Genomic DNA, 56,475 nt, shown 5'->3' with positions numbered 1-56,475 from the left:
TCCGGGCGGAAACCGGACCAGTGGTCCTCGTCGGTGATGACAACCGGAGCCTGCAGGTAGCCCAGGGCCTTGACCGCCTCGAGCGCCTTCTCGTCGACCGACAGGTCGAAGATCTCGTACTCGAGGCCCTTGTTGTCCAGGGCACGGTATGTCGCCGTGCACTGCACGCAGGAAGGCTTGGTGTAGACCGTAATTGCCATCGCTGGGGGCCTCTCTCTGGCTCAAAAGGTGTGGATTCAGGTGTTCGGTTTATGCGCCGAACTGTTGATTCAATACTACATCTAGTGATTGAGCCTAGGAACGGCCACTACATGCAGTAATTACAATTATGTGGTTATCCACCGACATTCCACCGGTTCTGCACAGCCTCGGCGGGCTCGGTTGGGCCATTTTCCGCGGTGCCGCGGCGAGTTATCCACAGGCCCGAAAGGGGGTGCCCGGTTTCCCTGTGGAATTCACGGCGGCGTGTCGCACCGGCATGCGAAAGGCCCCGGCGTCCGAAGACGACCGGGGCCCGATGTTCGACTGCCGCGAGTCAGCGGCCACCAGCCCGTCGCTTGTTGTACACGTCGAAGGCGACGGCGAGGAGCAGCACGAGGCCCTTCACGGCCTGCTGCCATTCGATGCCGATGCCGAGGATCGACATACCGTTGTTCAGCACGCCGATGATCAGGCCACCGATGATCGCCCCGCCGATGGTGCCGATGCCGCCCTGGACCGCCGCACCGCCGATGAACGCGGCCGAAATAGCCTCGAGCTCGAAGCCGTCACCGGCCTTCGGGCCGGCCAGGTTCAACCGAGCCGTGAAGATGAGGCCGGCCAGCGCGGCCAGGGTTCCCATGTTCACGAACAGGTAGAAGTCGACCTTGCGGGTCTTGATGCCGGAGAGTTCCGCCGCGTGGCGGTTGCCGCCGATCGCGTAGATGTGCCGGCCGAAGACCGTGCGGTTCATCACGATGCCGTAGACGAACACGAGCACGGCCAGCACGATCAGGGTCACCGGGATGCCCTTGTACGCGGCGAGCGCGTACGCGAAGAAGCCGATGGCGAGCGTGATGAGCACGAGCTTGGCGACGAACCAGACGAGCGGCTCGACCTCCTGGCTGTACTTCTGGCGACCGATTCGCGTGCGAACCTGCTGGGTGATCAGGGCGAGGATGGCCAGCGCCGCGACGCCGAGGGTGAGCGGATCCAGCTCGTACTCGCCGAACAGGTCGGTGAGGAATCCGTTGCCCAGGGCGCGGTACTCGCTCGGGAACGATCCGATGTTCGAGTTGCCGAGCACGACGAGGGCGAGGCCACGGAAGATGAGCATGCCGGCCAGGGTCACGATGAACGCGGGAATCCCTACATAGGCGATCCAGAACCCCTGCCAGACGCCGACGAGGGCGCCGATTCCGAGCGAGAGGATGATCGACAGCCACCACGGGAGGCCCCAGTGCACCGCGAAGACGCCCGAGCAGGCGCCGACGAAGGCGGCGACCGAGCCGACCGACAGGTCGATGTGGCCGGCGATGATCACCATGACCATGCCGACGGCGAGCACGAGGATGTACCCGTTCTGCACGATCAGGTTAGAAATGTTCTGGGGCCGAAGCAGGATGCCGTCGGTCAGGAAGGCGAACAGCACAACCACCAGGACCAGGGCGATGAAGATGCCGTTCTTGCCCAGGTCGCTGATGACGTGGCTGACCCAGGAGGCGGCCTTGGCGACCGTCCCGGGCTCGTCGGATCCGGTGGTCGGCTTGGTGTCGAGATCACTCATTGTTTCTCCTTATCCGCAGCGCCGACGCTAGCGGGCCTTTTCCATGGTCATGTGCTTGATGAGGGTCTCCGGGGTTGCTTCCTTGATCGGGAACTCCCCTGTGATCCGGCCCTCGGAAATCGTGTAGATGCGGTCGCTGATGCCGAGCAGTTCCGGCAGCTCGGAGGAGATCACGATGACTCCCTTGCCCTGCGCCGCGAGCTTGTTGATGATCGTGTAGATCTCGTACTTCGCGCCGACGTCGATCCCGCGGGTCGGCTCGTCGAGGATGAGCACGTCCGGGTCGGCGTAGATCCACTTCGAGAGCACGACCTTCTGCTGGTTCCCGCCCGAGAGCTTGCCTGTCTTCACAAGAACGCTGGGGGCCTTGATGTTCATGCTCTTGCGGAACTCGTTGGCGACCTTGAACTCTTCGTTGTCGTGCACCAGGCCGCGCCGCTCGAGCTTCTTCAGCGATGCCATCGAGATGTTGCGCTTGATGTCCTCGATCAGGTTGAGGCCGTAGGTCTTGCGGTCCTCGGTCGCGTAGGCGATGCCGTTGTCGATGGCCTCGGACACCGTGCGGGTCTTGATCTCGATGCCGTGCTTGAGCACGCGGCCGGAGATCTTGCTGCCGTAGGACTGGCCGAACAGGCTCATCGCGAACTCGGTCCGCCCCGCTCCCATCAGCCCGGCGATGCCGACGATTTCCCCGGCGCGGACGTTGAGGTTGACGTGGTCGACGACGATGCGCGACGTGTCCTGCGGGTGGTAGGCCGTCCAATCCTCCACGCGCAGGATCTCCTCGCCGATGTTGGGCGTGTGGTCCGGGTAGCGGTGTTCGAGGTCGCGGCCGACCATGTCCTTGATGATGCGCTCTTCGGTGACGTCGGTCTTGGCGATCGTCTCGATGGCCTTGCCGTCCCGAATGACGGTGACCGCGTCGGAGACCTTCTTGATCTCGTTGAGTTTGTGGCTGATGATGATCGACGTGATGCCCTGGCCCTTGAGGTGCAGGATCAGGTCGAGCAGGTGGTCGGAGTCCTCGTCGTTCAGGGCCGCGGTCGGCTCGTCCAGGATGAGGAGCTTGACCCGCTTGGACAGGGCCTTGGCGATCTCGACCAGCTGCTGCTTGCCGACGCCGATGTCCATGATCTTGGTGGTCGGGTTCTCGCGCAGCCCGACCCGGGCGAGCAGTTTCGCGGCCTCGTGATTGGTCTTGTCCCAATCGATGAGGCCGAAGCCGCCCTTTTGCTCGTTGTTGAGGAAGATGTTCTCCGCGATGGAGAGGTAGGGGCTGAGCGCCAGCTCCTGGTGAATGATGACGATGCCCTTGGCTTCCGAGTCCCGGATGTCCTTGAACTCGACGACCTCGTCCTCGAAGACGATGTCGCCCTCGTAGGTCCCGTGCGGATACACCCCGCTCAGGACCTTCATCAGCGTCGACTTGCCGGCGCCGTTCTCGCCGCAGATGGCATGGACCTCGCCGCGTCCGACGTCGAGCGTGACCTCTGACAAGGCCTTCACGCCGGGGAACGTCTTGGTGATGCTCCGCATCTCAAGGATGTTGGTGGTCACGTGAGTACCCTCTTCATTCGCCTATCTGCTTCCTTGCTGGATAGTGCCGGGCCGGCCGGTGGGACAAAGTTACTCCCCCACCGGCCGGACCGCACTGTGTTTCTAGCTGTGTTTCTTGCCAGCGACCAGCGGTTGTTAGCCGTTGATTTCCGCGTCGGTCCAGTAGCCGGAGTCAACGAGGACCTTGGTGACGTTGTCCTTCACCACGATCTGCGAGTCGAGCAGGTAGGAGTCGACGACCTTCTTGCCGTTGTCGTAGTCCTTGGTGTTGTTGACCTCGGGCTTGTCGCCGTTCAGCAGGGCAACAGCCATGTCCACGGCCACCGAAGCGAGCTTGCGCGTGTCCTTGAAGATGGTGCTGTACTGCTCGCCGCCGTTGATGGCCTTGACCGAGTCGAGTTCGGCGTCCTGGCCCGAGATGATCGGCCATTCGGCTCCGGTCGAGTATCCCGCGCCCTCGAGTGCGGAGATGATGCCGCGCGAGATGCCGTCATAGGGCGACAGCACCGCGTTGACCTTGGAACCGTCGGAGTATGTGGAGGTCAGGATGTCCTCCATGCGGCTCTGCGCGGTTTCGCCGTCCCAGCGGAGCGTGGCAACCTGCTCGATCTTGGTCTGCTTGCTCTTGACGACGAGGGTCTTGTCGTCGATCAGCGGCTGCAGAACATCCATCGCGCCGTCGAAGAAGAAGAAGGCGTTGTTGTCATCCAGCGAGCCGGCGAACAGCTCGATGTTGAACGGGCCCTTGGGAGCGTCGGCGGCAGCCTTGCCCTCGAGGTCGGTGAGGCCAAGTCCGTTCAGCAGCGAGGTTGCCTGCTGCTGGCCGACCTTGAAGTTGTCGAACGACGCGTAGTAGTTGACGTTCTCGGTGTCGCGGATGAGGCGGTCGTACGCGATGACGGGGATGTCCGCGTCGGCGGCATCCTGCAGCACGCTGGTGAGCGTGGTGCCGTCGATCGACGCGATGATCAGGGCTTCCGCGCCCTTGGTGATCATGTTCTCGATCTGCGATACCTGCGTGGGGATGTCGTCCTCTGCGTACTGCAGGTCGACCTTGAAGCCCTGTTCTTCGAGCTGGCTCTTGACGGCGTTGCCGTCGGCGATCCAGCGCTCGGAGCTCTTGGTCGGCATCGCGACGCCGATGAGTCCGCCGTCGCCCTTGCCGGAGCCGCCGCCATCGTTGCTTCCGGAGGAGCAGGCAGCCAGCGAAACAACCATGGCGCCAGCGGCCACGATTGCGAAGAGTGCTTTCTTCTTCACTGTGTTTCCTTTCGTGTTTGTTATTTGATCGACATTGATGTCAAATGTGCGTGAGGTGGTGCGGGAGGTGTGATTACAGGCCTTGTGCCAGTCGGTAGTAGGCCTGGTTCCAACGCACCTCGCGCGTGAAGTCGCGCAGGGTGGTGGCTTTATCGATCACGAGAAGCTCGGTGCGAGCGATCTCGGCGAAATCGTGGAACACCTCGATGCCGACGGCAGTCGACATGACGGTGTGGTGGGCGGCGCCGGCGGTGAGCCAGGCGGCGGCGGCTGTCTGGAAGTCCGGCTCCGGACGCCAGACGGCCCGGCCGACCGGGAGGTTCGGCAGCGCCTCGGTCGGTTCGACGACCTCGACGACGTTGGCCACCAGCCGGAACCGATCGCGCATGTCGGACATGGCAACGACCACCGCAGGCCCCGGGTCGGCGTTGAAGACCAGGCGGACCGGGTCCTTCTTGCCGCCGATGCCGAGTGGGTGGATCTCCAGGCTGGCCCGCGAGGTGGTCAGCGACGGGCTCACCTCGAGCATGTGCGCGCCGAGGATGAGCTCGGCCCCCGGGGTGAGGTCGTAGGTGTAGTCCTCCATCAGGCTGGCCCCGCCGGGCAGACCGGAGCCCATGACGTTGGCGACGCGGACGAGGATGGCGGTCTTCCAGTCGCCCTCCGCGCCGAATCCGTAGCCCTGGGCCATCAGGCGCTGCACGGCCAGGCCGGGCAACTGGCGGAGGGCGCCGAGATCTTCGAAGTTGGTCGTGAACGCGCCGAAGCCGCCCTCTTCCAGGAACGACTTCAGACCCAGCTCGATCGCGGCGCCGTAGCGCAGCGAGTCGTGCCGGTCGCCGCCGCTGCGGAGCTCCGGAACGACGTCGTAGAGGTCCTCGTACTCGGCCACGAGGGCGGCGATGTCGGCGTCGGATGCCGCGTGAACGGCCTCGGCGAGCTCGTTGACCGGCCAGGAGTTCACCTGCACGCCGAAGCGCAGCTCGGCCTCGGTCTTGTCGCCCTCGGTCACGGCCACGAAGCGCATGTTGTCGCCGAACCGGGCAAGCTTCATCGAGCGGGATGCCGCCCAGCCGGCGGCCGCCCGGGTCCAGGTGCCTATGCTCTTGCTGACGACCGGGTTGGACACGTGGCCGACCACGGTCTTGCGGGCGACGCCCAGGCGGGTCTGGATGTAGCCGAACTCCCGGTCGCCGTGCGCGGCCTGGTTGAGGTTCATGAAGTCGAAGTCGATCTCGGCCCACGGCAGCTCGACGTTGGCCTGCGTGTGCAGGTGCAGCAGCGGCTTGCGGAGCGCGTCCAGTCCGGCGATCCACATTTTCGCCGGGGAGAACGTGTGCATCCAGGCGATCAGCCCGATCACGTTGTCGGCCGCGTTGGCGTCCAGGGCCGCCCGGCGGATCGACTCGGAGTCCTTGAGCACGGGCTTCCAGACGACCTTCACCGGCACGTCGCTGCTCGCACCGAGGGCGCGCGCGATCTCCTGGGACTGGTCGGCCACCTGGCGCAGGGTGTCCTCGCCGTAGAGGTTCTGGCTCCCGGTGAGGAACCAGACCTCGTAGTGGTCCAGGGTGGTGGAGAGAGTGGGCATTAGCGGATGGCTCCTTGTGGTGCTTGTCCGTAGACGTTCTGGTATCGGTCGAAGAGGGTGTCGATGGCGGCCTGCGGGAGCGGGATCAGGTCGCCGGCCTGGCGGGCGATGTGCACCGTGCGGGCGACATCCTCGACCATGACGGCTGCCTTGACGGCGTCCCTGGCGTCCTTGCCGATCGTGAACGGCCCGTGGTTCTGCATGAGGACGGCGCGCGAACGGTGGCCGGCCAGGGTCCCGACGATGCCCCGGCCGATCGAGTCGTCGCCGATGATCGCGAACGGGCCCACCGGGATGTCGCCGCCGAACTCGTCGGCCATGGCCGTGATCACGCACGGGATGGACTCGCCGCGAGCGGCCCAGGCGGTCGCGTAGGTGGAGTGCGTGTGCACGACGCCGCCGACATCCGCCATGTTCCGGTAGACGTACGCGTGCGCGGCGGTGTCGCTGGAAGGCGAGCGCTCGGCGCCGGGCGTGCCCGGGATGACGGCCCCGTCGAGGTCGCAGAGGATCATGTTCTCTGGCGCGAGGTCGGCGTAGTCGACGCCGCTCGGCTTGATCACGAAGAGGTCGGCGCCCGGCACGCGGCCGGAGACGTTGCCGCCGGTCGAGACGACCAGGCCGTAGCGGGTGAGTTCGGAGTGCAGGCGGGCGACGTCGGCGCGCACGCGGGCGATCGCGACCTCGATCTGCGGGCCGTAGGTGCTCATGCCGATGCCCCCGTCGTCGCGGCGGCCTCGCGCTTGAGCGCCTTCAGCCGGTGCATCACGTTGTTCGTTCCGCGCCCGAAGTAGTCGTGTAGCAGCGAGTACTCGGCGAACAGCTTGTCGTAGGCCGCGGAGGACTTCTCGTTGGGGGTGTAGACGTTCTTGTTGAGCTTGCCCATCGCCTGGCCGGCGGCGCGGACATCCGGGTAAGCGCCGGCCGCGGCGGCGGCGTGGATGGCCGAGCCGAGAGCGGGGCCCTGCTCGCTGGCGATGGTCGAGATCGGCAGACGCAGGATGTCGCTGTAGGCCTGCATCAGGAACGCGTTCTTGAGCAGCCCACCGGCCACGATGAACTCGGTCACCGGCACACCGCTCGCGTTGAACGTCTCGACGATCACCCGGGTGCCGAACGCGGTCGCCTCGAGCAGCGCCCGGTAGATTTCCTCGGTCCTGGTGGTCAGCGTCGTTCCGACGACGAGGCCGGAGAGTTCGTGGTCGACGAGCACGGAGCGGTTGCCGCTGTGCCAGTCGAGGGCGACCAGGCCGTGCCCGCCGATGGGCTGGTCCTTGATCAGTTCGGTGAGGTACTGGTGCACGCTCAGGCCCGCGGCCTCTGCTTCGGTGAAGTACCGGGCGGGAACCTGGTTGTTCACGTACCAGGCGAAAATGTCGCCAACGCCGGACTGGCCGGCCTCGTAGCCGAACAGGCCCGCGACGATGCCGCCGTCGACGACGCCGCACATGCCGGGCACCTCGGTGAGGTGGTCGGAGTTCATGACGTGGCAGGTCGAGGTGCCCATGATGGCCACCATCTGGCCGGGCTGGACGGCCTGGGCCGCCGGGCCGGTGACGTGCGCGTCGACGTTGCCGACCGCGACGGCGATGCCCTCGGGCAGCCCGGTCCAGGCCGCGGCCTCCGCGGACAGGCGGCCCGCGGCATCCCCGAGCCGGCCGATCTCGTGCGCCACCTTTTCGTTGGCGAACTGCGCGAATGCCGGGTTGAGCGCGGCGAGGAAGTCTTCGTCCGGGTAGGCGCCATCCTGCAGGATGCCCTTGTAGCCGGCGGTGCAGGCGTTGCGCACGTACGACCCGGTCAGCTGCCAGACGATCCAGTCGGCCGCCTCGACCCAGTGGTCCATCCGGTTGTACAGCTCCGGGTCTTCCTCGAGGAGCTCGAGGCCCTTGGCGAATTCCCACTCGCTGGAGATGAGGCCGCCGTAGCGCGGCAGCCAGCCTTCCCCGCGTTCGGCCGCGAGGTCATTGATGCGGTCGGCCTGCGACTGCGCCGAGTGGTGCTTCCACAGCTTGACGTACGCGTGCGGGCGGCCGGCGTACTCCGGCAGTTCGCACAGCGGCGTGCCGTCGGCGAGGACGGGGACCATGGTGCAGGCGGTGAAGTCGGTGCCGACGCCGATGACGCGGGCGGGGTCGATGCCGGCGGCGGCGACCGCGGCGGGAACGGCGCTCTTGAGCACGGCGACGTAATCCCGGGGAACCTGCAGCGCCCACTCCGGCGGGAGTGCGGCGCCCGTGGCGGCGAGGGTCGTGTCCATCACCGCGTGCGGGTAGTCGAGCGTGGCGGAGCCGAGTTCGGCGCCGTCGGATACCCGCACCACGACCGCGCGGCCGGACAGCGTTCCGTAGTCGATCCCGATCACGTACGACTCGTCGCCTGCTCGGAAAACAGCGTCTGGCTGCGCGGCGGTCGTGCTCACGAATCGACTCCCTTGTCTGAGGTGCCGCTGATGCGGCGGTGTTACGTCCCAATGTGAACGGTCACATTGATCTTGTTACTTTAGCCGACCGCCCGATTTGCGTGTCAACCCCACAACATCTCGTTTTGGTAACGGCCGCGCGGTCGGGCGCGCGGGCATCCGTGGCCCAATCGGACAACTGTGGCCGGCACGCCGGGAACAGTCGTCCGATTCGGCGACAGTCGCGTCGGAAGGCGAGGCTAGAACGCGGGCGGCGCCGTGGAGGAGCGCACGATGAGCTCGGGAACGATCGTGCCGGGGTACCCCTCGGCCTCGCCGCCGAGGCTGCTGAGCAGCAGGGCGATGCACCGGCGGCCGAGTTCGGCGAAGTCCTGGCGCACGGTGGTCAGCGGCGGCCAGAAGTGGGCCGCCTCCGGGATGTCGTCGAAGCCGACGATGCTCAGGTCCCGCGGAACGTCCAGGCCGGCCTCCCGGGCCGCGTGGATCAGGCCCAGGGCCATCTGGTCGTTCGACGAGAAGATCGCGGTGAAATCGCGCATCCGCAACAGTTCGCGGCCGGCGTGGTAGCCGAAGTCGGCGGTCCAGTCACCGAGGATCGGCGCCGTGGTGGGCACGTCCCTGGCCCCCATCTCGTCGAGGAACCCGCGCATGCGCGCCTCCGCCTCGATCCAGTCCTGCGGTCCGGCCAGGTGGTAGATGTTGCGGTGGCCGAGGTCGATCAGGTGCCGCGTGGCCAGGCGCGCGCCGGCGATCTGGTCGACCGAGAGGGCGTGGTCGCTCTGCCGCCCGGTGGATTGCAGGGTGACATAGGGCACGTCGATGGACATCTGCTCGAGCGCGTCGAAGACCCGCACCTGCGGCGCGATCACCACGATCCCCTCGACCGCCTGGAGCATCAGGTGGTTCAGGGCCGCCTCGATCGACTCGCGGTCGCCCGAGGCGAGGTTCGCGGTGTTGACGTAGTACCCGGCATCCCTGGCCGCGTTCTGGATCGCGGCGATGCTGCTGGCCGGACCGTATTGCTCGCTCGACGCCGACAGCACGCCGATCGTGCGGGAGCGGCCCTTCGACAGCGCTCGCGCGGCGCGGTTCGGCCGGTACTGGAGTTCCTCCATGACCTGCAGCACTCGAGCCCTGGTCGATTCGCGGATGCTCGGGTGGTTGTTGAGCACGCGTGAGACGGTCTGGTGCGAGACCCCGGCGAGGCGCGCGACATCACGAATGCTCGGCGCGCGGCCCTTGGGCAATTCGACGGTCACGTAAGTCACCTTGCTCGCATGTGCACGGTCACAACTGTGAACGCACCACAATTATGCATTGTCGAAAGCTCAGGATGTGACTGTCACATCTCCACTTTGGAATGTGACAGTCACATGCCACTGGCCGTGAGGCGCCTACACTGCCACCCTCAGCGCCTCGGCCCGTGCCGCGTCGGCCTTCACCGCGGCGGACCTGCGGCCGAGCCGGCCGGCCAGGCCGACGACGACGGCCGCGACGGCGAGCAGCCCGGGCACGAGCAGATTCGGCCCGGCGAGCACGAGCAGCCCCAGGGTCAGCACGACCGAGACGGCGGCCATCCACCAGCCCGGCGACCAACGCTCGAGCAGGCGCACGGCGGCGATCCTGCCAAGGGAGTAGATCGCCACCATCGAACTGGTGTGGATGAGGATGAACGTCGCGAGGGAGAGACCCTGCCAGGTCATCAGCGCGAAGTACGTTGCGGTGAGCAGCGCCACGACGCCGAGGCTCCGCCGCGGGATGCCCCCGGACTCCACGCCGGGCGTCATCCAGCGCGGCAGGTCGCCGTCCCGGCCGAGCGAGGCGCCGAGCTTCGCGAACGCGCCGAGGTAGACGTTGAGCACGCCGAGGGCGACGATCGCGGCGATGACCGCCACGAAGACGGGTCCGACTCCGAGGTCCGACGTGGCCACCAGGTCGAGCAGCGGAACCCGGCCGCGGCCGGCGGCCTCACCGAGCACGGCCACGGTCACGTACTGCAGGGCGAGGTAGGCGGCGCCGACGACGACGAGTGCGATGGCCGTGGCCAGCGGGATGACGCGGCGGGGGTTCCGGAACTCGCCGGCGATGTGGGTGCCGACCTCCCAGCCGGCGAACGCCCAGACGAACAGGCTGATCGCCGTTCCCACGCCACCCCACCCGTGCGGCAGGAAGGGATCGAAATTGCCCGGGGCGGCGGCCGGCAGCGCCACGGCCACCACGCCGATCACCACGAAGAGCAGCGCGGCGGTGAGCACGAGCTGCACGGCACCCGAAACACGCACGCCGAAGTAGTTCGACACGAACGGTGGGACCAGGATCGCGAGCGCGACCCAGACGACCGCCCCTCGGTCGGCGCCGACGATCGCCACCACATACTCGGCGCCGAGGATCGCGACCACCGGGGCTCCGACGCCGACGCCGAAGAAGAACCAGTAGCCGGTCATCCGCGCCCAGGTCCGGCCGAGTGCCCGGCGCACGTAGCTGGCGACCCCGCCGGGGTCGGGGAAGCGGGAGGCGAGGGCCGCGAAGGTGCCGGCCAGGGGAATGGAGAGCAGGAATACGGCGAACACCGCGAGCACCGAGGCCGGGCCCGCCGCGGTGGCCGCCAGCCCGGGCAGCACGAGGATGCCGGTGCCCAGCACCGCGGCGATGTAGAGCGCCGTGCCCGAGGCGAGCCCGAGGCTGCCCCGGTGGGTGTCCTGCGACGTGGTGGTTGTCTTCACGACTCCATGCTGCCCGGTCGGCGCCGCCGGCGAAATGGCAGAAACGACATACTCTGACAAGAAACTGCCATTCCGTCTCCGGCCGCGCGGAACCGCTACTTGCGGGGCAGTGCGCGGTCCAGGTCGTCGATCAGGTCGGCGATGTCTTCGATCCCGACCGACAGGCGCACGACGTTGTCCGGCACCTCGAGGGCGGTGCCGCGCACCGAGGCGTGCGTCATCTCCGAGGGGTAGTTCACGAGCGACTCCACGCCGCCGAGCGACTCGGCCAGCTGGAACAGCGTCATCGACTCGGCGAACTTGCGCGCGGCCTTCGCCCCGCTGGCGAACGCGATCGAGATCATCCCGCCGAACCCGCTCATCTGCTGCCTGGCCAGTTCGTGGCCGGGGTGGCTGGGCAGGCCCGGGTAGTAGACGGCGCTGATCGCGGGATGCCCGTCCAGGTGCTCGGCGATCGCCTGCGCGTTGCGGCAGTGGCGGTCCATCCGCACGGCCAGGGTCTTGATTCCGCGGATGGTCAGCCAGGCGTCGAGCGGCGCGGAGACCGGGCCGGCCGCGAACTGGAGGAACCTGGCCTTCTCGGCCAGTTCGTCGTCGTCCATGATCAGCGCGCCGCCGAGCACATCGGAGTGCCCGCCGAGGTACTTGGTCGTCGAGTGCACCACCACGTCGGCGCCGTGCGCCAGCGGGTGCTGCAGGGCGGGCGAGGCGAAGGTGTTGTCGACGACGACGACGAGTCCGGCGCGGTGGCCGATGTCGGCCAGCTCGGCGATGTCGCTGATCTTCATCAGCGGGTTGCTCGGGGTCTCGACCCAGAGGACCTTCGTCTCCCCGGGGATGATCGCCTGTTCGACGGCGCGCAGGTCGGACATTTCGACGGTCGTGTTGCGCACGCCCCACGGCCCGTGCACGCGCTCGATCAGCCGGTGCGTGCCGCCGTAGACGTCGTTGCCGAGCACGATGTGGTCGCCGGGCGAGAGGATCGCCCGCAGCAGGGTGTCCTCCGCGGCGAGACCGCTGGCGAAGGAGAGGCCGTGCTTGCCGCCCTCGAGGGCGGCAAGCAGGGTTTCGAGCGCGGTCCGGGTGGGGTTCCCGCCGCGGCTGTACTCGTAGCCGCCGCGGAGTTCGCCGATGCTCTCCTGCACGAAGGTGGAGGTCTGGTAGATCGGCGGGATCACCGCGCCGGTCGTCGGGTCGAACTCCTGCCCGGCGTGGATGGCGACGGTGTCGAAGTTGTGCTTCCTGGCCATGGCGTTCCTTCTCTCTGGCTAAGCGCTCAGGTAGGTGAGCAGATCGTGGCGGGTGATGACGCCCAGCGGTTTGCCGCCGTCGGTGACGAGCAGTGCGTCGTTGTGCGCGAAGGCGGCCCTGGCGGCCGCGACCGGCTCGTTCACGCCGATCAGCGGCAACGGATCACCCACGAAGGCGCTGACCTTGTCGGTGAGTTTGGCTTCACCGGAGAAGACGAGCTCCATCAGGCGGCGCTCGTCGAGCGCGCCGACCACTTCGCCCATGACGACCGGCGGCTTGTTTGCCAGGACCAGCAGCTGGGAGACGCTGGACGAGGTCATCGCCTGGATGGCGTCGTGCACGGTGTCGCTCGGGTGCACGTAGACGAACGCGGGCTTGCCCGCCTTCGAGGTGAGCAGGTTCCCCACCGTGTGCCCGGCCGGGGCGTTGCTGAAACCGTAGCTGCGCATCCAGCCGTCGTTGAAGATCTTGCCCAGGTAGCCGCGGCCGCCGTCGGGCAGCAGCACGACGACGACGTCGTCGGCGGTGAGGGACTTCGCCGCCCGGAGCGCGGCGACGACGGCCATGCCGCTCGACCCGCCGACCAGGATGCCTTCCTCGAGGGCGAGCCTGCGGGTCATCGCGAAGGAGTCGGCGTCGGAAACGGCGATGACCTCGTGCACGACGGTGGGGTCGTAGGCGGCCGGCCAGAAGTCCTCGCCCACGCCCTCGACGAGGTAGGGCCGGCCGGTGCCGCCCGAATAGACGGAGCCCTCCGGGTCGGCGCCGATGATCCGCACGGTGTCGCCCGAGACCTCGCGCAGGTAGCGCCCGGTTCCGGTGATCGTGCCGCCGGTGCCGACGCCGGCGACGAAGTGGGTCACGGTGCCGTCGGTGTCGCGCCAGATCTCCGGGCCGGTGGTCTCGTAGTGGCTGAGCGGGCCGTTCGGGTTGGCGTACTGGTTGGGCTTGAACGCGCCGGGGATCTCCCGCGCGAGCCGGTCGGAGACGCTGTAGTAGGAGTCGGGGTGGTCGGGGGCGACGGATGTCGGGGTGACGACGATCTCGGCGCCGTAGGCCGTGAGCACATTGCGCTTGTCCTCGCCGACCTTGTCCGGCAGCACGAAGATGCACCTGTAGCCGCGCTGCTGCGCGACCAGGGCCAGGCCGACGCCGGTGTTGCCGGAGGTGGGCTCGACAATCGTTCCGCCCGGCAACAAGAGGCCGTCGCGCTCGGCGGCATCGATGATGCGCACCGCGATGCGGTCCTTCGCCGAACCGCCCGGGTTCAGGTATTCGAGCTTCACCAGCACGGTGGCATTGATGCCGTCCGTGACCTTGTGCAGCTTCACCAGCGGAGTGTTCCCGATCAGGTCCAGGATGGTCTCGGCGATTTTCATGGATCCTCCGTTGTGGGGCAACGCCGGGCAGTCTGGCTGCACGACGCCCAGTCGAACGCTGGTCCCATTCTAGGGAGGGCCGGATGCCCCCGAAAGGCTGTGAAAAGGCTGTGAGAGCCTCCGGCTGCGGGCCGGAAACCCGGCGCATGCGTTCGGATAGAATTTCAGGAAGACCAAGAGAGGCCCCTCGTGACCCCTGCACCGCCCCCCAGCACCTCGTCGGAAACCGCGACCGTCAAGCAGCAGCGTGCCGCCCAGCGCGCGAAGAAGCTCGAGGAATACCACCGCCAGCAGAAGCGCAGCGCGGTCCGCCGCCGGGCCTGGATCATCGGCGGCATCGGCGCGGCCCTCGCGATCATCACGCTGGTGGTCCTCTCCGTGGTCCTCACACCGCAGAAGGCGCCGGAGGCGACCTACGAGCCGGGCAGCGACGGCGCCACGATCGCGGGCGTGGAGACGTTCGAGAATCCCGCGGGGCATGTGGAAACGGCGGTTGACTACCCGCAGACCCCGCCGGCCGGCGGCGAGCACAACCCCGTCTGGTTGAACTGCGGCGTGTACACGGAGCCCGTGCCCAATGAGAACGCGGTGCATGCGCTCGAGCACGGCGCGATCTGGGTGACCTACGATTCCTCGATCAGCAAGGCCGACCTCGAGGCCCTCCGGCTGCAGCTGCCGTCCACCTTCGTCGTGCTCTCCCCCTATGACGGCTTGCCGTCGCCGATCGTGCTGAGCGGCTGGAATGCGCAGTTGCAGCTCGAGTCGGTCTCGGACAAGCGCATCCCCGCGTTTTTCGAGGAGTACTGGCAGGGCGGCCTCGCCCCGGAGATCGGTTCCCCGTGCACCGGGGGAATCGATGCACCCGGCAAGGTCTCCTAGGCCGACTCCCGTGCCCGGGACCCGCGCCCTCCCCGGCCGCCTTGCGCTCATCGTCGCCGTCGTCGTGATCTCCGCCGTCGTAGGGATCGCCGCGTTCTCGCTCGGCCGGCTGAGCACGCTCGCCGACGCCCCGCCCTCCGGCACCAGCGCGGAGGCGGGGTTCGCCCGCGATATGCAGGTGCACCACAACCAGGGTGTCCAGCTGGCGCTGGTCGTGCGCGACCGCACGGATGACCCGGCCGTGCGCCTGCTCGCCTACGACATCGCCACGACCCAGGCGCAGCAGTCCGGCCAGCTCTTCGGCTGGCTCACCCAGTGGGGCCTGCCCCAGGCCGGCCGGGAGCCGGCGATGATGTGGATGACCCGCCCGGGGCGCTCGGGCGAGGAGCACGGCCATTCGGCGGCGGCGGGTGAGGGCCTGGCCATGCCGGGGCTGGCCACCGACGCCCAGATCGCCGAGCTGACCGCGGCCTCCGGCGTGGAGGCCGAACGGATCTTCCTGACCCTGATGATCGCGCATCACGAGGGGGCGGTCGAGATGGCCGAGGGGGTGCTGGACCGCAGCGACAACAGGCCGGTGCGTTCGTTCGCGCAGGCCGTGGTCACCAGCCAGGTCGCCGAGATCGAGCTCATGACCAGCATGCTCGCCGCCCGCGCCTAGCCGTTCGCGTTCGCCGCCCCACGCCAGTCCCGCGCCAGCCAGGCACCGCGCCCCCTCGCTCGTGACCCTGCCCCCCTGGCTGAGTTGCGGACAAAGTACCCTTATCGCGCAGATGAAGGTACTTTTTCCGCAACTGAACCTGACAGCGGTGGGTCGCGAACAGGAGGACAGCGCCTCAGTCGGCGACCGGGCGCGAGGGCGACGGGAAGGTGATCTGCTCCGAGTAGAGCCGCGCGTACACGCCGTTCGCCGCGAGCAACTCGGCGTGCCTGCCGCGCTCGACGATGCGGCCCCCGTCCACGACGAAGATGACGTCGGCCGCGACGACGGTGGACAGGCGGTGCGCGATGGCGATGGTGGTCCGTCCGCGGCTCGCCGTGTCGAGCGCCTCCTGCACGACCCGCTCCGAGATCGAGTCCAGGGCGCTCGTCGCCTCGTCGAGGATGAGCACTTCCGGGTTCTTCAGCAGCACCCGCGCGATCGCGATCCGCTGCTTCTCTCCGCCGGACAACCGGTAGCCGCGCTCGCCCACCACCGTGGCGTAGCCGTCAGGGAAGGATGCGATCGTGCCGTGGATGTTCGCGGCCCGCGCTGCCGCCTCGAGCTCGGCATCCGTCGCGTCGGGCCTGGCGTAGCGCAGGTTCTCGGCGATCGTGGCGTGGAAGAGGTAGGTCTCCTGGCTGACGATGCCGATGTGGGAGACGAGCGACTTCTGCTCGAGCTCGCGCACGTCGACGCCGGAGAACAGCACCCGCCCGGCCGAGGCCTCGTAGAACCGCGGGATGAGGTAGGAGACGGTGGTCTTGCCGGCCCCGGACGGCCCGACGAAGGCGGCGAACTGGCCCGGCTCGATCGTGAAGGAGACGTTGTCGAGGGTGGGCCGGGAGTCGGCCGCGGCATCCGGGTAGCGGAACGTGACGCCCGCGAACTCGACCCGGCCGACGTCCGGGCCCGCGGCCGGCGCGGCCTGCGCCTCCGGCGCGTCGCCGATCGCCGGAACGAGGTCGAGGTACTGGAAGATCCGGGCGAAGAGGGCGCTGGAGGTCTGCAGGTCGAGCGCGACCCGCATCAGGCCGAGGAGGGGGAACAGGAGCCGGGCCTGCACTGTCGTGAAGGCCACGATCGTGCCCGGCGTGATGTCCGCGGTGCCGTTGGCCATGAGCGAGCCGGCCACGAGGTAGACGATGGCCGGGATGCTGGAGAGGAAGATGCTGACCATGGCGAAGAACCACTGGCCGCTCATCTGCTGGCTGACCTGCAGCCGGATCTGGTTGTCGTTCTCGTCGGCGTAGCGGCGGATCTCCGTGTCCTGGCGCGTGAAGCTCTTCGACAGCAGGATGCCGGAGACACTCAGGGTCTCCTGGGTGATCGCCGTCATGTCCGAGAGCGACTCCTGCGTCTTCGAGGCGATCCGCGCCCGGACCTGGCCGACGCGGCGCTGCGCGATGACGAGAATGGGCATCAGGACCACGGCCACGATCGTCAGCTGCCAGTTGAGCAGCAGCATCGCCACGAACGCGGCGATGACCGTGACGACGTTGCCGAGCACGCTGGAGATCGTGTTCGTGAGCACGCTCGCCACACCGCCGACGTCGTTCTGCAGGCGGGACTGGATGACGCCGGTCTTCGTCCTGGTGAAGAAGCTGAGCTCCATCGCCTGCAGGTGGGTGAACAGGCGCACCCGGAGCGCGCCCATCACGGTGTTGCCGACCGTGGCGGTCTGCCAGGTCTGCCAGACGCCGAGCAGGACGCTGCCGAGGTAGACCGCGATCATCATCCCGACCAGGAAGGCCAGCCGCTCCAGGTTCGGGGTTCCGCCGGGCGGGAACAGCCCCTCGTCGAAGGCGCGCTGGGTGAGGAGCGGCGGCAGCACCGACAGCGCGGCGCCGATCAGCACGAGCACGATCGTGACGCCGAGCGCCGCGCGGTGCGGCGCGAACAGTCCGAGGATGCGGCGGAGCAGGTTCGGGATGGGCGGAGCCTCGGCGTTTTGGGCGCGCTGGGCTTCTACATCCCCGCGGCTCACGCGGGAGCGCGGACTCCCGCCGCCGTGCATTCCACTCATACGCTTACCCTAAGCGCGCCGGCCGACCCGCTATTCCCCCGCCGGGGAGCTACCCCTTGGTCGACCCCGCGAGCAGGCCGCGGACGAAGTAGCGCTGCAGGCTGAAGAACACGATCAGCGGCACCACGAGCGACACGAACGCCCCCGCCGTCAGGCGTTGCCAGTCCTGGCCCCGGTTTCCACTGAGCTCGGCCAATCGCTGGGTCAGCGGCGCGACATCCGCCGTGCCGCCGGAGAAGACGAGCGCCACGAGCAGGTCGTTCCAGACCCAGAGGAACTGGAAGATCGCGAAGGAGGCAATGGCCGGCAGGGCCAGCGGCAGCACGATCTGGAAGAACAACTGGCTGTGGCTCGCCCCGTCGACCTTGGCGGCTTCGATCACCTCCGAGGGAATCTCCGAGATGAAGTTGTGCAGCAGGAAGATGGCCAGCGGCAGGGCGAAGATCGTGTGCGCGATCCAGACCTGCAGGTAGGTGTCTTCCGGGATGATCGGGATGGCGGCGTGAATCTGTTCCTGCATCGGCTGGAGCGCGGTGGTGAACATCTGCAGCAGCGGGATCAGCGCCATCTGGATCGGCACGATCTGCAGCGCGAAGATGAACACGAAGAGCGCGCCGCTCCACTTGAACTTGATCCAGGCGAAGGCGTAGGCGGCCATCGAGGCGAGCACCAGCGGGAAGATCGTGGCCGGGATGCTGATCGCCAGGGAGTTGACGAAGTAACTGCCCAGCTGCGGCGCCGACGAACTCGAGGAGAACAGCACGTCCCGGTAGTTGTCGAGGGTGAAACCGGGATTCTGGAAGACCGTCCACCAGCCCGTCGTCCGGATCAGCTCCTCCGGCCGGAACGAGGACAGCAGGAGACCGAAGGTGGGGATCGTCCAGATGACGGCGATCACCAGGGAGGCGATGGTCGCGGTCCGGGAGGTGAGGCGTCGCTTCACTCGGCCGGCCTTGGTGAGGTCGGCGGCGACGACCTCGAAGGTGGTGTCCCGGGGCTTGGCGGCGCCGGGAAGAGGCAGGTCGACCACGTTGTCGCTCATCGGATCTCCTTCTGCTGACGCATGACGCGAACGTTGTAAATCACAATCGGCAGGACCAGCACGAACAGGATGAGGGCCAGCGCTGCACCACGGCCCGGCTGGACGGCTCGGAACGCCTGCGTGTACATCTCATTGGCGACCACACTGGTGTTGAAGTTGCCGCCGGTCATCGTCCGCACAATGTCGAAGACCTTCAGCGTGGCGATGGTGATGGTCGTCACGACGACCACGAGGCCGCCGCGGATGCTGGGCAGGGTCACGTTGCGGAAGCGCTGCCACGCGTTCGTCCCGTCGAGCTCCGCCGCCTCGAGCTGCTCGATCGGGACGCCCTTGATCGAGGCCGACAGCACGACCATGGCGAACCCGGTCTCCACCCAGATCAGCACCACGATGAGCAGCAGCGTGTTGATCGGCTCCGTCTGCAGCCAGAGCACGGGTTCCTGGCCGAACCAGACGAGGATCTGGTTGAGCAGGCCGATCTGGTCCCGCTCGGCCGGACGGTATTCGTAGACGAACTTCCAGATGATGCCGGCGCCGACGAAGGAAATGGCCAGGGGCATGAAGACGAGTGCCTTGTAGATCCTCTCCCCGCGCGACTTGTCGATGAAGACCGCGTAGGCGAGCCCGACGATCGTCGACACCAGGGGGACGAGAACCACCCAGATGACCGTGTTGCGGAGGGTGACCAGCGCCTCGGGCTGGGTGAACATCCAGACGAAGTTGTCCAGGCCGATGAAGTTGCCTGCCTTGTCGCCGAAGGCGGTGATGGTCGTTCGGATTGCCGGGTAGACCAGCCCGATCGCGACCAGGATCATCGCGGGCAGCAGGAAGGCCACCAGCTGGATGACGTCCCGGCCCTTCTTGGGCGCCCGGTCGATGAAGAACAGGACGAGCCCGAGGACGGCCGCGAAAGCGGCCAGGCCCACGAGGACCTGGATGATCTTGCCGATGAGATCGCTTGTGGTCACGAGAAATCCGCCTCCCCATTGAGTGCTGTCACGCGAGTTGCCCTCGGGGGCCGTGCGGCGTTTGCCGCACGGCCCCCGAGGTTCGGCCTATTCCTTGGGCCAGGATCCCTCGATGAAGTCGAGGGTCGCCGTGGTGCTCTTGCCGCCGATCCAGTCGACCATTCCCTTCCAGAACGATCCTGCGCCCACAGCCCCGGGCATGAGGTCCGACGCGTCGAAGCGGAACGTCGTGTCCGGGTTCTGCAGGATCTCGACGCTGGTCGAGAGCAGCTCACTGCTCGCGTTGTCCGGGTCGAGGCCCTTGTTCGCGCTGATCACGCCGCCCAGCTTCACCCGGTTGTTCGCCCAGGTGTCGCTCGACAGGTAGGTCTGCACGGCGACGGTCTCCTTGGAGTCGCTGAAGGCGGCGACGATCTCGCCACCACCGGTGACCGCGTTCGCGTCCGCCTCGGTTCCGGGGAGGATGAACGCCCACACGTCGCCATCCGGTGCGACCTCGGTTCCCTCCGGCCAGAAGCCCTCGTAGAACGTGGCCTGGTGGTGCATGGCACACGTTCCCTCGAGCACGGGCAGCCCGGCGTCACCGAACTCCGTCGTCGCGATCGAGTTGATCGCGCCGAGGCCGCCGTTCACGTTGGCTTCGTCCTTGATGAAGCCACCAACCTCGTCGAAGGCCTCGGCGATGGCCGGGTCGTTGAACGGGATCTCGTGGGTGACCCACTGGTCGTAGACCTCGGGTCCGGACAGGCGAAGCACCATGTCCTCCACCCAGTCCGTTCCGGGCCAGCCGGTGGCGACTCCCGAGGCGAAGCCGACGCACCAGGGCTTGGTCTCGGTCTTGGCGATCTTGTCGGTGAGGGCGCTGAGCTCGTCGAGGGTGGTGGGAACCTCCCAGCCGTTGTCCTTGAACGTGGAGGGCGAGTACCAGACGTAGCCCTTGACGCTCGCCATCAGCGGCGAACCGACGAGTTCCCCGTCGACCGTGCCGTAACCGGCCCAGTCCTCGGACCAGAACTCCTTCACGTTATCCGCGACGGCCTTCGGTGCCGGCAGCAGCGCGCCTGACCGGGCCAGGTCGGCCACGAGTCCGGGCTGGGGCGTGATCCCGAGGTCCGGCGGGTTCCCACCCTGGACCCGAACGTTGATCTGCTCCTCGAACTCGGCGCTGCCCTCGTACACGACGTCGATGCCGGTGCAGGTTTCGAAGTCCTTCCAGGACTCCTGCAGGCGGTCGGCCTCAACCTCGAGGATCGTGCCGTAGATGTTGACCTCCGTGCCGGAGTCGAACGTCCCGTAGGCGTCGTAGTCGGCACACTCGGTGTTCGCCTTGTCTCCCCCGGCGGTGTCGCCCGTGCAGCCGGTCAGGGCGAGCCCGATCGCGGCGAGAGCGGCGGTCGGGATGATGAGTCGGCGGTGATTCTTCACGCTCATGCGATTCCTCCTCGTTGAGTAAAAGAAAGCGCTTCCACGTGGCCTCAAGGATCTGCCGAACGCATGGCAAGCCTTTCGCCCACCAACCTAGAGGCGGCGCACGAGCCCGGCAAGGCCTGCAGCGCAATCCGCCGAGTGGATGCCAAATCGTTACCCTCGAGCGGGGGGCAGGAGATCGCCCGATCAACCCCCGATTCCCCCGAAGGGCGGGCACCGTTTAACGAAGCAGAGGGCGTCGCATCCATACGGATGCGACGCCCTCTGCGTTCAACGGCTGACGCCGGTCACGCCTCAATCAGTACCCCTCGCGGGGCGTTACTACTTGAGGATGACGGTGGCGCCGGCGCCCTCAAGGGCGGCCTTTGCCTTGTCAGCTGCTTCCTTCGAGACGCCTTCGAGGACGGCCTTCGGAGCGCCGTCGACGACTGCCTTGGCTTCGCCGAGGCCCAGGGCGGTGAGCTCGCGCACAACCTTGATGACCTGGATCTTCTTGTCGCCAACGCCATCGAGGATGACGTCGAAAGCGGTCTGCTCTTCGACCTCTTCGGCAGCGGCGGCGGGACCGGCAGCGCCGGCAACGGCGACCGGAGCAGCGGCGGTGACCTCGAAGGTCTCCTCGAACGCCTTGACGAACTCGGAGAGCTCGATGAGGGTCAGGCCCTTGAACTGCTCAAGCAGTTCTTCAGTGGAAAGCTTTGCCATGATTTTCTCCTTATAGTTTCTTAGTTACTCACCGCGATGCCAGGCCGATGCCTAGTTCGCGGACTCCTGCTTCTCACGCAGCGCGTCGATGGTGCGAACAGCCTTCGACAGTGGTGCGTTGAACAGATATGCGGCTCCGAACAGCGAGGCCTTGAAGGCGCCGGCCAGCTTGGCCAGCAGCACCTCACGGGACTCGAGGTCGGCGAGCTTGCCTACCTCTGCGGCGGTCAGCGGGTTACCGTCGAAGTAACCGCCCTTGACCACCAGGAGAGGGTTTGCCTTGGTAAAGGCACGCAGGGTCTTCGCGACGGCGACAGGGTCACCGTGCACGAAAGCGATTGCGGACGGACCGACGAGCTCGTCATCGAACGACGAAATGCCGGCCTTGTTGGCCGCGATCTTGGTGAGCGTGTTCTTTACCACGGCGTACGTGGCGTCCTCACTGATGGACGTGCGCAGCTCCTTGAGCTTCGCAACAGTGAGTCCGCGGTACTCGGTGAGCAGAACGGCGGTCGAGCTCTCGAATTTCTCCGTAAGCTCGGCGACCGTTGCTTCCTTGTTCGCCATGGCGCTCCTCTTAGTATTCATGTGCCGGTAGCCCGGGGCGCAGACATGAAAAAAGCTCCGGCGCAGGGCCGGAGCGGGGAGCAGCTTTCACTGCACTTCTACTTCGAGTCCTGCGCGGGCCGTTCACGTGAATGAACCTTCGATTGCCTACGTCCATTTCTGGGCGAGGCAATAACCGGCGGTCTTTGGCTGTTGCCCACGCTACCGGATGCGGCGGCGCGGGCGCAAATCGGCGCCGCGCGCCGGTCAGGCGCGAGCGGCCACCGCGAGCGTGGGGATCAGCGTCTCGAGGTAGCCGGCCGTGTCCTGCCAGTCGCGAACCGAGTGGCACTCCACTCCGAGCGCCTTCACCGGGTAGTCGTTGCCGTCCGGGTCGAGCCGGTCGCCAACGAAGAGCATGTCGTCCAGCGGGATGCCACTGAGCTCGGCGAGCCGCTTCATCCCGTAGGCCTTGTCGATGCCGCGCCGGGTGATGTCGACGGAGGTCGACCCGCCGGAGCGGACTTCGAGGTCGGGAAGCACAGCCTGCACGGCCGCGCGCAGCCGGTTCTTCTTCTCGCCGGTGGGATCCCAGGCCATCTTCGCGGCGACCGGCGCGGCCTGGCCGAGGGCGGAGAAGGTGATCTGCGAGCCGCGGTCCTCGAGGATGGGCCCCCAGGTCTCGCTCTCCCAGTAGCCGAGTTCACGGGCGGCACCCTCGACCGCGGCGAGCGCCCGGGACTTTTCGTCGTCGGACAGGCTCTGGGCATAGATCTGCGACAGGACGCCGTCGGAGAACCGGTAGTACTGCGTGCCGCAGGTGGGCATGAGGTGCAGGCGCTCCAGCTGCTCGTCGACGGCGCCCTCGAGGGTGTCGACGACCTGCATCTGGAACTGCGCGAGCTGCCCGCCGGAGATCACGCAGACCTCCGCCACATCGAGCAGGCGCAGCATGAGCCCGGCCATGCGCGGGTCGAGCGGCGACTTCGACGGGGCGAGGGTGTCATCCAGGTCGAATGCCACCAGGCGGGGAGTGTTCGTCACAAGGGCATCCTCTGGTTAAATCAGCTGGCTAAATGGAACGGCCCCACAGCTTACGCGCGCCGGCTGGACGAACACCGCGTCGGGCCTGGTCGGGGCCGGCCCACTCGGCCGGCCAAGTAGTTGACACAAGTCCACTAGGTGAATATGGTTGACCCTTGTCAATTATCAGCGGGAGCACGATGTCAGCCAGCACCACGAAGGGCCGAAAGGCCGCGAAACACCCCGTCCCCACCGACGGAACGATGAGCCACCGCCAGGTGCTGGAGGCCCTCTCCGGCCTCCTGCTCGGCATGTTCGTCGCGATCCTCGCCGGCACGGTCGTCGCCACGTCGCTGCCGCGGATCATCGCGGACCTCAAGGGGGACCAGTCCGCCTACACCTGGGTCGTCACCGCGACCCTCCTCGCCACCGCCGTCAGCACCCCGATCTGGGGCAAGTTCGCCGACCTCTTCAATCGCAAGCTGCTGATCCAGCTGGCCCTGGTGATCTTCGTGGTCGGCTCGGCCCTGGCCGGCCTCTCGCAGGACACCAACACGCTGATCGGGTTCCGCGTGCTGCAGGGCCTCGGCGCCGGCGGCCTTGCGGCGCTCAGCCAGATCATCATGGCGGACATCATCAGCCCGCGCGACCGCGGCAAGTACGCTGGGCTGTTCGGCGGCGTGATGGCCCTCGGCACCGTCGGCGGCCCGCTGCTCGGCGGCGTGGTCACGGATGCGTTCGGCTGGCGCTGGAACTTCTTCATCGCGCTGCCGATCGCCATCGTCGCGATCATCCTGCTGCAGCTGACCCTGCACCTGCCCAAGCGGCCCCAGCGGACCGCCCGCATCGACTACCTCGGCGCCCTGCTCATCGCGGCCGGGGTCTCCCTGCTGCTGATCTGGGTGACCCAGGCCGGCAACCAGTTCGAGTGGGCATCCGGTCAGTCGTTCATCATGGTCGCCGGCGCGGCAGGCCTCCTCATCGCCGCCGTGATCGTTGAGTTCACCGTCAAGGAGCCGATCATCCCGCTCGGCCTGTTCAAGAACCGCACCTTCACCCTGGCGACCGTGGCCAGCCTCTCCGTGGGCGTCGCGATGTTCGGCACCTCCGTGTTCCTGAGCCAGTACATGCAGCTTGCGCGCGGCGCGACCCCCACCCAGTCGGGCCTCCTGACCATCCCGATGATGGGCGGCCTGCTCGTCTCCTCGACCGTCTTCGGCAGCATGGTGAGCCGCACCGGCAAGTGGAAGGCGATCCTGGTCTCCGGGAGCGTGCTCGTCCTCGCCGGCCTGCTGCTGCTCGGCACGCTGCAGTACGACACGAACCTCGTGCTCGTCGGGGTGTACATGTTCGTTCTCGGCGCCGGACTCGGCATGCTGATGCAGAACCTGGTCCTGGTGGTGCAGAACGCCATCGAGGTGAAGAACCTCGGCGTGGCCACCAGCGCGGTGACCTTCTTCCGCAGCATCGGCGGCACGATCGGCGTTTCCGTGCTCGGTTCCGTCCTCGGCAGCACGGTCGCCGCGAAGATCACGGACGGCATCGGCGCCCTGAGCCCCGCCAACCAGGCCGCCGCGGCGAAGGCCCTCGGCGGCGGGGCGATCCCCCACATCTCGGAGCTCCCCGGCGCCATCCGCGTGCTCGTCGAGTCCGCGTACGGCTCGGGCGTCGGCACGGTGTTCCTGTTCGGCGCGCCGCTGGCCGTGGTCACCCTGGTCATGGTCGCGCTGCTGCCCAACCTTCCGCTCGGCCGGAAGAACGCCGTCGAGCTCTCCCACACCGACGAGGCCGCGCACCAGCGTGAGGCCGAGGACACCGAGGACGCGCTGATCGGCGTGAGCGCGGCATCCGTGGCCCTGTCCCCGGTCGGACAGGTGCACCCGACGGGCACGATCGAGGTCGTGAAATGACCACGGCCGAGGCCCTCGCGGAGGTCGAGGAGCAGATGAACATCCTCGCCGGCCTCATCCGGAGGAGCATGCGGGATGCCGCGCTGAGCATCGACCCCGCCCTGCAGCCGTTCGGGCTGAAGGTGCTGCGCCTGCTCTCCCGCTGCGGCCCGACCCATGCGAGCGCCGTCGCCGACACGCTGTCCGTTGACCGCAGCGTCGTCAGCCGGCAGGTGGCCCAGCTCCAGGAGCTCGGCCTGCTGGAGCTCCAGGCCGACCCGAGCGACGGCAGGGCCCGGTTCCTCGCCCTGACGCCCGCGGCGGTGTCGAAGCTGGCCGAGGTGAGCGCCGGCAAGGACGCGGTGGTGAAGCGGCGGCTGGGCACCTGGCCCGAGGAGGACCTGCGGCAGTTCGCCGCCCTGATCGCCCGGCTGAACAGGCCCGACGCACCCGAGCAGGCGGGCTCGCCCTCGCCGCGCTAGTCCTCCACCAGGGGTTGAACTGCGGAGAAAGTACCTTCGTTGGCGCGGGGAAGGGTGTTTCTCCGCAACTCAGTTGTCGGCGGCGCCCTGGCCCTGGCCGAGGGGAAGCGCCACCCGGAACCGGGTGAACCCCTCACGGCTCTCGACGGTGATCTCGCCGCGGTGCGCGGTGACGACGGCCCGGGCGATGGCCAGCCCCAGCCCGGTGCTGCCGGTCCCCCGGAAACGTGAGCTGTCGCCGCGCGCGAACCGCTCGAACAGCGTCGACCGCAGGATCTCCGGGATGCCGGGGCCGTCATCGGTCACCGTCACGACGGCCCGGTCTCCCTCGGCGGCGAGCGCGGTCGTGACGCTCGTGCCGGGAGGCGTGTGCACGCGGGCGTTGGCCAGCAGGTTCGCGAAGACCTGGTGCAGCCGGCTCGCGTCGCCGGTGATCTCGATCGGCTCCTCCGGGAGGTCAAGGTTCCAGACGTGCTCCGGCCCGGCCGCGTGCGCGTCGCTGACCACGTCGACGAGCATGCGGGTGAGGTCCACCGGTTCCCGTTCGAGTTCCCGGCCCTCGTCCAGCCGGGCCAGCAGGAGCAGGTCTTCGACCAGGCCGGTCATCCGGATCGCCTCCGACTCGATCCGGTCCAGCGAGCGGATGGCGTCCGCCGGGAGTTCCTGGCCGCCACGGCGGGTGAGCTCCGCGTACCCGCGGATGGAGGCCAGCGGCGTGCGCAGTTCGTGGCTGGCATCCGCGACGAACTGGCGCACCTTGCTCTCGCTGGCGTGACGCGTTTCCAGTGCGAGGTCGACGTGGTCGAGCATCCGGTTGAGCGCGGAGCCGACCCGGCCGACCTCGGTGCGCGGGTCGGTGTCGGCGGCGGGCACCCGGTCGACGAGGGTGACGGCGCCCCGGTCCAGCGGCAGCTCGGCCACCCTCGCCGCCGTGTCGGTCACCCGGTCGAGCGGACGGAGGGCCAGCCGCACGATCCAGGCCGCCACGACCGCGACGACGAGCAGGCCGATGAGCGAGACCACGCCGATGATCAGCGCCAGCTGTGCGGCGGTGTCGTTCACCGCGGAAAGCGGGTAGCCGACGATGTACAGCGTGCCGGTCCGGCTCGTCTGCGAGACGACCCGGTAGTCCCCGAGTTCTCCGCCGAGATCGATGGTGACCGGCGCCGTCTGGTCGAGGTGCCGGCCGAGGAGCTTGACCTGCTCGGCCGACAGCGACTCGATCTCGCCGCTCTCGTCGTTGGTGTAACCGGCCGTGATCGTGGTGCCGTCGAAGACGAGCGCGAGGGTGCCGGGCGGCTGCGCCGGGCCGCCCAGGATGACGTCGGCCGAGGGGGTGGGCCGAGGGTGTTCTCCATCGCTGTCGCTGTCGCCGTCTCCGCCGAGGACGGCGCTCGACCGGTCGGCCGCCGAGGCCAGGCGCACGTCGAGGCCGTCGAGCAGGGACGCCCGGAGAATCACGACGCTCACCAGCCCGATGGCCAGGCTGACCAGCGCGAGGAGCCCGACGACGGCCAGCACGAGTCGGCGGCGCAGGGTCCAGGGCGCCCGCCCGCGCGGCTCGCCGGTTCGCGGCTTGCGCTGCGCCATCAGGCGGTCTTCAGCATGTAGCCGGCGCCGCGGACGGTGTGGATCATCGGTTCGCGGCCGGCGTCGATCTTCTTGCGCAGGTAGGAAATGTAGATTTCGACGACGGATGACCGGCCGCCGAAGTCGTAGCTCCACACCCGGTCCAGGATCTGCGCCTTGCTCAGCACCCGCCTGGGGTTGCGCATGAGGAAGCGAAGCAGCTCGAATTCGGTGGCGGTCAGCTCGATCGGCTCGCCGGCGCGGAACACCTCGTAGCTGTCTTCGTCGAGCGAGAGGTCGCCGACGGTGATCCGCGGGTCGCTGGAGTCGGCCACGGCGAGGGTGGACCGGCGGATGAGCCCGCGCAGGCGGGCCACGACCTCCTCGAGACTGAACGGCTTGGTGACGTAGTCGTCGCCCCCGGCGGTCAGGCCGGCGATGCGGTCGGAGAGGGCATCCTTCGCGGTCAGGAACAGCACGGGGGTTTCGTGCCCGTCCGCCCGCACCCGCTGCAGCACCTGCAGCCCGTCGATGTCCGGGAGCATGATGTCGAGCACGATGGCGTCGGGCCGGAACTCCCGCGCGATGGTGAGCGCCTGGCGTCCCTCCCCCGCGGTGCGCACCTCCCAGCCCTCGTACCGGAGCGCCATCGAGAGCAAGTCGGTCAGCATCGGCTCGTCGTCGACCACGAGCACCCGGATCGGGCTGCCGTCGGCTTTATGCAGGCGCGGTCCGTGGGACGGGTTCTTCGCGGGCATCGTCATGATTCTCCAAGTATCCAGAGTTTTCTATGAATCAGCTTGGTGAACCCCACGTCCGCGCTGTGAGCCGCGGTCGCCGCCGACGCACAGCCGATTGATAGCCGCGCCACAGAGCCGCGATAGCCGGCGCTCCTAGCTTCGATCCCGGTGGTCGGGACGAGCTCGGCTCCGGAACTGGAGATCCATGTTTACGACCTACCTGCGCCGGAACTCGCCGGCCGCCGAAAGCAGACCGCTATCGTCGCGATCGGCATGGCCCTCGCCATCGCGCTCGTCATCATCGTCAACTCCGTCTCGAGCGGGGTCCGTCTCGCCCAGGCGAACGTGCTCGCATCCGTCTACGGCGTCGGCACGGACATCACCGTGAACCAGACGCCCGCCGCTCCGGGCGAGGGCGAGGATGCCGGGCCGCAGCGCTTCGACTTCGACGCGGCCGACGGGACGACGGCTGACGGCACGACGTCGGTCAGCCGCACCCGGCTCGAAGCCAACCGGGGAACGAGCACGTTCGCCGCCACAGACCTCGCCACCGTCGGGGAGGTGGACAACGTGACGGCCGCCGCGGCCACCCTCTCCCTCACCAACACCACCTTCGACGGCGCGCTGCCGGACCGGACCATCGGACCGCCCGCCGCGGGCGAGGCACCACCGGAGGGCGGTCCGGATGGCGCGGGCGGCAGCTCCTTCAACGTCGACTCCTTCACCGTGCTGGGCCTCGACCCGGCAGACACGGCCGTCGGGCCGCTGTCGGCGATGACGCTCACCGACGGTCGCACGCTGGGCAGCGCGGATGCCGGCGCGAACGTCGTCGTGCTCGACGCCGCCTACGCGACCACGGCGACGCTCGCCGTCGGCGAAACCCTCGCCATCGCCGGCACCGACTTCGCCATCGTCGGCCTCGTGACCTCAGCCTCGGCGGATGCCGCGACAGCCGCCAACGCGTACATCCCCATCGACGTGGCGCAGGCCCTCTCCGGCCTGGCCGGCCAGGTCTCCGACATCTACGTCCAGGCAGCGTCGTCCACCGACATCGCCCAGGTGCAGGCCGATATCGAAGCCGCGCTCCCCGACACGACGGTGAAGACCCAGGCCGAGCTGGCCTCCAGCGTGTCCGGTTCGCTGGCCACGGCATCCGACCTGGCCTCGAACCTGGGCCTCTGGTTGTCGCTGATCGTCCTCGGGGCCGCGTTCCTGATCGCGATCCTGTTCACGATCTCGGGGGTCACCCGCCGCACCCGGGAGTTCGGCACGCTCAAGGCGATCGGCTGGTCCAACGGCCGGATCGTCCGCCAGGTGGCGGGCGAGTCGCTCGTGCAGGGCCTGCTCGGCGGGGCGGCCGGAATCGCCATCGGCCTGGTCGGCATCCTCCTGGTCAACCTCGTCGCGCCGACGTTGAGCGCGGGCGCGACAGCCTCGGCGCAGGCGGCGAGCCCCGGCGGACCCGGCGCCGGCTTCGGCCAGGCCGCGCAGGTCCAGGCTCCGGTCGATATCGCGCTCACCGCGCCGGTCACCGTGTCGGTCATCCTGCTCGCCGCCGGCCTGGCCGTGCTCGGCGGCCTGCTCGCCGGGGCGATCGGCGGCTGGCGCGCCTCCCGACTGCGCCCGGCCGAGGCCCTCCGCAGCCTCGCCTGACAGGCTCCCGCGCCTCGCATGCACACCCGTTCACACACCAGCACAAGGAGAACTCCATGTACGAATTGACCAACGTCACCAAGAAATACCAGCAGGGCGGGCGCACCGTCACCGCGCTGGACGGCGTCAGCCTGACGATTCCCGACGGCCAGCTGGTCGCCATCCAGGGTCCGACAGGCGGGGGCAAGTCCACCCTGCTGCAGATGCTCGGCGCGCTCGACCGGCCCACGGACGGCACGGTCGAGCTGGGGCTCGCGAACCTGTCGAGGCTCGGCGACCGCAAGCTCGGCGACATCCGGGCGAAGGAGATCGGTTTCGTCTTCCAGGGCTTCAACCTGATCCCCACCCTGAGCGCGCAGGAGAACGTCGAAACCGCGCTCGCGCCGCTCGGGGTGACCGCCTCCGAACGCCGGGAGCGCGCGGCCGCCGCCCTGGCCTCCGTGGGGCTCGGCGACCGGCTCACCCACTTGCCCGCCGAGCTGTCGGGAGGCCAGCAGCAGCGCGTGGCCATCGCGCGGGCACTGGTCAAGAACCCGACCGTGCTCCTCGCCGACGAGCCGACCGGGAACCTCGACGAGGACACCCGCGACGAGATCATGGACCTGCTCGAGGGCCTCTGGCGCGCGCAGGGACTCACCCTCGTCGTGGTGACGCACGACACGGCCGTGGCGGCCCGCGCCCAGCGTCGCCTGCAGATCCGGGATGGGGTCGTGCGGGAGGTCGCGTAGCCCGCGCCCGCGGGGAGCGGGCAGAATAGGGGGGTGACGGTCCAGGTGCTCTCCCTCTTCGACGAGGCCGAGCCGCCGTCACCCCGCGGGCCCCTCCTCGCCCCTCATCTCTCCCGCATCGTGGCCGATTCGACCGACCGGGTGGCCTGGCTGCGGGCGCGCAGCCAGGGCATCACGGCGACGGATGCCGCCAAGCTCGCGACCCCGGCATCCGTGCGTAACGCCGCCAGGGACAAGACGCACGGCACCGGCTTCAGCGGCAACACGTTCACCGACCACGGACGCGCCCGGGAACCCGAGATCGCCGCCTGGGTGCTGCGCAACCACGGCATCGAACCCAGCACGAATCTCTTCCACGCGGCCGGCCAGACCCGGCACCTCGCCACGCCGGACGGGGTCGGACACTCCGCGGACGGAATGCTCCAGCTCGCGGAGATCAAGACCACGAGCAAGCCCTGGCGCAGCATCCCGCGCTCGTACCTCCGCCAGGTCTGGTGGCAGCAGTACGTGCTCGGCGCCGAGCGCACGCTCCTCGTCTGGGAGCAGCATCTCGACTTCGTGCCCGTCAGCGCGGAGCCGGAGTGCCGCTGGATCAAGCGCGACGAGGACCAGATCGCGATCCTGGTCGGCTTCGCCAACGACCTGATCGGCATCCTCAACCGCCAGGCCACTCGGTAGGACGCCACCCCCCGCGATGGAGCAGACTGGGGGCATGGGACCTGCCACCGACCTGCCGACCACCATGCGCGCCCTCGTGATCGACCGAACCGGCGACGCCGACGAGCTTCGGCTCGCGGAGGTGCCGATCCCGGTCGCCGTCAGCGACGAGCTCCTCGTGCGCGTCCTCGCGGCCGGGATCAACCCGATCGACGCCAAGACCCGGGCCGGGACGGGCGCCGCGGCCGCCATTGCCGCCTACCCGGCGATCCTCGGCAACGACTTCAGCGGCGTCGTGGTGCGGGCGCCCTATGAGACGTTCCCCCTCCAGCCCGGCGACGAGGTCTACGGCATGGCGCGAGTGCCCCGCACCCCGGGAACCTACGCCGAGTACGTGCCCGTCTCGAGCCTGAGCGTCACCCGCAAGCCCGCCGGCCTCAGCCACATCGAGGCCGCGGCCGTGCCGCTCGCCGCGCTGACCGCCTGGGGCATGGTCGTCGACGTGGCCGCCGCCGCTCCGGGCCAACGGATGCTCATCCACGCCGGCAGCGGCGGCGTCGGTCACTTCGCGGTGCAGTTCGCCAGGGCCTTCGGGGCCCACGTGATTGCCACCGGCTCCACCCGCAACCTCGACTTCCTCGGCGAACTGGGCGCCGACGAGGTCATCGACTACACGACGCAGCGTTTCGAGGAGCACGTGTCGGAGGTCGACACGGTGATCGACCTGATCGGCAACGTGCACGACCAGACCGGGAGCCGGTCGCTCGGCGTGCTGCGTCCGGACGGCCTCCTGGTGAACGCGCCGACCGGGAGCTGGCCGACCGTGGCGGCCGAGGCCCAGGCCGCGGGCGTCCGCGCGACCCACTACAAGGTCGCCCCCGACGCCCGCACCCTGGATCTGGTCACCGAGCTGATCGACGACGGGGCCGTGCGCGTGCACGTCGACCGGGTGTTCGACCTCGCTGAGGGTCCGGACGCGCACCGGCTGCTCGAGCAGGGTCACACCCGCGGCAAGATCGTGCTGCGCGTTTCGCCGGGGGCTTAGCCGGCTCGGACACTGAGCAAACTGGTCCCCCGGCGATCTGGAGCTGCGCGGGCGGCGCGCCGCTGCGCGGGTGGCGCATAGCCCGCGTAGCGGCGCACCGCCCGCGCGTCCTGTCAGAGACGACCCCGGTCCGGGTTCCCGGGACTGCGCCTATTCTTCACCGCGCCGACCACACCCCCGGCGATCATGTAGCCGGCATAGGCGAGGAGCAGCACGGCCGCGCCCGGGACGACCCAGGCCCGGTTCGCGCCGCCGATGACGTTGTTCAGGTAGCCGATCAGCGGGACGGAATACCACAGGCGCCCCCGGACCTGCTCTTCGCGCACCTGCTCGGCATCCGGGTCGCTGTTGTTGTCCCCCTTGAGGGTGAACGTGCGGCCGCCGGTCGACGCGGAGGCGATGGCGATGACCCGGTGGGTGATCACGCCGGGTTGCCCGGACCGGATCTGGTAGGTCACGACGTCGCCGATCCTGAGGTCGCTCGGGTCCACCGGCCGCACGACGATGAGCGTGCCCGGCGGAAGGCGCGGCTCCATCGAGCTGGTCAGGACGGTGAGCGGCTGGCCTCCCGTCGCCTTCGGAACGACGATGAGCAGTACGGCCAGGGCGATGACGAGCAGCAGGAGCGCCCCGCTCAGGGCGAGGCCGATGGAGTGCCAGAGTCCCCGGGCCGGCCGCGCTTCGGTGGGCGGCGGGACGGTGTTTTCGTTCTCGGTGCCGCTCATGACCCGTCCCGCTCGCGCCTGCGTCGGCCGACGACGAAAAACACCCCGGCGCCGACCAGGAGGCCGCCCGCGAGGAGGAGCGGGCCGGTCAAGTCGGCCTCGAGCGTCGGCAGGGAGCCGCCGGGACCCTGGTCCGACTCGATGAGCACGCCATCATCCTCACACGCGGACGGCGGAAACGGGCCGGCTTCCGCGTCGCGCAGGGCGACCATCAACCCGAGGCCCGCGCTCCCCCTCTGCCCGGCGCTGTCGGGCAGGTCGGCCATGGTGAAGGTCAGGACCATCTTGATCGTGGCCCCCGCGGCAAGCGATTGCGAGGGCACCAGGACCTGGCATTGCGACAGCGCGCCCAGCACGGACGACCTCGACGCGTCCGTCCCCGAATCCCAGGCCGACATCATCACCCCGTCGGCGAGCGCGCGGGAGCTCGTGGTCACGTCGCGCGCGCTGACGCGCAGGGCGGCCGGAACCCCGGTCGGGTTCCTGATCCAGAGATCGGTCGAAGCCGACAGCCCCGGCACGAGCATCCCCAGGTCGTCGAAGAGGCCGCCGGCGAGGGCGGCGGAGAAGTGGATGCCGTCGGTGCTGAAGAGCACGTCCGCCGGCGCCGCGGCTGCGCGTTCGGCCGCCCCGCCCGGCACGGTCCCACCTGCGACCAGGGCCGCCGTGATGGCGCAGACGAGCGACACCCCTCGGAGCCGCCGCGTCATCCGGGTGGGCGTCATCGGTCAGGGCACCGCCGTGAAGGTGAAGGTCTGCGAGGCCGCGGCGCTGCAGGTCTTCACCTGGAGCTGGGTGCCCGCGGCCGCGGTGGTCGTGTCGAGGCAGTCGCTGCTCTTGGCGTTGAGGAGGTGGAAGGTTCCGCTTCCGGTTCCCAGCGAGACGACCTGCCACTGCTGGGTGGCGCCGCCGGCATCCGTCGCGAGCGTGACCGGTCCCTTTCCGCTTCCGCCGAGCGAGGTGTCCCAGACGGACGTCGGCGCGGAGCGCGAGACGGACTTGTAGTTCGACCCGCTCACGGCGAATTTCCACGCCTGGTTCGTGCCGCCGGTGCAGAGCTGGACGGTCACGGCCGTGGTCGGGGCCGCGACGCACAGGCCGCCGGCCGGGTTGACGACCCGGTACCACTTGCTGGAATCCAGCCCAAGGGTGGTCACGGTGACCGGCGCAGAGGCGACGGAGACATTGCCGGGCAGGTCGCGGGCCAGCACGGTGTAGCTGTAGGCCTTGCCGACGCTGAGCCCGGTGTCGGTGTACGGGCTCGAGGTGGCCGCCTGGACGAGGACGCCGTCGCGGTAGACGTCGTAGTCCTTCGTTCCGCCGACATCGGTCGACGGCGCCCAGGCGATCGTGGTCTGGGCGTCGGTTGTGGCCGACGCGCTGGGCGCGGCCGGCACGCTCGGGGCGGTCGTGTCGAGGACGCCCTGGGCGACGGTTGCCGAGACGGCGGCCGACCAGCTGCCGACGGTCGAGCTCAGCGCGAGGGTCGCGACCATCGCGCGGCCATCGGTGGCCGCGGCCTGGGCGGCGGTGAGCGACGTCCGCACGCAGTAGAACGCCGAGGCCGAGGCGGCGAGCGTGCCGGTCAGCGGGGGGAGCGTGGTCCAGTTCCAGCCGGGCATCACCGGGGGCGTCGTCGACGCGCCGCAGTCCGCAGCGCCGGCCGAGGCGACCGGCCAGGTCTTGACGAGGGCCGTGGTGGCGAGCGTGGTCGGCGAGAGCGCCCCCAGCGCAAGCGTGTAGCCCGCCGGGATCGTTCCCGTGTTCGTCACGGTGATCGCCCGGGTCACGGCCGGCTGGGCGGGCGAGTACGCGACCGCCAGCTGGGCGAATCCGGCCTGGCTGATTCCGATGGCTCCCGACGAAGCGGATGCCGTGGCGCCGACGGTCAGGGCGGTCCAGCTCCCGGCCGCGAAGCCGTCGAGCAGGAGCCCGAAGTTCGCGGCCGCCTGGCCCTGGCTGACGACGGGCGCGGTCGCCGGCAGGCCCAGGGATACGCAGAGGATGGCGGAGCCATGGGCGGCGACCGATGCTCCGAGGGCCGCACGCGTGGCTGCCGCGAAGGTTCCGGTCCACGTCGGCGTGACGCTGCCGGCCAGGCAGGCGGCTGGTGACGCGGCGATTCCCGCGCCGATGGTGAGCGCCTGGGAGAAGGCGGTCGACGCGGTGGGCGAGGTGAGGCCCGTTACCCGCAGGAAGAGCGGGACGTCGCCCGCGTTGGTGACCGTCGCCGTGCCGAACGTCGTCAGGCCCGGGTACAGCGGGGTCGTCGACATGGCGACGGGAGATACCGTGAGGGCAGCCGTTCCGGAGGTGATCGTCGCCGCCGATGCGGTGGACGCGCTCGAGCTGAGCAGCGCGTAGGTGCCGCCGGCCAGGGCCACGGCCAGGCAGATGACGGCGGAGAACGACACGATGGACGTGAACATCGACCGGATCGAGAGGATCCCGGCCAGCGGTGTTTCCGGCATTCGCGACATCCCCTTCCGCGAGGCGAGAGACGAGAGGTGGTGCTGGACACAGGGGTGTGCCCGCCGTCGGGTCGGCGGGTACACGGGCCCTGGCTAGGAGGTCTGGTTCAGCGTCACATTGAGATCGTTGAGCTTGACGGATCCGAGCTGGGCGTCATTGCCGGCGCCGCTGGGGAAGGTGAGGGTGACGGTCACCGTCACCACCGAGGTCCCCGCGTTGACGGAGTAGGACGGGGAGGTGCCGGAGATGCCGGCCCCGGTTGCCGTGGCGGCGATCGTGGCGGTGCTGGTGAGGTAGCTGGTCAGCGCCAGGTCTTCCGCGTCGAGGGCCACCGTCGGGCTGATCGAAGCCGGGTCGAGGGTCAGCGTGGCCAGGAGGTTGTCGCCGGACGCCGTGACATTCATCGTCTTCGTGTAGGCGAGCACGTCGCCGGGGACGGCCTTGAAACCGCTGAGGGTCCCCTGGGCAACTCCGTTGACGGTCCAGGAGCCGGCCGCCACGGTCGGGGTGACGTCGAGGCTGCCGGCGACGATCGTTCCGCCGGCCACGGCTGCGGAATCGTTCCAGAGCGCGAACGTGCCGGCGCCGCCGAGAAGGAGGGCCACGCCGGCAGCGCCGGCAATCGCACCTACGAGGAGCTTGTTCATGGACTTCCTTTCGCGACATGTGGATGCCGTGGGCTGCAGGGTGGGTGAGCTGTGCGTAAGAACCCTAGATGGGACAGACAGATTCGTCTGTCCCTGCTCCACCCCCAGAGAGAGGCACGCCCTGCCCCCTTTCCGGGGCGCCCTTTGCCCGGTCGCGACGGGGCCGTTAACCGCCCATGGTCCAGACTGGAAGCCGACAAGGAGGACACGGATGCCACATCCCCAGGCCGCGCTGCCGGGCGGAAGCGCCGACGCTCCCTCCGTCATCTGGTTCCGTGACGACCTCCGGGTCGGCGACAACCCGGCCCTCCACGCAGCGATCCAGCGCGGCCGCCCCATCGTGGGCGTCTTCGTGCTCGACGAGGAGTCGCCCGGCTTCCGCGCACTCGGCGGGGCGTCCCTCTGGTGGCTGCATCGGAGTCTCCTCTCGCTCGCGGCCTCGTTGGAGGGGCTGGGCGCCCGCCTGATCCTGCGCAGCGGTCCCGCCGAGTCGGTGATCACCGCACTCACCGCGTCCGTCGGTGCCGGCGCGGTGTTCTGGAACCGGCGCTACGGTGCGGCCGAACGCGAGGTGGACACCCGCATCAAGGCGGGCCTGCGCGCCGGCGGCGTCGAGACCGAGAGCTTCGCCGGCTCGCTTCTGTTCGAGCCGTGGACGATCCGCACCGGCCAGGACCGGCCGTACTCGGTGTTCACGCCGTTCTGGCGGGCCTGCACCTCCGGGCCCCCGCCGCGGATGCCGTACCCGGCGCCGCGGAAAATCCCCGGCTGGGGCGGGGCGATGGCGTCCGACGGGCTGGCGGACTGGGCGCTCGAGCCGACGCGGCCGGACTGGGCGGCCGGCCTGCGCTCGGAGTGGGAGCCGGGCGAGGCATCCGCGCGCGCCTTGCTCGACACGTTCCTGCGGGACGCCCTCGACGACTACGCCGACGCGCGCGACCTGCCGGCGGAGCCCGCGACCTCACGCCTGGCGCCGCACCTGCGCTGGGGCGAGATCAGCCCGTACCAGGTCTGGCACGCGGCCGATGCGGCCAGGGCCGGGGCCACCGGCCGCGCCGCGGCGAGCGCGACCCGGTTCCTCACCGAGCTGGGTTGGCGGGAGTTCTGCTACCACACGCTCTTCCACGCGCCGGAGCTGGCCTCGGTCAACATCCGGCGAGAGTTCGACGCCTTCCCCTGGCCACCCCTGGACGATCGCGCCCTCCGGGCCTGGCAGCAGGGGCGCACCGGGTTCCCGCTCGTCGACGCGGGCATGCGGGAGCTGTGGCGCACTGGAAGCATGCACAACCGGGTGCGCATGGTCGTCGCCTCCTTCCTCACCAAGAACCTGCTGATCGACTGGCGCGAGGGCGAACGCTGGTTCTGGGACACCCTCGTCGACGCCGACCCGGCGAGCAACCCGTTCAACTGGCAGTGGGTCGCGGGCTCCGGCGCCGACGCCGCGCCCTACTTCCGGGTGTTCAACCCGGATCTGCAGGCGGCGAAATTCGACCCGCAGGGCGAGTACATCCGCGCCAACGTGCCGGAGTGGGGCACGGATGCCTACCCGGCGCCGATCGTCGACCTCGGCGACACGAGGCGGGCGGCCCTGGCCGCCTACGACCAGGTGAAGAGGACGAAGGCGGCCGCCACGGCGGACGCGGACCCTCGAGGCTAGACCGCGCGCTCCAGCACGAAGTCGTTTTCGTACTCACCGCCGACGAGGAAACGCTTCCGCCCCACGACCCGGAAGCCGTGCTTCTCGTAGAAACGGAGGGCGCGCGCGTTGAGCTGGTTCACGCCGAGCCACACGCCGGCGGCCCCACGCCCGCGGGCCGCGTCCAGGGTCGCCCCCATCAGGGTCGCGGCGGCGCCTCCGCCATGCGCCTCGGCGCGCAGGTAGAACTTGCTCAGCTCCACGGTCGGGCGAATGCCGACGGCGGAATGCGCATCCGCATCGGTCGGCTCCCCGAACACGAGCATCGTGTAGCCGACCAGCGCTCCCCCGGCTTCGGCGACGAGGACGACCCGGTCGGGATCGGCGAGGTACGCGTCGAAGTTGCCTTCGGAGAGCACGTCCCGCAGGAACTCGGCGATGGCCGCGGCCGTGGTGTGCGGCGGGCAGGCGAGGGGGAAGGTCACGGCGGCCAGATCGGCCAGCCCCGCGGCATCCGCCTCCCCCGCCGCCCGGATCGTCACGGTCATCCCGCCAGCCTACCCAGCACGAACCGCCCCGCCGCGCGCCGCACCCCCTGTCCCGAATCCGGGACAGGGGGTGCGGAGCGGACGAGCCGGGTCAGAGGAAGCGGGCGTAGGCGCCGACCGTCAGGAAGGTCGGGAACTCCGGCTCCAGCGCGGCGGTGCGGAACACCTCGAGGGCATCGTCGAAGCGGTCGCCCGGCGTGCGCTCGAGTCCGGCGAACACCTCGGCCACCAGCTCCTCGACCCAGGGGCGGTCGATCCGGCGCCCCTCGGCGGTGACCGAGTTGTCGTGGATCCACTGCCAGATCTGCGAGCGGGAGATCTCGGCCGTGGCCGCGTCCTCCATCAGGTTATCGATCGCGGCCGCGCCGACTCCACGCAGCCAGGATTCGATGTAGCGCAGCGCGATGATGACGTTGCCGCGCACGCCGGCCTCGCTGATCTGGCCGCCGATGGATTCCACGTCGAGCAGCTGCGCGGCCGTCACGACGACCTCGTCACGCGTGCGCTCGAGCTGGTTCGGCCGGTCGCCGAGCACCCGGTCGAACTCCGCCCGGGCGGTCGGGATGAGGTCCGGGTGTGCGACCCAGGTGCCGTCGAAGCCGTCGGTGGCCTCGCGGCGCTTGTCCGCGGAAACCTGTTCGAGGGCCTGGGCGGTGACCGCCGGGTCGCGCCGGTTCGGGATGAAGGCGCTCATTCCGCCGATGGCATACGCCCCGCGCTGGTGGCAGGTGGACACCAGCAGTTCCGTGTACGCCCGCATGAACGGCACGGTCATGGTGATCTGCTTGCGGTCAGGGAAGACGAACCGGCGTCCGCGGGCGCGGAACGTCTTGATGATGCTGAAGATGTAGTCCCAGCGGCCGGCGTTGAGTCCGGCGCAGTGGTCCCGCAGTTCGTAGAGGATCTCCTCCATCTCGAACGCCGCCTGGATCGTCTCGATCAGCACGGTCGCTCGGATCGTGCCGTGCCCGATGTTCAGGTGGTCCTCGGCGTGGCTGAAGATGTCGTTCCAGAGACGCGCCTCGCGGTGGCTCTCGAGCTTCGGCAGGTAGAAGTACGGGCCGGAGCCGGAGCCGATCAGCTTGCGGGCGTTGTGGAAGATGTACAGGCCGAAGTCGACGAGGCTGCCGGACGCCGCCATCCGGCGGTTGGCGCGGTCGACGAAGGTGAGGTTCTTCTCGACCAGGTGCCAGCCGCGGGGACGCATCACGATCGTGGGGGTCGCCTCGGCGGTGACCGTGTATTCCTTGCCCTCGGGGCTGGTGAAGCTGAGCTGCCCGCGCACGGCGTCGAACAGGGTGAGCTGGCCCTCGATGACGTTGGCCCAGGTGGGGCTCGTGGCATCCTCCTGGTCGGCCAGCCAGACCTTGGCGCCGGAGTTCAGGGCGTTGATCGCCATCTTGCGGTCGGTGGGTCCGGTGATCTCGACGCGGCGGTCTTCGAGCCCGGGGCCGGCGCCGGCGACGGTCCAGTTCGGGTCGCGGCGGATGTGCGCCGTCTCACTGAGGAAGCGGGGGTCCCGGCCGTTCGCGGCGTCGACGCGCGTCTGCAGCCGGGCGGCGAGCAGGTCGTGGCGGGTGCCGGCGAAGCGGTCGTGCAGTTCGGCGATGAACTCGAGCGCCTCCGGGGTGAGGATCTCGTCGTAGCGGGGACCGAGGTCGCCGGTGATCTCGAGGTGCGGGCGGATGGTCGCGAAGCTGCCGGTGTTCGTCGTGGTGCGCTGCGGGCGTTCGATCGTTGACCGGGGTGAGGTGTTCATGGTCTTTCTCCTTGACAGGTAGTGGGTCCGTTGAGCTGGGTGCCGCGCAGCTGGGTGCCGCTGAGCTGGGTGCCTCGGTATGCGTCGTTATGCGTCGTTGCGGTGGCTTGATCCCACTCTGGAGCCCGCGCACCCCCACCGACCCGGAATGATCCGCAGAAGAAATGTGTTTCTTCTGTTTGCCAGAACTATTCGGCTCGTGTGACCATGAAGCATGGTCATCGCAGATCGCATCCCCTCTCCCACCTTCCCCGCGGATCCCGCCGAGGAGGCGGAGCTCGACGCCCTCACGCTGGGCCGGCGCATCCGTGACCTCCGCACGGCTCGCAAGATGACGCTCGACGCGCTCGCGACGGCCATCGACCGGGCGCCGTCCCAGGTGTCGATGATCGAGAACGGGAAGCGGGAACCGCGGCTGTCGATGCTGCGCACGATTGCCACCGCGCTCGAAACGACCGTGGACGAACTGCTCAGGACGGATGCGCCGTCGGAGCGGGCCGCGCTGGAAATCGCGGTCGAACGGGCCCAGCGCGGACCGGTCTTCACCGCCCTCGGGCTGCCGCGCATCCGTGTCAGCAAGGGTCAGAGCGACGAAACGTTGCAGACCCTGCTGACCCTGCACAACGAAATCGAGCGGCTGCACCGGGAACGGGCCGCGACTCCCGAAGAGGCCAGGCGCGCCAACGCCGAGCTCCGGGCGACGATGCGTTCGCGCGACAACTACTTCCCCGAGCTGGAAGCGCAGGCCGTCGACCTGCTGGCCGCGGTCGGCCACACGGGCGGCCCGGTCTCCCACCAGGTGGTTGCCGACATGGCTACCCACCTAGGCTATTCCCTGCACTACGTGGGCGACCTGCCGCATTCCACCCGCTCGGTGACCGACAAGCGGAACGGGCGGATCTACCTGCCGACCAAGCAGTCGGCGTCCAGGGACTCCCGCTCGCCGATCCTCCAGGCCTTCGCCAGCCTCCTCTGCGGGCACGACGAGCCCGGAAGTTATGCCGAATTTCTCCGCCAGCGGGTGGAGACCAACTACCTGACCGCCGCCATCCTGCTCCCGGAGAAGGACACGGTGAAGCTGCTCACCGAGGCGAAGAACCTGCGGCGCATCTCGATGGAGGACCTCCGGGACGCCTTTGCCGTGTCCTACGAGACGGCCGCGCACCGTTTCACCAACCTCGCGACGGCGAGGCTCGGCATCCCCGTGCACTTCATGAAGGTGCACGAATCGGGCACGATCATCAAGGCCTACGAGAATGACGCGGTGCGCTTCCCGAGCGACGCGCTCGGGGCGATCGAAGGCACGACCGTCTGCCGCAACTGGACGGCCAGGACCGTGTTCGAGGTCGAGGACCGGTTCAGTCCCTGGTACCAGTACACGGACACCCCGAGCGGCACCTTCTGGTGCACCTCCCGGATCGAGAAGGCGAAGGAGGGCGAGTATTCGGTCAGCGTCGGCGTGCCGTTCTCGCACGTCAAGTGGTTCCGCGGGCGCGAGACCACCAACCGCGCGGTGTCGCTCTGCCCGGATGAGACCTGCTGCCGCCGCGCGCCCTCCAACCTCGCCGAGAAGTGGTCCGGGCAGTCCTGGCCGGCCGCGCGCACGCCGACGAGCCTGCTCGCCGCGCTGCCCACCGGCACCTTCCCGGGAGTGGACCAGACCGAGGTCTACGAGTTCCTGGAATCGCACTCTCCCCGGTAAACCCGGCGGAAGCCTGCCGCGTGGTGGCAGGATGAACGCGTGGCAGCACCGCCACCGAAGAAGGAGCCCCCCGTGGGAAGCACGATTTTCGAACGGGCCCGGCCCGCCGCATCCGTCATCGCCCAATCCCTCGGCGACACCAGGCACGCGCCGTTCTGGCTCGACGACATCGCCCCTCAGCCGCGGCATCCCCGGCTCTCGGCGGACCTGGACTGCGACCTCGCGGTCGTCGGCGCCGGATACCTCGGCCTCTGGACCGCCCTCATCGCCAAGCAGCAGGATCCCGGCGCCCGGGTGGTGCTGCTCGAGGCGCGAACCGTCGGCTGGGCAGCATCCGGGCGGAACGGCGGCTTCTGCGAGGCGAGCCTGACCCACGGCGAGGAGAACGGCCGCAGCCGCTGGCCGAACGAGATCGACCGGCTGAACGAACTCGGACTGACGAACCTCGACGAGATCGAGCGGAGCGTCACCGACCTCGGGCTCGACTGCGACTTCGAGCGCACCGGGGCCATCGACCTCGCCATCGAGGAGCACCAGGTGGACTGGCTGAGGGAGGAACCGACCGGCGCCGACACCGTCTTCCTCGATGCCGCGGCCGTGCGCCGGGAGGTCGACTCGCCCACCTACCTGGCTGGGCTCTGGCACCGGCGCAGCAACGCCCTCGTGCACCCCGGCAAACTGGCGGCCGAACTCGCCCGGGTCGCGACGGAACTCGGCGTCGAAATCTTCGAACACACCCCCGTGCGGCGGCTCGACAGCGCGGGCCTCGGCCCGGCCCAGGGCAGCAACCTGGTCACGCCGTCGGGCACCGTCCGGGCCCGGAAGACCGCGCTGGCCACGAACGTCTTCCCGTCGCTGCTCAAGCGCAACCGCCTGTCCACCGTGCCCGTCTACGACTACGTGCTGATGACCGAGCCGCTCAGCGCCGAGCAGCTCGCCTCGATCGGCTGGCAGCACCGGCAGGGCCTGAGCGACCTTGCCAACCAGTTCCACTACTACCGGCTCAGCGCCGACAACCGCATCCTCTTCGGCGGCTACGACGCGATCTATCACTACGGCGCGCGGGTCCGGAGCGAGTACGAGAACCGCCCGGCGAGCTACGAGCGGCTCGCGAGCCACTTCTTCACCACCTTCCCGCAGCTGGCCGGCCTCCGGTTCAGCCACCGCTGGGCGGGCGCGATCGACACCTCCACCCGGTTCTGCGCCTTCTTCGGAACCGCCCGCGGCGGCCGTATCGCCTACGCGGCCGGCTTCACCGGCCTGGGCGTGGGCGCGACCCACTTCGCGGCGAAGGTCATGCTCGACCAGCTCGCCGGGCGGCAGACCGAGCGCACGCAGCTGGAGATGGTGCGCGGCCGCGCGCTCCCCTTCCCGCCCGAGCCGATCGCGTCGATGGGCATCCAGACGACGCGGTGGTCGCTCGACCGCGCCGACCACAACGGCGGACGCCGCAACGTGATCCTGAAGACGCTCGACGCCCTCGGCCTCGGCTTCGACTCCTAGCCGCCCCTCAGCCCACCGACCAACGGAGACAACGGATGCTCACCCCCGGCCACGCCACCGCAGCCGCAGCCCTGCGAATCGAGCGAGACCCCGTCCCGGCCGCGCAGGTCGTCGCCGGCGCTCCCGGCACCGGGTCCACAGTGCTCGGCATGCTCGGCGACACCGAGATCGGCGTCTGGGAGATGTCACCGGGGTCCATGCGCGACGTCGAGGCCGACGAGGTGTTCCTCGTGCTGAGCGGCGCGGCGACCGTCCACTTCGAGGACGACGGGCGCCGCATCCGGCTCGCCCCCGGCGACATTGTTCGGCTCAGCGCCGGCATGCGCACCGTCTGGACCGTGACGGAAACGCTTCGCAAGCTCTACCTGGCCTGACCGCCCACCCACCCACCGCGAAACCGCAGTTGTGCGCGAAATGCGCGCGTTTTAGCGCGCACAACTGCGGTTTCGCGGGAAGTAAAGCGGGGGCGGAGCGGGAAGAGCGTGCGACGGAAAGCGTAGCGGAATCGCCATTCAGGGACGAGAATCGCCGCGTACGCGGAGTTCACCGCCGGGATCGGCGATTTTCGCGTGATTCGACACGCCGCGCGGGGCCGAACGTCCCGTTCCGCCGGATTGTGCCGGCGACGGCAGTATGTTGAGCACACACAATGAGGTGTTTGCGGCCAGGTGGGCGGTCGCGCAAGCCTCCGGCTTGATCCGAAAGAGGTCATCATGTCAGTTGATCAACCCACCCAGAAGAGACTCGGCGACGCGGAGCACCTCAAGGTCCTGGGCTACGACGACTCGTTCGTCCGCTCCATGTCCTGGTGGGGGAACTTCGCCCTCGGCTTCACCTACCTGTCGCCGCTCGTCGGGGTGTACTCGCTGTTCGCCCTCGCCCTGAGCACGGGCGGGCCGCCCTCGATCTTCTGGATCGTCATCGTCGGAGCCGGACAGCTCCTGGTGGCCCTGGTCTTCGGCGAGGTCGTGTCCCAGTACCCGATCGCCGGCGGCATCTACCCGTGGTCGCGCCGGCTCTGGGGCAAGCGTTACGCCTGGATGGCTGCCTGGGTGTACATCTGGGCGATGCTGGTGACGATCACGGCGGTGGCGGAGTACGGCACCGGCTTCCTCGCGAGCCTGATCAACGCCCCGGTGACCAACGAGGTGACGCTCGGCCTCTCCGCACTCTTCCTCATCGTCGCCTTCGGGATCAACTTCTCCGGCACGAAGATGCTCGCGCGGGTCGCCCGGATCGGTCTGGCCGCCGAACTCATCGGCGTCGTGGGCCTCGGGCTGTACCTGCTGATCTTCCAGCGCAAGCAGGAGTTCAGCGTGTTCTTCGACTCCATGGGCGTTGAGGGCGATGGCAGCTACGCCGCGGCCTTCCTCGGCGCGGCCCTCGCCGGGCTCTTCCTGTTCTACGGGTTCGAGGCCTGCGGCGATGTCGCGGAGGAGGTCGAGAGCCCGGCCAGGCGCATCCCGACGGCGATGATCATGACGATCCTGGTCGGCGGAGTGTCCGCCCTGTTCTCCTTCGGCGGTTACGTGATGGCCGCTCCCGACCTCCAGTCGATCGTCAATGGAGAGAACGCCGATCCGATCCCCGCGATCCTGGAGTCCTCTCTCGGCACCGTCGGGTCGAAGCTCTTCCTCGTCGTGGCGCTCACCGCGTTCCTGTCCTGCGTGCTCAGCCTGCAGGCCGCGGCCAGCCGCCTGCTGTTCTCGTTCGCCAGGGACGGGATGATCCCGGGCCACAAGTGGCTGGCCCATGTGTCCCCACGCCGCGCCGTGCCGGTCAACGCCCTCATCGTCGCCTGCACGATCCCGCTGCTGCTCTGCCTGTTGATCTACGTTGGCGGGAGCACCCTGCTGGTGCGGATCACTGCCTTCGCGGTGATCGGCATCTACGTCGCGTTCCAGGCCGTGGTGCTCGCCGCGCTCCGGCAGCGCCTGAAGGGCTGGAAGCCGGCCGGACCGTTCAACCTGGGCGGGGCCGGGATCATCGTCAACATCCTCGCCCTCGCGTACGGACTGTTCGCGATGTATCTCCTCGGCCAGCCGGGGACATCCGGGGTCATCCTCGACGACTGGATCGTGCTCATCGGCCTCGGCGTCGTGATGGGCAGCGGGCTGCTCTACCTCTTCATCGCCAAGCCGCACAGCGCCTCGCACGCGCCGGAAGGCGACGCCATCGAGATGGCCAGGCAGATCCGGGAGCACCCCAGCACGCAGTAGAGACCTCCGTGCACGCAGAAGGGCCCGTCGAAAGACGGGCCCTTCTCGTCGTTCGCCCCGCGCTGCCCGGGGGAACAGGAAAGGCCCGCCGAAGCGGGCCTTTCCTGACGATGATGGAGCTTAGATGCTGTTCACGTCGAGCGGGATGCCGGGGCCGAACGTGGTCGAGACGGCGCCCTTCGTGATGTAGCGGCCCTTCGAGGAGCTCGGCTTGAGGCGAACGATCTCCTCGAGTGCCGCGCCGATGTTCTCGTTCAGCTGCTCGGCGGTGAAGGATGCCTTGCCGACGACGAAGTGCACGTTGGAGTGCTTGTCGACGCGGAACTCGATCTTTCCGCCCTTGATGTCGGAGACCGCCTTCGCGACGTTGGGCGTCACGGTGCCGGTCTTCGGGTTCGGCATGAGGCCGCGCGGGCCGAGGACCTTACCGAGACGACCGACCTTACCCATGAGCTCGGGGGTCGAGACGGCGGAGTCGAACGAGGTGTAGCCGGCGGCCACCTTCTCAATGAGCTCGTCGCCACCGACCTCGTCGGCGCCGGCAGCGATAGCTGCCTCGGCGGCCGGGCCGGTTGCGAAGACGATGACGCGGGCGGTCTTACCGGTACCATGCGGCAGGATGACGGTGCCGCGCACCATCTGGTCTGCCTTGCGCGGGTCGACACCAAGCTTGAGGGCGACCTCAACCGTGGAGTTGAACTTGGCGGAGCCGGTCTCCTTGGCCAGGGTGACGGCCTCGGTGGGGGTGTAGAACTTGTCGGCTTCGATCTTCTCGGCCGCGGCCCGATAGGCCTTTGACTTCTGTGCCATTTGAATCTCCTGTACAAAAATTTGAGAGTGTGGTGCGAGCCTGGCTGGCTCTTCCACGTACTGCTGGGTGGCGGGATGCCGGGGGGTGAGGGTTAGGCCTCGACCGTGATGCCCATGGAGCGGGCGGTTCCGGCGATGATCTTCGATGCCGCGTCGAGGTCGTTGGCGTTGAGGTCAACCATCTTCGTCGTGGCGATCTCGCGAACCTGCGCCTGGGTGAGCTTCGCAACCTTGACGGTGTGCGGGGTGCCGCTGCCCTTGGCAACGCCGGCTGCCTTCTTGATGAGCTCCGCCGCCGGCGGGGTCTTCAGGATGAACGTGAATGAGCGGTCGTCGTACACGGTGATCTCAACCGGGATGACGTTTCCGCGCTGGGCTTCCGTCTGGGCGTTGTACGCCTTGCAGAACTCCATGATGTTAACGCCGTGCTGGCCAAGCGCCGGCCCGATGGGCGGTGCTGGGTTGGCGGCGCCGGCCTTGATCTGAAGCTTGATCAGACCGGTAACCTTCTTCTTCGGTGCCATTGTTCTTCCTTCTTATTGATGTTCGAGCAGCCACAAGGGCATGCTCTCCCGAGGGCCCGGACGGGCCCCGGTGGACTTAAAGCTTGGTGACCTGGTCGAAGCTGAGCTCGACCGGGGTCTCACGTTCGAACAAGGACACCAGCACGATGAGCTTGCCGCTCTCCGGCTTGATCTCGTTGATGGAACCGGGCAGGCCCGCGAACGAGCCTTCCTTGATGGTGATGGTCTCGCCGATCTCGAAGTCGATCTCGGCGGGAAGCACGCGGGACGCGGCCTTGCCGCCCTGTCCGCCGCCGGTCTTGATGCTCGGAGCCTCTTTGATCTCGACGAGGCTCTTCAGCATGCCGAAGGCCTCCTCGAAGCGGAGCGGGGTCGGGTTGTGCGAGTTGCCGACGAAGCCCGTGACTCCGGGCGTGTGGCGCACAACGGACCAGCTGTCCTCGTTGAGGTCCATGCGAACGAGAACGTATCCGGGGATGCGCACGCGGGTGACCATCTTGCGCTGGCCGTTCTTGATCTCGACGACGTCTTCCATCGGAACCTCGACCTGGTAGATGTAATCTTCCATGGCCATCGACTGCTTGCGGTTCTCGATGTTCGACTTCACGCGGCGTTCGAAGCCGGCGTAGGAGTGAATGACGTACCACTTGCCCGGCTGGAAACGCAGTTCCTTGCGGAATTCGTCGTACGGGTCTTCGGGCGTCTCGTCGGCGGCGACCTCTTCGGTTGCGGCGACCGGGGCCTCGTCCTCGACGGCCTCGGCGGCGGCCTCGGCCTCGTCGGCGGAATCGATGTCGAGGGCGTCGTTGACGACCTCGTCGGCTTCGGGATCGGTGGCCTCGGCGAGGGCGTCCAGCGCGGCGTCGAGGTTGTCCTCGATGTTGGCGTTGGGGTCGATGACGTGCAGGGCAGCGTGCTCGGCGGGCTCTACGGCGTCTTCTTCTTCGGCGAGGATGTTGCCTTCCTGCGCCTCATCCTCGTCGGAGGACTGCTCTGCGGCGGTAGCCCAGTCGACGTCGCCGTGTTTCGTCTCAGTCACTAAATCTCAGTCCTTATCTATCGAACAGGCACGAAATCGTTGCCCGTTCAGAGTTGCCATGAAAATCAACGCAGGATGCGCCGGGCGGCACGTGCTCTAGCCCGTGGGCGTTCCGAACACATAGGTCACGACGAGCGCGAACACCCAGTCGAGGCCGGACACCAGGGCCATCATGATGACCACGAAGACCAGCACGACGCCCGTGTAGCTCAGGAGTTCCTTGCGGGTCGGCGTGACAACCTTGCGGAGTTCGGCCAGCACCTGCTTGATGAACAGGGTCAGCCGAGCGAACGGTCCGCGCTTCGATTCGCGGGCGATTCTCGCGTTGGCGACGATTTCCTCACTAGGTTCGTCGATAACTGTTCGGGCCACCTGTCACACCTTTCATGGGCCGACGGAAATACCACCGACTTGCAGGGCGGACAGGACTCGAACCTGCAACCTGCGGTTTTGGAGACCGCTGCTCTACCAATTGAGCCACCACCCTAGGAATGAAATCCCCACCACCTCGTCGCGCGCATCCCGGTTGTCAGACAACAAAAATGGGCGCAGAAAAGCATGGCAGATTTCAACTACCTCGATCAAGTCTAGGTCACTCCGGCACCCCTGTAAAGCCGAGCCCGGCCTGTGCCGGACCGGACGGTCCCCCTATGCTCGTATCGTGGCCCACGAACTCAAGCGAATCTCCACCCGAGTCGGCTCCATCGCGGAGTCGGCAACCCTCAAGGTCGACGGTAAGGCCAAGGCGCTCCAGGCGGCCGGCCGTCCGGTGATCAGCTACGCCGCCGGCGAGCCGGATTTCCAGACCCCTGAGCACATCGTCGATGCCGCGCTGGCCGCGGTGCGGGACCCGAAGAACTACCGCTACACGCCCGCGGCGGGACTGCCGGAACTCCGCGAGGCCATCGCGGCCAAGACGCTGCGCGACAGCGGGCTGGAGGTGTCGCCCGGCCAGGTCGTCGTCACTAACGGCGGCAAGCAGGCGGTCTACCAGGCGTTCGCCACGCTGCTCGACCCGGGCGACGAGGTGCTCGTGCCCACGCCGTACTGGACCACCTACCCCGAGGCGATCAGGCTTGCCGGCGGCATGCAGGTGGACGTCTTCGCCGGCAGCGACCAGGGCTACCTCGTCACCGTCGACCAGTTGGAGGCGGCTCGAACCGAGCGCACCAAGGTGCTCCTGTTCGTGTCGCCGTCCAACCCCACGGGGGCCGTCTACTCCCCGGAGCAGACCAGGGCCATCGGCGAGTGGGCCGAGGAGCATGGCCTGTGGGTCGTCTCGGACGAGATCTACCAGAACCTCACCTACGACGGCGTGCGCGCCGTCTCCATCGTCGAGGCCGTTCCGGCGCTCGCCGACCGCACCATCCTCGTCAACGGCGTCGCCAAGACCTACGCCATGACCGGCTGGCGGCTCGGCTGGATGGTCGGCCCGGCCGACGCGATCAAGGCCGCCGCCAATCTCCAGTCGCACCTCTCGTCCAACGTGTCGAACATCTCCCAGCGTGCGGCCATCGCCGCCCTGAACGGACCGCAGGATGCCGCCCTCGCGATGCGCGACGCCTTCGACCGCCGGCGCAAGATCATCGTCGCCGAGCTCAACAAGATCCCCGGCATGCTCACGCCGACCCCGCAGGGCGCCTTCTACGTCTACCCCGACGTGTCCGGCCTGCTCGGGCGCACCTGGGGCGGGGTGACCGCCAACACCTCGCTCGAACTCGCCGACCTCATCCTCGACCAGGCCGAGGTCGCCGTCGTCCCCGGCGAGGCCTTCGGCCCCAGCGGGTACCTGCGCCTCTCCTACGCCCTCGGCGACGCGCCGCTGGTCGAGGGCATCCAGCGCCTCCAGCGCCTCTTCGCCTGACCCGAGCCCCTCCCAACCCCCTGAGGGGTCGCAAATCGACCTTCCCGAGCCCGATGAAGGTCGATCTGCGACCCCTCAGGGCGGCGAACCACGCGGGAATGTGGGAATCTGGGCGCATGACATCCCTGGCCCCCGTCGTGCGGGTGCGCGACCTGCGCAAGTCCTACGGAAGCGTCGACGCCGTCAGCGGCGTCAGCTTCGACATCCACGCCGGTGAGACGTTCGCCCTGCTCGGGCCCAACGGCGCGGGGAAAAGCACCACGATCGAGGTCCTCGAGGGCTACCGCGACCGCACGTCGGGCGAGGTGAGCGTGCTCGGCGTCGATCCGCGGCGCGGCGGGCTGGGCTGGAAGGCGCGCCTGGGCATCGTGCTGCAGTCCGCGGCCGAGAGCGGCAACGTCACCGTGACCGAACAACTCACCCACTTCGCGGGCTTCTATCAGAACCCGCGCCGCGTCGGCGAGGTCATCGAGGCCGTGGGCCTCCAGTCGAAGGCGAAGACCCGGATCGGCAAGCTCTCCGGCGGACAGCGGCGCAGGGTGGATGTCGCGCTCGGGATCATCGGACGGCCGGAGTTGCTCTTCCTGGACGAGCCGACCACGGGTTTCGACCCCGAGGCGCGCCACCAGTTCTGGGACCTCGTGCGCCGGCTCAAGGCGGAGGGAACCACGATCCTGCTCACCACCCATTACCTCGACGAGGCCGCGCAGTTGGGCGACCGCGCCGGGGTGATCAACGAGGGCCGGCTGATCGACATCGGCGCGATCGACGAGATCGGCGGCGCGGAGGCGCGGGTGCCGCTCGTGCGCTGGCGCGACGAGGCGGGGGTGCTCCGCGAGGCGCGCAGCCACGAACCCGCGCGGATCGTTGCGGGCCTCGTCGCGTCGCTGGGCCGCGAGCCCGGGGACCTGGAGATCATCCGCCCGAGCCTGGAAGACGTCTACCTCGGCCTGGTCCGGGGCGCGCGGCCCGACCCCGAGAACAGCCGCGAGACAGAGGTCCGTGCATGAGCACGGCCGGCACCGCCACGACGCCCGCTCGCGGAAGCCTGGGGCGCATCCTGCGGCTCGGCGCGACCCGGGTGGGGTACGAAACGCGGGTCTACTTCCGCACGCCGGACAGCGTGTTCTTCACCTTCCTGTTCCCGTTCATCATGCTCGGCATCTTCACGGCGGCCTTCGGGGCGGCCGGCAACATCGGCACGGCGCCGGACGGCAGCGGGGGCATCAGCGTCGGCGCGTACTACCTGCCCGGCATGCTCGCCGCCGGCATGCTGCTTTCCGGCGTGCAGAACCTGTCCGTCGACATCGCCGGGGAGAAGTCCGACGGCACGCTCAAGCGCCTCGGCGGCACGCCCCTGTCCCCGCTGAGCTACTTCATGGGCAAGATCGGGCAGGTTCTCGTCACCGGGATCCTCCAGGCCGGCCTGCTGCTCCTCGTCGCCCGCTTCCTGCTCGACATCGAGCTGCCGAGCGAGCCGGAGAAGTGGCTGACCTTCGCGTGGGTGTTCCTGTTCGGCGTCATCACCTGCGCCTTCCTCGGGATCGCCCTCTCGGCGCTGCCGCGCTCCGGCAAGAGCGCCACGGCCGTGGTCATCCCGATCGTGCTGGTCCTGCAATTCATCTCGGGGGTGTACCTGCAGTTCTACGTCCTGCCCGAATGGATGCAGAACATCGCGAGCCTGTTCCCGCTGAAGTGGATGGCGCAGGGCATGCGCGCCGTCTTCCTGCCGGAGGGTTTCGCCTCCCTCGAACCGTCCGGATCCTTCGACCTCCCGCTGGTCGCGCTCAACCTGGCCGTCTGGCTCGGGGTCGGGCTCGTGCTCAGCCGGCTCACCTTCCGCTGGATCCGCCGCGACAGCTGACCCGCCCGCCTCGCCCGCTGAGGGGGCGACTGGTTACAGGTGCAGCCCGACGAGCACGGGTTCCGGCTGCAGGATGACACCGAACTCGGCCTGCACGCGGCCCTGCACGTAGCGGGCCAGTTGGGCGATTTCGTCGGCTGTGGCGCCGCCGGTGTTCGTGAGGGCGAGCGTGTGCTTGCTCGACACGGCGGCGCGCGAGCCCGGCAGCCGGAAGCCGCGGGAGATCCCCGCGTGCTCGATCAGCCAGGCCGCGCTGAGCTTCACCAGGCGCACAGTGGCCCCCGCTCCGGGGATCGGCCCGACCCCGGCGTAGTCGGTGAGCGGGATGACCCGGTCGGGCAGCTCGTCCGGGGGCCCGATCGGCCAGCGCGGGGCGTCCCCCGGCAGGGTCCGTCCGAAGGCTTCGGTAACGATCGGATTCGTGAAGAACGACCCGGCGCTCCACGTGTCGTGGTCGCTCTCGTCGAGCACCATCCCCTTCGACGCGCGCAGGGCGAGCACCGTGTCACGGAGCGTCGCGAGCGAGACACGGTCCCCGAGCTGCACGCCGAGCGCACCGGCCAGCTGGCCGTAGGCGACCGGCGCGCTGAGCGCGCTGCCCAGCACGGATGCCTCGGCCGTCGTGTCGTGCAGGTCCAGCTCGACCGCGAGCACGATGCCCCGCAGCCCCTGCTTGAGCGCCGAGGTGCGGTAGCCCAGCTCGAGCTCGGCCGCCTCAAGCCGGCGGCGGGCGCCCGTTTCGTAGTCGAGGAAGTCGATGGCGACCAGGCTGGAGTCGAGTTCCTGCCCGTACGCGCCGATGTTCTGCACCGGGGCCGCCCCGGTGGAGCCGGGGATGCCCGAGAGCGCCTCGATGCCGGCCCACCCCTGGGCCACGGCGTGCGCCACGACGTCGTCCCACGGTTCCCCGGCCTGCACGCGCAGGCGCACCCGGTCCTGGCCGGCCGCGGGCGGGGTGACCTCGATCCCGCGGGTGATCACCCGGATCACGGTCCCGTCGAAGCCCTCGTCGCTCGCGACGGTGTTCGAGCCGCCGCCGAGCAGCATCCAGTCATCGCCGGAGGCCCAGGCCGCCAGGGCCGCGTCCACGAGCTCCTGCTCCGTGGCCGGCAGGGCCATCCGGACGGGGACGCCGCCGACGCGCAGGGTCGTGAGCCGGGACAGGGGAACGGGATCGGGATCGGTCATCGACATGCGGCTCAGGCGAGGTTGACGCGCGCCTGCGCCTTGCCAAGGACCTTCTGGTCGTTGAACGTGACGGTGAGGTCGATCCGGGCGACCCGGGCTTCCTCGTCGATGGCGCCGACCTTCGCGACAACGGTCACGACCGCTCCGTCGACCGGGTCCACCAGCACGGGCCGGGTGAAACGCACCTGGTAGTCGACGATGCGCGCGGGGTCGCCGGCCCAATCGACGACCGGCTGCACGGCGAATCCCATGGTCAGCATCCCGTGCGCGAGCACACCGGGCAGGCCGACGGAGACGGCGACGTCATCGCGGTAATGGATCGGGTTGAAGTCGCCGGATGCCCCGGCGTAGCGCACGAGGGAATCGCGGGTCAGCGGGAAGCTGCCGCCCGCGACGACGTCGCCGACGCTCAGGGACTCGAGGGTGGGTGCGGTGCTCATTCGTCTCCCCTGACAACGAGGGTGGATGTCGCGGTGACAACGTGCTCGCCGCCGGCGTCCACAACGTTCGACTCGGCCGTCACCATCGAATGGCCGCCGAGGGTCTTGACGCTCGCCACGGTCAGCGTCGCGGTGAGCTCGTCCCCGGCGACGATCGGTCGGCTGAAGCTGAAACGCTGGTCGCCGTGCACGACCCGGCTGAAATCGATCCCCGCACCGGGCTCCGAGAGGAGCTGGGCCAGCGTCGCCTCCTGGACGACCACGGCGAAGGTGGGTGGCGCGACGACGTCGGCGTAGCCGGCCGCGCGGGCGGCCTCCGGGTCGTGGTTGATCGGGTTGGTCGCGAAGACGGCGCGGGAAAACTCGCGCACCTTCTCGCGCCCGACGAGGTACGGCGGCGCGGGCGGGAAGACCCGGCCCTGCAGTTCGGGGTTCACAGACACATGACGAGTGTAGTTGGGCGGGGCGAAGCGGCTCCCTGCCGGCCCGGGATCGGGCAGAGTAGTGAGCGTGGAATTCGTGCGCGTTCGCCTGACCGACCCCAGGGTCGACCCCCTGCTCACCGACCTGCGCCGCGAGTACGACGCCCGCTACGGCGACGGGGACTCCGTGCTCGACGCCCCGGCCGAGGCGTTCGACCCTCCGGCGGGATGCTTCGTCGTGCTTCTCGAGGAGGGGCGCACGGTCGCCGGCGGCGGCATCCGGCGGCTGGATGCGGGCACCTGCGAGGTCAAGCGCATGTGGACCAGCCCGGATTATCGCCGGCGGGGCCTCGCCAGCGCCATGCTTGCCGAGCTCGAGTCGGTGGCCCGGGAACTCGGCTACGCCACGGTGCGGCTGGAGACCGGCCCCGCCCAGCCCGAGGCGCTCGCCCTCTATCGCCGGCTCGGCTACCGGGAGATCGGCAACTACGGCCAGTACGAGAACGCCACCGGATTCGAGCGTCGCCTCGCAGGCGAGGACGCCTGAGCCACCGGCAGGCCGGGGCCCGGCATTGGCCTGCGGCAGCCTCTGGCGGTAGCGTTGGCATCGCGATGCATAACAAACTAGTCCCCCACCCCGACGTCCCGTTCGACCTCCCCACCGCCGAACGCATTCACGCCGCCGTCGCTCACTACGGTGAGCAGACCGTGATCGACAACTCGATCGCCCTCCTCCGCGCCAAGAACGCCGGCAAGGACTTCCTGCTTTACGCCGGCGGAAAGCACGCGCTGGGCATCCTCGATGGAGCCCCCGCCCTGTACTGGCCGGAGCTGTGGGGCGCTCGTGCGCTGCTCTACGTCTGGAGCGCCGCCGCCGCCCCGTACGTCGTCGTCGGCCTCACCAACCAGGCCTGGCGGGTGCGCGAGATGTGCGCCAGGGTCATCCTGCTCCGCGGCCTCCAGGTCGCGCCCAAGCTCGTGCGAATGACGACCGATGAGGTGCCGCGGTGCCGGGCCGCAGCCCTCCACGCTCTCGCAGCGCAGGGCACGGCCGACGACCTGGGCGCCATCACCGCGCGCCTGCGCGACCCCGACAAGGACGTGCGCCGGGCGGCCCAGCAGGCCCGCGACGAACTCACGGCCCGGCTGGAACTCCCCACGGAGCCCGCTCATACCGGTGAGTAACCGCTTCGAGCGGTACGTCGCGATCGGCGACAGCTTCACCGAAGGCGTCGGCGACGACCTGCCCGGCGGACAGGTGCGCGGCTGGGCCGACCTTGTCGCGCTCGGGCTCGCCGAGGCGTCCACCGCCCCGGTCGCCTACGCGAACCTCGCCGTCCGCGGCAAGCTGCTCGGACCCATCGTCGCGGACCAGCTCGAGCCGGCCCTGGCCCAGTCCCCCGACCTGGTGAGCATCTGCGGCGGGGGGAACGACCTGATGCGTCCCCGGGTCGAGATCCCCTACGTCGTCGACCTCCTCGGCGTCGTGGTCGACCGCGCGATCGCGCAGGGCGCGCACGTGGTCATGCTCAGCGGGGCGAACCCGTCCCGGCACCTGCCGATGGGCGCGCTCATCCAGCGCCGCGGCGACCTGCTGGCGGATGCCTGCCGGGCCGCGTTCACCCGGCCCGGGGTCACGCTCGTCGACAATTGGGCCGACAGGGAACTCGAGGAGCGACGCTTCTGGTCGGCCGACAAGCTGCACCTGAACGCGCGCGGGCACACCAGAATCGCCGCGCGAGTGCTCGACGCCCTCGACGTGCCGGTTCCCGGTGAGTGGGGAACGGATGCCGAGGGCCAGGCGCCGGCCGACGACCGCGTGCAGGGAACCGCCGCCTACTACCGCGAATTCGTGCTGCCGTGGATCGGACGGCGCCTCACCGGGCGCTCCTCCGGCGACGGGCGTCCGCCGAAGCGACCGATCCTGGAACCGGTCGACCTCGGCTGACCTCGGCCCGTCCGGTTAGTCGGTCACGTCGCTGGCGCGCCCCTCCATCATGTCCCTGAACTTGCGGAGGTCTCGCTTGACGACGTGGTCATCAACGCCGAAGATCGCGCCGGTCTTCTCGACCAGCCCCTCGGCCGCCCAATCGAGCCGCACCGTCACCCGGCAGGACGCGTCGGACAAGGCGTCGAAGCTGACCATCCCGGCGTGCGTCTCGTCCCCGCCGATGCTGGTCCAGGAGATGCTCTCGTTGGGGCGCTGTTCCATGATCACGTCGAATTCGCGAGCTTCCCCGCGGATCCTGACCTTCCAGTGCGAGCGGGTCTCGTCGATCTTCGTGACCGAGTCGACGAATTCGAGGAACTCGGGAAGCGATTCGAGGTGGGTCCACCGCGCGTAGGCCTGCTCAACGGGGACGTTGAGGTCGATTTTTTCGGTGACTCGTGCCATTTTCATCCTCCACATTGGGTGCGTGTCGGCCCTCGTAGCGTGGCCGTGGCCGGGGACGGCGTCGCCTCGGACACCGCGCGCGATGGACAACCCCGCGGGCGCTGACGCGCGAACCATGCCCCGACGCAGAGACTATGCGCCCTGGGAGGGCAAATGTCCACCCCCTCGACCGGCCCTTCGAAGGTTGGTACAGTTCCTGCAGATAGGGGTGCTCCCCGAATTCCGACCCTTAGGCCCTAATGAGAGGGTCCCCATGCGGTAGGAACAGAAGCACACCCATCGGGGGTAGGACATCGTCGGGGTGACCTGCCCCCATACCCGGGCCGCACGGCAACTCACGGCAGCTCAGCGGCGCGGCAGGAACGGAAAAGTCCCGAGATCTTCAAACCTCGGGACTGTGGTAGCGGGAGCGGGAATTGAACCCGCGACACCACGATTATGAGCGATAAGACTTGAATCAGTAGACCTAGATTGCGTTTTCTGCTCGTAAACCAGCGTTTTAGATAGATGCTGCGACCCCGAGTGGCCCGGGTGATCCCTCAACATCCCGTATCTAGAAAGGAGTTTAGACCGGAGTTTCTAAGGGCTAAACGCAATACCGTTCAGTTAAGGTCTTTCGTGTTACGTTGACGGTATGGCGCGTACAGGGTGGGTGAAGCCGGTCTCTGATCGCCGGCTGTCAGATTTGGT

53 protein-coding genes and 1 tRNA gene (1 of these 54 only partly in view) are annotated in these 56,475 nt (G+C 68.7%); 19 read left to right on the top strand and 35 right to left on the bottom strand.

Annotated elements, in window-relative coordinates; all coding sequences use genetic code 11:
- The 11 genes from nrdH to E3O23_RS15430 all read right to left on the bottom strand — a co-directional run.
- Positions 1-200 carry the 5' portion of a glutaredoxin-like protein NrdH gene (nrdH, locus tag E3O23_RS15480; RefSeq protein WP_134492543.1) on the bottom strand. Its footprint begins 34 nt before the window's first position, so 200 of the gene's 234 nt are visible here — the first part of the coding sequence; it begins with the start codon at positions 198-200; its stop codon lies beyond the left edge, outside the window.
- A gap of 335 nt (positions 201-535) precedes the next feature.
- Positions 536-1,765, bottom strand: a complete 1,230-nt coding sequence (mmsB, locus tag E3O23_RS15475) for a multiple monosaccharide ABC transporter permease (RefSeq protein ID WP_134492541.1) — start codon at positions 1,763-1,765, stop codon at positions 536-538.
- Between the two features lie 27 nt (positions 1,766-1,792).
- On the bottom strand, positions 1,793-3,322 hold the full coding sequence (gene mmsA, locus E3O23_RS15470) for a multiple monosaccharide ABC transporter ATP-binding protein (protein WP_134492539.1): 1,530 nt from the start codon (positions 3,320-3,322) through the stop codon (positions 1,793-1,795).
- Between the two features lie 135 nt (positions 3,323-3,457).
- Positions 3,458-4,540 (bottom strand): multiple monosaccharide ABC transporter substrate-binding protein, encoded by a 1,083-nt coding sequence (gene chvE, locus E3O23_RS15465; protein ID WP_134492667.1) that lies wholly within the window; start codon positions 4,538-4,540, stop codon positions 3,458-3,460.
- Positions 4,541-4,655: 115 nt separating this feature from the next.
- Positions 4,656-6,173 carry an L-arabinose isomerase gene (gene araA / locus E3O23_RS15460; RefSeq protein ID WP_134492537.1) on the bottom strand — a complete coding sequence of 506 codons (1,518 nt, stop codon included), beginning with the start codon at positions 6,171-6,173 and terminating at the stop codon, positions 4,656-4,658.
- Positions 6,173-6,883 carry an L-ribulose-5-phosphate 4-epimerase gene (locus E3O23_RS15455; protein WP_134492535.1) on the bottom strand — a complete coding sequence of 237 codons (711 nt, stop codon included), beginning with the start codon at positions 6,881-6,883 and terminating at the stop codon, positions 6,173-6,175. The genes araA and E3O23_RS15455 overlap by 1 nt, the downstream gene beginning before the upstream one ends.
- Entirely contained in the window at positions 6,880-8,595 is a 1,716-nt protein-coding gene (araB, locus tag E3O23_RS15450; RefSeq protein ID WP_134492533.1) for a ribulokinase, read from the bottom strand. Before araB ends, E3O23_RS15455 begins: the two co-directional genes overlap by 4 nt.
- 239 nt (positions 8,596-8,834) lie before the next feature.
- Positions 8,835-9,854 (bottom strand): LacI family DNA-binding transcriptional regulator, encoded by a 1,020-nt coding sequence (locus E3O23_RS15445; protein ID WP_134492531.1) that lies wholly within the window; start codon positions 9,852-9,854, stop codon positions 8,835-8,837.
- 135 nt (positions 9,855-9,989) lie between these two features.
- Complete coding sequence (locus E3O23_RS15440; RefSeq protein ID WP_134492529.1) at positions 9,990-11,318, bottom strand: APC family permease; 1,329 nt, start codon at positions 11,316-11,318, stop codon at positions 9,990-9,992.
- A 95-nt stretch (positions 11,319-11,413) separates the two neighbouring features.
- Complete coding sequence (locus E3O23_RS15435; protein WP_134492527.1) at positions 11,414-12,568, bottom strand: cystathionine gamma-synthase; 1,155 nt, start codon at positions 12,566-12,568, stop codon at positions 11,414-11,416.
- A gap of 18 nt (positions 12,569-12,586) precedes the next feature.
- Positions 12,587-13,948, bottom strand: coding sequence for a cystathionine beta-synthase (locus E3O23_RS15430; RefSeq protein ID WP_134492525.1), 1,362 nt, complete (start codon positions 13,946-13,948; stop codon positions 12,587-12,589).
- A gap of 189 nt (positions 13,949-14,137) precedes the next feature.
- Between E3O23_RS15430 and E3O23_RS15425 the strand changes: the two genes are divergently transcribed.
- Both E3O23_RS15425 and E3O23_RS15420 read left to right on the top strand, forming a co-directional pair.
- Positions 14,138-14,827, top strand: a complete 690-nt coding sequence (locus tag E3O23_RS15425; protein WP_134492524.1) for a DUF3105 domain-containing protein — start codon at positions 14,138-14,140, stop codon at positions 14,825-14,827.
- A gap of 10 nt (positions 14,828-14,837) precedes the next feature.
- Positions 14,838-15,488: a DUF305 domain-containing protein gene (locus E3O23_RS15420; protein WP_241983503.1), complete on the top strand. Its 651-nt coding sequence runs from the start codon at positions 14,838-14,840 to the stop codon at positions 15,486-15,488.
- A gap of 175 nt (positions 15,489-15,663) precedes the next feature.
- On the opposite strand, the gene E3O23_RS15415 is transcribed toward E3O23_RS15420, so the two are convergent.
- From E3O23_RS15415 to E3O23_RS15385, 7 genes are all read right to left on the bottom strand, one after another.
- Positions 15,664-17,553, bottom strand: coding sequence for an ABC transporter ATP-binding protein (locus tag E3O23_RS15415; RefSeq protein WP_134492520.1), 1,890 nt, complete (start codon positions 17,551-17,553; stop codon positions 15,664-15,666).
- A 49-nt stretch (positions 17,554-17,602) separates the two neighbouring features.
- Complete coding sequence (locus E3O23_RS15410) at positions 17,603-18,595, bottom strand: carbohydrate ABC transporter permease (RefSeq protein ID WP_134492518.1); 993 nt, start codon at positions 18,593-18,595, stop codon at positions 17,603-17,605.
- Positions 18,592-19,563 (bottom strand): carbohydrate ABC transporter permease, encoded by a 972-nt coding sequence (locus E3O23_RS15405; protein WP_134492516.1) that lies wholly within the window; start codon positions 19,561-19,563, stop codon positions 18,592-18,594. The genes E3O23_RS15410 and E3O23_RS15405 overlap by 4 nt, the downstream gene beginning before the upstream one ends.
- A gap of 87 nt (positions 19,564-19,650) precedes the next feature.
- Positions 19,651-20,994 (bottom strand): ABC transporter substrate-binding protein, encoded by a 1,344-nt coding sequence (locus E3O23_RS15400; RefSeq protein ID WP_134492514.1) that lies wholly within the window; start codon positions 20,992-20,994, stop codon positions 19,651-19,653.
- Positions 20,995-21,312: 318 nt separating this feature from the next.
- On the bottom strand, positions 21,313-21,696 hold the full coding sequence (gene rplL, locus E3O23_RS15395) for a 50S ribosomal protein L7/L12 (protein WP_134492512.1): 384 nt from the start codon (positions 21,694-21,696) through the stop codon (positions 21,313-21,315).
- 51 nt (positions 21,697-21,747) lie between these two features.
- Complete coding sequence (rplJ, locus tag E3O23_RS15390; protein ID WP_092324607.1) at positions 21,748-22,263, bottom strand: 50S ribosomal protein L10; 516 nt, start codon at positions 22,261-22,263, stop codon at positions 21,748-21,750.
- Positions 22,264-22,509: 246 nt separating this feature from the next.
- The gene (locus E3O23_RS15385; RefSeq protein ID WP_134492510.1) at positions 22,510-23,286 is read right to left on the bottom strand and encodes an HAD-IIB family hydrolase; all 777 of its coding nucleotides are present in this window, start codon (positions 23,284-23,286) and stop codon (positions 22,510-22,512) included.
- A gap of 179 nt (positions 23,287-23,465) precedes the next feature.
- Here E3O23_RS15385 and E3O23_RS15380 point away from each other — a divergent pair, with 179 nt between their 5' ends.
- On the top strand, positions 23,466-25,175 hold the full coding sequence (locus E3O23_RS15380) for an MDR family MFS transporter (RefSeq protein WP_420897676.1): 1,710 nt from the start codon (positions 23,466-23,468) through the stop codon (positions 25,173-25,175).
- Complete coding sequence (locus E3O23_RS15375) at positions 25,172-25,636, top strand: MarR family winged helix-turn-helix transcriptional regulator (RefSeq protein ID WP_134492508.1); 465 nt, start codon at positions 25,172-25,174, stop codon at positions 25,634-25,636. The genes E3O23_RS15380 and E3O23_RS15375 overlap by 4 nt, the downstream gene beginning before the upstream one ends.
- A 69-nt stretch (positions 25,637-25,705) precedes the next feature.
- Here E3O23_RS15375 and E3O23_RS15370 read toward each other — a convergent pair whose 3' ends face one another.
- Together E3O23_RS15370 and E3O23_RS15365 are read right to left on the bottom strand one after the other, a co-directional pair.
- Entirely contained in the window at positions 25,706-27,226 is a 1,521-nt protein-coding gene (locus tag E3O23_RS15370) for a sensor histidine kinase (protein WP_134492506.1), read from the bottom strand.
- Positions 27,226-27,969 carry a response regulator transcription factor gene (locus E3O23_RS15365; RefSeq protein ID WP_134492504.1) on the bottom strand — a complete coding sequence of 248 codons (744 nt, stop codon included), beginning with the start codon at positions 27,967-27,969 and terminating at the stop codon, positions 27,226-27,228. Before E3O23_RS15365 ends, E3O23_RS15370 begins: the two co-directional genes overlap by 1 nt.
- A 144-nt stretch (positions 27,970-28,113) precedes the next feature.
- Here E3O23_RS15365 and E3O23_RS15360 point away from each other — a divergent pair, with 144 nt between their 5' ends.
- From E3O23_RS15360 to E3O23_RS15345, 4 genes are read left to right on the top strand one after another with little or no spacing between them, the layout of a single operon-like run.
- Complete coding sequence (locus E3O23_RS15360) at positions 28,114-29,598, top strand: ABC transporter permease (protein WP_338145313.1); 1,485 nt, start codon at positions 28,114-28,116, stop codon at positions 29,596-29,598.
- 56 nt (positions 29,599-29,654) lie between these two features.
- Positions 29,655-30,326, top strand: coding sequence for an ABC transporter ATP-binding protein (locus E3O23_RS15355; protein WP_134492502.1), 672 nt, complete (start codon positions 29,655-29,657; stop codon positions 30,324-30,326).
- Positions 30,327-30,359: 33 nt separating this feature from the next.
- Positions 30,360-31,004, top strand: coding sequence for a YqaJ viral recombinase family protein (locus tag E3O23_RS15350; protein ID WP_134492500.1), 645 nt, complete (start codon positions 30,360-30,362; stop codon positions 31,002-31,004).
- 34 nt (positions 31,005-31,038) lie between these two features.
- The gene (locus E3O23_RS15345) at positions 31,039-32,028 is read left to right on the top strand and encodes an NADP-dependent oxidoreductase (RefSeq protein WP_241983502.1); all 990 of its coding nucleotides are present in this window, start codon (positions 31,039-31,041) and stop codon (positions 32,026-32,028) included.
- Positions 32,029-32,141: 113 nt separating this feature from the next.
- Here E3O23_RS15345 and E3O23_RS15340 read toward each other — a convergent pair whose 3' ends face one another.
- The 4 genes from E3O23_RS15340 to E3O23_RS15325 form a co-directional block, all read right to left on the bottom strand.
- On the bottom strand, positions 32,142-32,753 hold the full coding sequence (locus E3O23_RS15340; RefSeq protein ID WP_134492498.1) for a signal peptidase I: 612 nt from the start codon (positions 32,751-32,753) through the stop codon (positions 32,142-32,144).
- Positions 32,750-33,478: a hypothetical protein gene (locus E3O23_RS15335; protein WP_134492496.1), complete on the bottom strand. Its 729-nt coding sequence runs from the start codon at positions 33,476-33,478 to the stop codon at positions 32,750-32,752. The genes E3O23_RS15340 and E3O23_RS15335 overlap by 4 nt, the downstream gene beginning before the upstream one ends.
- Positions 33,479-33,481: 3 nt before the next feature.
- A complete protein-coding gene (locus E3O23_RS15330) occupies positions 33,482-35,224 on the bottom strand; it encodes an RICIN domain-containing protein (RefSeq protein WP_134492494.1) in 1,743 nt (580 codons plus the stop codon).
- Positions 35,225-35,317: 93 nt separating this feature from the next.
- Entirely contained in the window at positions 35,318-35,872 is a 555-nt protein-coding gene (locus E3O23_RS15325; protein WP_134492492.1) for an alternate-type signal peptide domain-containing protein, read from the bottom strand.
- Between the two features lie 211 nt (positions 35,873-36,083).
- On the opposite strand from E3O23_RS15325, the gene E3O23_RS15320 reads away from it, so the two are divergent.
- Entirely contained in the window at positions 36,084-37,529 is a 1,446-nt protein-coding gene (locus E3O23_RS15320; RefSeq protein WP_134492490.1) for a cryptochrome/photolyase family protein, read from the top strand.
- On the opposite strand, the gene E3O23_RS15315 is transcribed toward E3O23_RS15320, so the two are convergent.
- Positions 37,526-38,056: a GNAT family N-acetyltransferase gene (locus E3O23_RS15315; protein ID WP_134492488.1), complete on the bottom strand. Its 531-nt coding sequence runs from the start codon at positions 38,054-38,056 to the stop codon at positions 37,526-37,528. The two genes, E3O23_RS15320 and E3O23_RS15315, sit on opposite strands and share 4 nt — an antisense overlap.
- A 91-nt stretch (positions 38,057-38,147) precedes the next feature.
- Entirely contained in the window at positions 38,148-39,815 is a 1,668-nt protein-coding gene (gene aceB / locus E3O23_RS15310; RefSeq protein ID WP_134492486.1) for a malate synthase A, read from the bottom strand.
- Positions 39,816-40,029: 214 nt separating this feature from the next.
- On the opposite strand from aceB, the gene E3O23_RS15305 reads away from it, so the two are divergent.
- The 4 genes from E3O23_RS15305 (at position 40,030) to E3O23_RS15290 (ending at position 45,239) form a co-directional block, all read left to right on the top strand.
- On the top strand, positions 40,030-41,517 hold the full coding sequence (locus tag E3O23_RS15305) for a helix-turn-helix transcriptional regulator (RefSeq protein ID WP_134492484.1): 1,488 nt from the start codon (positions 40,030-40,032) through the stop codon (positions 41,515-41,517).
- Positions 41,518-41,589: 72 nt separating this feature from the next.
- Positions 41,590-43,020, top strand: coding sequence for an NAD(P)/FAD-dependent oxidoreductase (locus E3O23_RS15300; protein WP_134492482.1), 1,431 nt, complete (start codon positions 41,590-41,592; stop codon positions 43,018-43,020).
- Between the two features lie 35 nt (positions 43,021-43,055).
- Entirely contained in the window at positions 43,056-43,394 is a 339-nt protein-coding gene (locus tag E3O23_RS15295; RefSeq protein WP_134492480.1) for a cupin domain-containing protein, read from the top strand.
- Between the two features lie 339 nt (positions 43,395-43,733).
- Positions 43,734-45,239, top strand: a complete 1,506-nt coding sequence (locus tag E3O23_RS15290; RefSeq protein WP_134492478.1) for an APC family permease — start codon at positions 43,734-43,736, stop codon at positions 45,237-45,239.
- Between the two features lie 120 nt (positions 45,240-45,359).
- Here E3O23_RS15290 and rplA read toward each other — a convergent pair whose 3' ends face one another.
- The 5 genes from rplA to E3O23_RS15265 form a co-directional block, all read right to left on the bottom strand.
- A complete protein-coding gene (gene rplA / locus E3O23_RS15285; protein ID WP_092323404.1) occupies positions 45,360-46,049 on the bottom strand; it encodes a 50S ribosomal protein L1 in 690 nt (229 codons plus the stop codon).
- Positions 46,050-46,141: 92 nt separating this feature from the next.
- Positions 46,142-46,573 (bottom strand): 50S ribosomal protein L11, encoded by a 432-nt coding sequence (gene rplK / locus E3O23_RS15280; RefSeq protein ID WP_092323402.1) that lies wholly within the window; start codon positions 46,571-46,573, stop codon positions 46,142-46,144.
- A 76-nt stretch (positions 46,574-46,649) separates the two neighbouring features.
- A complete protein-coding gene (gene nusG, locus E3O23_RS15275) occupies positions 46,650-47,612 on the bottom strand; it encodes a transcription termination/antitermination protein NusG (RefSeq protein ID WP_134492476.1) in 963 nt (320 codons plus the stop codon).
- A 96-nt stretch (positions 47,613-47,708) separates the two neighbouring features.
- Positions 47,709-47,984, bottom strand: a complete 276-nt coding sequence (gene secE / locus E3O23_RS15270) for a preprotein translocase subunit SecE (protein WP_134492474.1) — start codon at positions 47,982-47,984, stop codon at positions 47,709-47,711.
- A 42-nt stretch (positions 47,985-48,026) separates the two neighbouring features.
- Positions 48,027-48,099, bottom strand: a tRNA-Trp gene (locus E3O23_RS15265).
- Between the two features lie 174 nt (positions 48,100-48,273).
- On the opposite strand from E3O23_RS15265, the gene E3O23_RS15260 reads away from it, so the two are divergent.
- The 3 genes from E3O23_RS15260 to E3O23_RS15250 all read left to right on the top strand — a co-directional run bounded on the left by E3O23_RS15260 (position 48,274) and on the right by E3O23_RS15250 (position 51,340).
- Positions 48,274-49,476, top strand: a complete 1,203-nt coding sequence (locus E3O23_RS15260) for a pyridoxal phosphate-dependent aminotransferase (protein WP_166790537.1) — start codon at positions 48,274-48,276, stop codon at positions 49,474-49,476.
- Positions 49,477-49,592: 116 nt separating this feature from the next.
- Positions 49,593-50,486 carry an ABC transporter ATP-binding protein gene (locus tag E3O23_RS15255; protein ID WP_134492472.1) on the top strand — a complete coding sequence of 298 codons (894 nt, stop codon included), beginning with the start codon at positions 49,593-49,595 and terminating at the stop codon, positions 50,484-50,486.
- Positions 50,483-51,340 carry an ABC transporter permease gene (locus E3O23_RS15250; protein WP_134492470.1) on the top strand — a complete coding sequence of 286 codons (858 nt, stop codon included), beginning with the start codon at positions 50,483-50,485 and terminating at the stop codon, positions 51,338-51,340. The genes E3O23_RS15255 and E3O23_RS15250 overlap by 4 nt, the downstream gene beginning before the upstream one ends.
- A gap of 33 nt (positions 51,341-51,373) precedes the next feature.
- Here E3O23_RS15250 and E3O23_RS15245 read toward each other — a convergent pair whose 3' ends face one another.
- From E3O23_RS15245 to E3O23_RS15235, 3 genes are read right to left on the bottom strand one after another with little or no spacing between them, the layout of a single operon-like run.
- Complete coding sequence (locus E3O23_RS15245; protein WP_134492658.1) at positions 51,374-52,528, bottom strand: UDP-N-acetylmuramate dehydrogenase; 1,155 nt, start codon at positions 52,526-52,528, stop codon at positions 51,374-51,376.
- Positions 52,529-52,539: 11 nt separating this feature from the next.
- On the bottom strand, positions 52,540-52,968 hold the full coding sequence (locus E3O23_RS15240) for a MaoC family dehydratase (RefSeq protein WP_134492468.1): 429 nt from the start codon (positions 52,966-52,968) through the stop codon (positions 52,540-52,542).
- Positions 52,965-53,411 carry an FAS1-like dehydratase domain-containing protein gene (locus E3O23_RS15235; protein WP_134492466.1) on the bottom strand — a complete coding sequence of 149 codons (447 nt, stop codon included), beginning with the start codon at positions 53,409-53,411 and terminating at the stop codon, positions 52,965-52,967. The genes E3O23_RS15240 and E3O23_RS15235 overlap by 4 nt, the downstream gene beginning before the upstream one ends.
- Positions 53,412-53,478: 67 nt before the next feature.
- On the opposite strand from E3O23_RS15235, the gene E3O23_RS15230 reads away from it, so the two are divergent.
- The 3 genes from E3O23_RS15230 (at position 53,479) to E3O23_RS15220 (ending at position 55,338) form a co-directional block, all read left to right on the top strand.
- Positions 53,479-53,937, top strand: a complete 459-nt coding sequence (locus tag E3O23_RS15230; RefSeq protein WP_166790536.1) for a GNAT family N-acetyltransferase — start codon at positions 53,479-53,481, stop codon at positions 53,935-53,937.
- Positions 53,938-54,002: 65 nt separating this feature from the next.
- Positions 54,003-54,575: a HEAT repeat domain-containing protein gene (locus E3O23_RS15225; RefSeq protein ID WP_134492462.1), complete on the top strand. Its 573-nt coding sequence runs from the start codon at positions 54,003-54,005 to the stop codon at positions 54,573-54,575.
- A complete protein-coding gene (locus tag E3O23_RS15220; protein ID WP_134492460.1) occupies positions 54,568-55,338 on the top strand; it encodes an SGNH/GDSL hydrolase family protein in 771 nt (256 codons plus the stop codon). Before E3O23_RS15225 ends, E3O23_RS15220 begins: the two co-directional genes overlap by 8 nt.
- A gap of 15 nt (positions 55,339-55,353) precedes the next feature.
- Here the strand turns inward: E3O23_RS15220 and E3O23_RS15215 are convergent, their stop codons facing one another.
- Positions 55,354-55,785: an SRPBCC family protein gene (locus tag E3O23_RS15215; protein ID WP_134492458.1), complete on the bottom strand. Its 432-nt coding sequence runs from the start codon at positions 55,783-55,785 to the stop codon at positions 55,354-55,356.
- Between the last annotated feature and the right edge of the window lie 690 nt (positions 55,786-56,475).

Origin of the sequence: Cryobacterium tagatosivorans (assembly GCF_004402215.1) — a bacterium.
Taxonomy (GTDB): Bacteria; Actinomycetota; Actinomycetes; order Actinomycetales; family Microbacteriaceae; genus Cryobacterium; species Cryobacterium tagatosivorans.
This window is presented reverse-complemented; position numbering and strand designations above follow the sequence as displayed.

Coding starts and splice junctions, on each gene's coding strand:
- E3O23_RS15435 (WP_134492527.1), bottom strand. CDS start 12,568: ATGGCCAGGAAGCACAACTTCGACACCGTCGCCATCCACGCCGGGCAG.
- mmsB (WP_134492541.1), bottom strand. CDS start 1,765: ATGAGTGATCTCGACACCAAGCCGACCACCGGATCCGACGAGCCCGGG.
- E3O23_RS15225 (WP_134492462.1), top strand. CDS start 54,003: ATGCATAACAAACTAGTCCCCCACCCCGACGTCCCGTTCGACCTCCCC.
- E3O23_RS15215 (WP_134492458.1), bottom strand. CDS start 55,785: ATGGCACGAGTCACCGAAAAAATCGACCTCAACGTCCCCGTTGAGCAG.
- rplK (WP_092323402.1), bottom strand. CDS start 46,573: ATGGCACCGAAGAAGAAGGTTACCGGTCTGATCAAGCTTCAGATCAAG.
- E3O23_RS15455 (WP_134492535.1), bottom strand. CDS start 6,883: ATGAGCACCTACGGCCCGCAGATCGAGGTCGCGATCGCCCGCGTGCGC.
- E3O23_RS15380 (WP_420897676.1), top strand. CDS start 23,466: ATGTCAGCCAGCACCACGAAGGGCCGAAAGGCCGCGAAACACCCCGTC.
- E3O23_RS15325 (WP_134492492.1), bottom strand. CDS start 35,872: ATGAACAAGCTCCTCGTAGGTGCGATTGCCGGCGCTGCCGGCGTGGCC.
- E3O23_RS15345 (WP_241983502.1), top strand. CDS start 31,039: ATGGGACCTGCCACCGACCTGCCGACCACCATGCGCGCCCTCGTGATC.
- E3O23_RS15245 (WP_134492658.1), bottom strand. CDS start 52,528: ATGACCGATCCCGATCCCGTTCCCCTGTCCCGGCTCACGACCCTGCGC.
- E3O23_RS15370 (WP_134492506.1), bottom strand. CDS start 27,226: ATGGCGCAGCGCAAGCCGCGAACCGGCGAGCCGCGCGGGCGGGCGCCC.
- aceB (WP_134492486.1), bottom strand. CDS start 39,815: ATGAACACCTCACCCCGGTCAACGATCGAACGCCCGCAGCGCACCACG.
- E3O23_RS15290 (WP_134492478.1), top strand. CDS start 43,734: ATGTCAGTTGATCAACCCACCCAGAAGAGACTCGGCGACGCGGAGCAC.
- E3O23_RS15355 (WP_134492502.1), top strand. CDS start 29,655: ATGTACGAATTGACCAACGTCACCAAGAAATACCAGCAGGGCGGGCGC.
- E3O23_RS15335 (WP_134492496.1), bottom strand. CDS start 33,478: ATGACGCCCACCCGGATGACGCGGCGGCTCCGAGGGGTGTCGCTCGTC.
- E3O23_RS15400 (WP_134492514.1), bottom strand. CDS start 20,994: ATGAGCGTGAAGAATCACCGCCGACTCATCATCCCGACCGCCGCTCTC.
- E3O23_RS15250 (WP_134492470.1), top strand. CDS start 50,483: ATGAGCACGGCCGGCACCGCCACGACGCCCGCTCGCGGAAGCCTGGGG.
- araA (WP_134492537.1), bottom strand. CDS start 6,173: ATGCCCACTCTCTCCACCACCCTGGACCACTACGAGGTCTGGTTCCTC.
- rplA (WP_092323404.1), bottom strand. CDS start 46,049: ATGGCACAGAAGTCAAAGGCCTATCGGGCCGCGGCCGAGAAGATCGAA.
- E3O23_RS15330 (WP_134492494.1), bottom strand. CDS start 35,224: ATGCCGGAAACACCGCTGGCCGGGATCCTCTCGATCCGGTCGATGTTC.
- rplJ (WP_092324607.1), bottom strand. CDS start 22,263: ATGGCGAACAAGGAAGCAACGGTCGCCGAGCTTACGGAGAAATTCGAG.
- E3O23_RS15340 (WP_134492498.1), bottom strand. CDS start 32,753: ATGAGCGGCACCGAGAACGAAAACACCGTCCCGCCGCCCACCGAAGCG.
- E3O23_RS15320 (WP_134492490.1), top strand. CDS start 36,084: ATGCCACATCCCCAGGCCGCGCTGCCGGGCGGAAGCGCCGACGCTCCC.
- E3O23_RS15315 (WP_134492488.1), bottom strand. CDS start 38,056: ATGACCGTGACGATCCGGGCGGCGGGGGAGGCGGATGCCGCGGGGCTG.
- E3O23_RS15375 (WP_134492508.1), top strand. CDS start 25,172: ATGACCACGGCCGAGGCCCTCGCGGAGGTCGAGGAGCAGATGAACATC.
- E3O23_RS15365 (WP_134492504.1), bottom strand. CDS start 27,969: ATGACGATGCCCGCGAAGAACCCGTCCCACGGACCGCGCCTGCATAAA.
- E3O23_RS15410 (WP_134492518.1), bottom strand. CDS start 18,595: ATGAGCGACAACGTGGTCGACCTGCCTCTTCCCGGCGCCGCCAAGCCC.
- E3O23_RS15415 (WP_134492520.1), bottom strand. CDS start 17,553: ATGAGTGGAATGCACGGCGGCGGGAGTCCGCGCTCCCGCGTGAGCCGC.
- E3O23_RS15240 (WP_134492468.1), bottom strand. CDS start 52,968: ATGAGCACCGCACCCACCCTCGAGTCCCTGAGCGTCGGCGACGTCGTC.
- chvE (WP_134492667.1), bottom strand. CDS start 4,540: ATGGTTGTTTCGCTGGCTGCCTGCTCCTCCGGAAGCAACGATGGCGGC.
- E3O23_RS15305 (WP_134492484.1), top strand. CDS start 40,030: ATGGTCATCGCAGATCGCATCCCCTCTCCCACCTTCCCCGCGGATCCC.
- E3O23_RS15295 (WP_134492480.1), top strand. CDS start 43,056: ATGCTCACCCCCGGCCACGCCACCGCAGCCGCAGCCCTGCGAATCGAG.
- E3O23_RS15255 (WP_134492472.1), top strand. CDS start 49,593: ATGACATCCCTGGCCCCCGTCGTGCGGGTGCGCGACCTGCGCAAGTCC.
- E3O23_RS15430 (WP_134492525.1), bottom strand. CDS start 13,948: ATGAAAATCGCCGAGACCATCCTGGACCTGATCGGGAACACTCCGCTG.
- rplL (WP_134492512.1), bottom strand. CDS start 21,696: ATGGCAAAGCTTTCCACTGAAGAACTGCTTGAGCAGTTCAAGGGCCTG.